The 57671-nt window shown below is 49.4% G+C and carries 39 protein-coding genes (1 of these 39 running past the window's edge); 28 read left to right on the top strand and 11 right to left on the bottom strand.

Going from position 1 to position 57671, the window contains the following annotated elements; all coding sequences use genetic code 11:
- The 6 genes from ACTG33_RS01130 to ACTG33_RS01105 form a co-directional block, all read left to right on the top strand.
- Window positions 1-1748, top strand: the 3' portion of a protein-coding gene (locus ACTG33_RS01130; RefSeq protein ID WP_439133328.1) for a family 10 glycosylhydrolase. 346 nt of this gene lie to the left of the window's left edge; 1748 of the gene's 2094 nt are visible here — the last part of the coding sequence; its start codon lies off the left edge, out of view; it ends in the stop codon at window positions 1746-1748.
- Window positions 1749-1862: 114 nt separating this feature from the next.
- A complete protein-coding gene (locus ACTG33_RS01125) occupies window positions 1863-3470 on the top strand; it encodes a hypothetical protein (protein ID WP_439133325.1) in 1608 nt (535 codons plus the stop codon).
- A 175-nt stretch (window positions 3471-3645) separates the two neighbouring features.
- The gene (locus ACTG33_RS01120; RefSeq protein WP_439133324.1) at window positions 3646-5823 is read left to right on the top strand and encodes a hypothetical protein; all 2178 of its coding nucleotides are present in this window, start codon (window positions 3646-3648) and stop codon (window positions 5821-5823) included.
- Between the two features lie 142 nt (window positions 5824-5965).
- The gene (locus ACTG33_RS01115; RefSeq protein ID WP_439133323.1) at window positions 5966-7234 is read left to right on the top strand and encodes an MFS transporter; all 1269 of its coding nucleotides are present in this window, start codon (window positions 5966-5968) and stop codon (window positions 7232-7234) included.
- Window positions 7235-7645: 411 nt separating this feature from the next.
- Window positions 7646-8839 (top strand): prolyl oligopeptidase family serine peptidase, encoded by a 1194-nt coding sequence (locus ACTG33_RS01110; protein ID WP_439133322.1) that lies wholly within the window; start codon window positions 7646-7648, stop codon window positions 8837-8839.
- Window positions 8840-8883: 44 nt separating this feature from the next.
- The gene (locus ACTG33_RS01105) at window positions 8884-11298 is read left to right on the top strand and encodes a beta-glucosidase (protein ID WP_439133321.1); all 2415 of its coding nucleotides are present in this window, start codon (window positions 8884-8886) and stop codon (window positions 11296-11298) included.
- 221 nt (window positions 11299-11519) lie between these two features.
- Here ACTG33_RS01105 and ACTG33_RS01100 read toward each other — a convergent pair whose 3' ends face one another.
- Window positions 11520-13769, bottom strand: a complete 2250-nt coding sequence (locus tag ACTG33_RS01100; protein WP_439133320.1) for a carbohydrate binding family 9 domain-containing protein — start codon at window positions 13767-13769, stop codon at window positions 11520-11522.
- A gap of 373 nt (window positions 13770-14142) precedes the next feature.
- The gene (locus tag ACTG33_RS01095) at window positions 14143-16512 is read right to left on the bottom strand and encodes a TonB-dependent receptor (protein ID WP_439133319.1); all 2370 of its coding nucleotides are present in this window, start codon (window positions 16510-16512) and stop codon (window positions 14143-14145) included.
- Window positions 16513-16980: 468 nt separating this feature from the next.
- On the opposite strand from ACTG33_RS01095, the gene ACTG33_RS01090 reads away from it, so the two are divergent.
- The 13 genes from ACTG33_RS01090 to ACTG33_RS01030 all read left to right on the top strand — a co-directional run bounded on the left by ACTG33_RS01090 (window position 16981) and on the right by ACTG33_RS01030 (window position 34717).
- On the top strand, window positions 16981-17967 hold the full coding sequence (locus ACTG33_RS01090) for a hypothetical protein (protein WP_439133318.1): 987 nt from the start codon (window positions 16981-16983) through the stop codon (window positions 17965-17967).
- 372 nt (window positions 17968-18339) lie between these two features.
- Window positions 18340-19881 carry a GH39 family glycosyl hydrolase gene (locus ACTG33_RS01085; RefSeq protein ID WP_439133317.1) on the top strand — a complete coding sequence of 514 codons (1542 nt, stop codon included), beginning with the start codon at window positions 18340-18342 and terminating at the stop codon, window positions 19879-19881.
- A gap of 207 nt (window positions 19882-20088) precedes the next feature.
- Window positions 20089-22245 (top strand): beta-glucosidase, encoded by a 2157-nt coding sequence (locus tag ACTG33_RS01080; protein ID WP_439133316.1) that lies wholly within the window; start codon window positions 20089-20091, stop codon window positions 22243-22245.
- A gap of 85 nt (window positions 22246-22330) precedes the next feature.
- Window positions 22331-23305, top strand: a complete 975-nt coding sequence (locus ACTG33_RS01075; protein ID WP_439133315.1) for a Gfo/Idh/MocA family protein — start codon at window positions 22331-22333, stop codon at window positions 23303-23305.
- Window positions 23306-23348: 43 nt separating this feature from the next.
- Entirely contained in the window at window positions 23349-24527 is a 1179-nt protein-coding gene (locus ACTG33_RS01070; protein WP_439133314.1) for a sulfotransferase family protein, read from the top strand.
- Window positions 24528-24530: 3 nt separating this feature from the next.
- On the top strand, window positions 24531-25547 hold the full coding sequence (locus ACTG33_RS01065; RefSeq protein WP_439133313.1) for a hypothetical protein: 1017 nt from the start codon (window positions 24531-24533) through the stop codon (window positions 25545-25547).
- 74 nt (window positions 25548-25621) lie between these two features.
- Window positions 25622-26386: an alpha/beta fold hydrolase gene (locus tag ACTG33_RS01060; RefSeq protein WP_439133312.1), complete on the top strand. Its 765-nt coding sequence runs from the start codon at window positions 25622-25624 to the stop codon at window positions 26384-26386.
- Between the two features lie 10 nt (window positions 26387-26396).
- On the top strand, window positions 26397-26996 hold the full coding sequence (locus tag ACTG33_RS01055; protein WP_439133311.1) for a 3-keto-disaccharide hydrolase: 600 nt from the start codon (window positions 26397-26399) through the stop codon (window positions 26994-26996).
- 12 nt (window positions 26997-27008) lie between these two features.
- On the top strand, window positions 27009-29174 hold the full coding sequence (locus tag ACTG33_RS01050; RefSeq protein WP_439133310.1) for a hypothetical protein: 2166 nt from the start codon (window positions 27009-27011) through the stop codon (window positions 29172-29174).
- A gap of 921 nt (window positions 29175-30095) precedes the next feature.
- Window positions 30096-32852 (top strand): TonB-dependent receptor domain-containing protein, encoded by a 2757-nt coding sequence (locus ACTG33_RS01045; RefSeq protein WP_439133309.1) that lies wholly within the window; start codon window positions 30096-30098, stop codon window positions 32850-32852.
- A gap of 130 nt (window positions 32853-32982) precedes the next feature.
- Complete coding sequence (locus tag ACTG33_RS01040; RefSeq protein WP_439133308.1) at window positions 32983-33927, top strand: class I SAM-dependent methyltransferase; 945 nt, start codon at window positions 32983-32985, stop codon at window positions 33925-33927.
- A 243-nt stretch (window positions 33928-34170) separates the two neighbouring features.
- Window positions 34171-34401 carry a hypothetical protein gene (locus ACTG33_RS01035; protein ID WP_439133307.1) on the top strand — a complete coding sequence of 77 codons (231 nt, stop codon included), beginning with the start codon at window positions 34171-34173 and terminating at the stop codon, window positions 34399-34401.
- Window positions 34402-34501: 100 nt separating this feature from the next.
- Window positions 34502-34717, top strand: coding sequence for a hypothetical protein (locus ACTG33_RS01030; RefSeq protein ID WP_439133306.1), 216 nt, complete (start codon window positions 34502-34504; stop codon window positions 34715-34717).
- 299 nt (window positions 34718-35016) lie between these two features.
- Here ACTG33_RS01030 and ACTG33_RS01025 read toward each other — a convergent pair whose 3' ends face one another.
- Window positions 35017-37410 (bottom strand): TonB-dependent receptor, encoded by a 2394-nt coding sequence (locus ACTG33_RS01025; RefSeq protein WP_439133305.1) that lies wholly within the window; start codon window positions 37408-37410, stop codon window positions 35017-35019.
- A gap of 448 nt (window positions 37411-37858) precedes the next feature.
- Between ACTG33_RS01025 and ACTG33_RS01020 the strand changes: the two genes are divergently transcribed.
- The 3 genes from ACTG33_RS01020 to ACTG33_RS01010 all read left to right on the top strand — a co-directional run bounded on the left by ACTG33_RS01020 (window position 37859) and on the right by ACTG33_RS01010 (window position 41116).
- Entirely contained in the window at window positions 37859-38797 is a 939-nt protein-coding gene (locus ACTG33_RS01020) for a sugar kinase (protein ID WP_439133304.1), read from the top strand.
- 101 nt (window positions 38798-38898) lie between these two features.
- Entirely contained in the window at window positions 38899-40098 is a 1200-nt protein-coding gene (gene uxuA / locus ACTG33_RS01015; protein ID WP_439133303.1) for a mannonate dehydratase, read from the top strand.
- A gap of 322 nt (window positions 40099-40420) precedes the next feature.
- Window positions 40421-41116, top strand: coding sequence for a FadR/GntR family transcriptional regulator (locus ACTG33_RS01010; protein WP_439133302.1), 696 nt, complete (start codon window positions 40421-40423; stop codon window positions 41114-41116).
- A 133-nt stretch (window positions 41117-41249) separates the two neighbouring features.
- Here the strand turns inward: ACTG33_RS01010 and ACTG33_RS01005 are convergent, their stop codons facing one another.
- From ACTG33_RS01005 to ACTG33_RS00995, 3 genes are read right to left on the bottom strand one after another with little or no spacing between them, the layout of a single operon-like run.
- Window positions 41250-42548, bottom strand: coding sequence for a TRAP transporter large permease (locus ACTG33_RS01005; RefSeq protein ID WP_439133301.1), 1299 nt, complete (start codon window positions 42546-42548; stop codon window positions 41250-41252).
- A gap of 9 nt (window positions 42549-42557) precedes the next feature.
- Window positions 42558-43076, bottom strand: coding sequence for a TRAP transporter small permease (locus ACTG33_RS01000; RefSeq protein WP_439133300.1), 519 nt, complete (start codon window positions 43074-43076; stop codon window positions 42558-42560).
- Entirely contained in the window at window positions 43054-44067 is a 1014-nt protein-coding gene (locus ACTG33_RS00995; RefSeq protein ID WP_439133299.1) for a TRAP transporter substrate-binding protein, read from the bottom strand. The genes ACTG33_RS01000 and ACTG33_RS00995 overlap by 23 nt, the downstream gene beginning before the upstream one ends.
- Window positions 44068-44370: 303 nt before the next feature.
- Here ACTG33_RS00995 and uxaC point away from each other — a divergent pair, with 303 nt between their 5' ends.
- The 6 genes from uxaC to ACTG33_RS00965 all read left to right on the top strand — a co-directional run bounded on the left by uxaC (window position 44371) and on the right by ACTG33_RS00965 (window position 52025).
- Window positions 44371-45774 (top strand): glucuronate isomerase, encoded by a 1404-nt coding sequence (uxaC, locus tag ACTG33_RS00990; protein ID WP_439133298.1) that lies wholly within the window; start codon window positions 44371-44373, stop codon window positions 45772-45774.
- A gap of 17 nt (window positions 45775-45791) precedes the next feature.
- On the top strand, window positions 45792-47285 hold the full coding sequence (locus ACTG33_RS00985; protein WP_439133297.1) for a mannitol dehydrogenase family protein: 1494 nt from the start codon (window positions 45792-45794) through the stop codon (window positions 47283-47285).
- A 392-nt stretch (window positions 47286-47677) separates the two neighbouring features.
- Window positions 47678-48304 carry a gluconate 2-dehydrogenase subunit 3 family protein gene (locus ACTG33_RS00980; RefSeq protein ID WP_439133296.1) on the top strand — a complete coding sequence of 209 codons (627 nt, stop codon included), beginning with the start codon at window positions 47678-47680 and terminating at the stop codon, window positions 48302-48304.
- Between the two features lie 30 nt (window positions 48305-48334).
- Window positions 48335-50044: an FAD-dependent oxidoreductase gene (locus ACTG33_RS00975; protein WP_439133295.1), complete on the top strand. Its 1710-nt coding sequence runs from the start codon at window positions 48335-48337 to the stop codon at window positions 50042-50044.
- A gap of 17 nt (window positions 50045-50061) precedes the next feature.
- On the top strand, window positions 50062-50931 hold the full coding sequence (locus tag ACTG33_RS00970; protein ID WP_439133294.1) for a ThuA domain-containing protein: 870 nt from the start codon (window positions 50062-50064) through the stop codon (window positions 50929-50931).
- Window positions 50932-50999: 68 nt separating this feature from the next.
- A complete protein-coding gene (locus ACTG33_RS00965; RefSeq protein ID WP_439133293.1) occupies window positions 51000-52025 on the top strand; it encodes a LacI family DNA-binding transcriptional regulator in 1026 nt (341 codons plus the stop codon).
- Window positions 52026-52113: 88 nt separating this feature from the next.
- Here ACTG33_RS00965 and ACTG33_RS00960 read toward each other — a convergent pair whose 3' ends face one another.
- The 5 genes from ACTG33_RS00960 to ACTG33_RS00940 form a co-directional block, all read right to left on the bottom strand.
- Window positions 52114-53250 (bottom strand): ThuA domain-containing protein, encoded by a 1137-nt coding sequence (locus ACTG33_RS00960; protein ID WP_439133292.1) that lies wholly within the window; start codon window positions 53248-53250, stop codon window positions 52114-52116.
- A gap of 30 nt (window positions 53251-53280) precedes the next feature.
- On the bottom strand, window positions 53281-54336 hold the full coding sequence (locus ACTG33_RS00955; RefSeq protein ID WP_439133291.1) for a sugar phosphate isomerase/epimerase family protein: 1056 nt from the start codon (window positions 54334-54336) through the stop codon (window positions 53281-53283).
- Window positions 54337-54347: 11 nt separating this feature from the next.
- Window positions 54348-55514, bottom strand: coding sequence for a Gfo/Idh/MocA family protein (locus ACTG33_RS00950; RefSeq protein ID WP_439133290.1), 1167 nt, complete (start codon window positions 55512-55514; stop codon window positions 54348-54350).
- A 146-nt stretch (window positions 55515-55660) separates the two neighbouring features.
- Complete coding sequence (locus ACTG33_RS00945) at window positions 55661-56539, bottom strand: ThuA domain-containing protein (protein ID WP_439133289.1); 879 nt, start codon at window positions 56537-56539, stop codon at window positions 55661-55663.
- A 246-nt stretch (window positions 56540-56785) separates the two neighbouring features.
- A partial coding sequence (locus ACTG33_RS00940; RefSeq protein WP_439133288.1) for a glycoside hydrolase family 3 C-terminal domain-containing protein occupies window positions 56786-57671 on the bottom strand: 886 nt, incomplete at its 5' end.

The raw sequence follows: 57671 nt of genomic DNA, 5'->3' as shown, positions 1-57671 counted from the left end.
CCTATATGCCAAAGGGGCAAGACACCTTTGGAGAGATCTTGGCCGAGGCACACGCGCGTGACATTCGCGTCGTCAGCCGTTGGGATTTCAGTAAAGCCCGGAAAGAAGTGTATGACGCTCACCCGGAGTGGTTCTTCACCAAAGAGGACGGCTCGCCAGCTATCTATAATGGCGTCTATCAAGTTTGTATTAACGGCGGCTGGATTCAGCAAAAATCTTTGGAAATTTTGGATGAAGCCCTCGGTCGCTATGATGTTGATGGCTGCTTCTTTAATAACTTCCTCAATCCAACGCACGATTACGCTGGGACCTACTTGGGTATCTGTCATTGTGACAACTGCCAGACACTCTACAATAAAAAATACGGCCGCTCCGTGCCAAAAGATCCTGATGCCGACTATCGTGTGTTTATGCGCGAATGCGGTCAGGTGTTTTCCGAGAAAATCATTGGCCTGATGCGTGCCAAAAGACCATCGGCGGCTCTGATCGGTGGAACGCCCAAGATCACCGATATTGTTTACGGGGAATCGAGCACTGGTCTGGATCGTCCCCTGCCGCTGTGGCCTTATACCGCTAGCGATAATGTGAACAAATGGAGAAACTCTTACCCACAGGCTGAAGTGATGTGTCAGTCCATGCAGTTTCTGGACTTTGCCTGGCGTTTCTCTGCGGTACCTCGTGCCGAAATCTCTACGCGTATTTGGCAAAGTGTCGCCAATGGCGGTTTTGCGGCTTATAGCATGAACGGTACCCTCAGCGATCTGAAAAACAGATCTGCTGCTCAAACGGTGAAACCCATTTATCAATGGTTAAAAGATCATCAGGAATATTATTACGATCAACGAAATGAAGCGCGGGTTGTGTTGTTGGCGACTTCGCAAGGCGGTCAATCGGGTGCTGGTTTTGAAGGCTCTACCGAAGCCTATCGTGGCATATTCCGCTTTCTGACTGAGCAACACATTCCGTTTGCCAGCATGACCCATCTGGACTGGATCGGTCAGCGAGATGTTGATCTGGTGATTACCACCGGACCCGTTCCCAAAGAGCTGGAAGACTACGTCAAAAATGGCGGTAATCTAATTGTTGCCAGCTCCTGGGAGCCTGAATTTGAAATCGCTCCGATCGTGAAACGCTGGGAAGAGCCGGATGGTGCTTATTTCAAAGTGCACGACCGGAAACTCTTCAACACCATGGAAGATATCGATGTGGCCATGATGCACGGCGACTTCCTGGAGGTTGAAGCGGATGGCAAGCCTGCCTTGACGTTTGTGCCTCCTGCTCTCTACGCGCCGCCTGAATTCGTTGGTCTTGGCTGGGAAGACTCAGGCAAGCCCGGGATGATTATGAAACAAATGGGGCGCGGCACAGTGGCGTGGCTTCCATGGGATATTGGCGGTTTGTATCATTTGCACAGCCTGGAAAGCCATCGGGAGATTCTCACCAACTTGGTGGATCATCTGATTCCAGAGGGTAGAGACTTGCGTTCGAATGCTCACCCGTCAGTAGCGATGAGTCTGATGCGTCAGCATAACCGTCATCATCTGCACCTGATTAATATGTCCGGCCACTCTGACACGGCTTATTTTGAACCTGTACCGGTTCAGGATATTGAAGTTGAAATCAGGGGTAAATTCTCCAAGGCTCGTGCGATCAGAACGGATAAAGGCTTAAACGTATCCCGTAAAGGCGAGTTCACTGTTATTGAACTTCCATCGCTTGAAGAATATGAGTTGATAGAACTTACCTAGTCGTACTTTAACTTTGCAGCGTCCTAGATAGGCGTAGTTGCAAATAAAACTTTTTAACAGAGGGTAGTGTCAACGTTACTAAAACGGCATGACACTTATTTCGAGGATTAAAATATGTATCTTAACCCACTTCTCAAAATGGCAGCGCCGGCACTGGTGACGCTGACGTTACTCACTGCCTGCGGCGGTAGTGACGGTACCGATACTCCGGAAGCCAGTCTCACCAAGCAAGAGCCAGGTTCCAGCCTGACCAAGCAGGAGCCGGGCTCTTCTCTTGAAGCTGAGGCGGCAGCTTCGGCAGCGCCTGCGTCGATCGAATCAGCATCCGTCGTGGTGGATTTTGCCGCTGAACAGGGTGACCTGATGCGAACCGAACGCTATAACACTTGGGACAACGGCGATCCCGCACCGGATCTGCGCGCTGGCGATGTCGAGTTTCTCGATGAGCACGGGCTGCGCAGTGACCTTGTGCGTATGGGCTTCTCTGTGGACGAACATTGCGACGTCGCGGCCAATTCCTGTGACTTTTCGTCGATCGCTGACTGGATTGGTGATATCAGTGATTCGACGGATTCTCTCATGGTGCACTTGACTCCGAAGCACCTTATTGAGGAAAAACGTCCGCCTGCGGACGCTAAACCCTTGCTCACGCTGGCCATCAGAGAGCTGAAGAAGCAGTATCCCAATGTCGATTATATTGAGGCAACCAACGAGCCTGATTGGGAGTTTCACGGCAAGCAAGTCTACGCTCGCAAAGCGCCAATACTGCAACCGGACGAAGTGTATGCCTACTATGTCCCTTATTACCAGGCGGTTAATGAAGTCAACAAAGGCTTACCCGAGTCAGAAAAGATCAAGATCGGTGGCCCGACACTAACCGGAATGACCGAGCTCTGGACGACGGCCTTCCTCGACGGCTATGCGGCTGATCAGAACCCAGACAAACGTCTCGACTTTATCTCGTATCACGGTTACGGCGAGTTCAGTGATGATTTCAAACAGTACAGGGCTTACAAGGCGGATCCCAGCGAAATAGGCGGACAGCGCGCTCGTCTGGATAACTGGCTTAAAGAGCGCCAGCTCCCAGAGGGTATTCCTGTCTACGTCACCGAAACCGGTCTTTACCCCGGTCCGTCGTTCGACGAAAAAGATCCCAGCAAGAATGACTACATCCGTCAGGCTGCAGGTATGGCGTCGATGTTTTACTGGTGGGCAGATCAATCAGAAGTGTACCCTTTCAATTGGGTAGTTCGTCACGCGACCCAGGGACGCAAAGATCAGCTGATTACTCACGCTCCTGAAGGTCCGCAAGTTGATACTTTCTCACCTTATGGAAATATGTTGTTAATGCAGTCCATGATGAAGGACACTCGAGTGAAAGCCACCTCCGACAGTCTTAAAGACGGTCAGGGTGTCTACGCGCTTGCCGCCAAAGACACCTCTGGCGTGTCGGTCATGGTTTGGAACTACCAGCACACCAATAACGGCAGTTTCCAGACAACAATCGATATGTCCCAGTTGCAGTCAGTCCTCAAAGATGGGCCAGTCCGTCAAAAACTGTACAGAATCGACCAGAACACCAGTAACTATTGGACCAATCCAGAGGCTGCTAATCTGCAGTTGGTGTCGGAGTCTGTTGTTGAACCGGGTGAAAGCTACAGTATCCCTGTTAACCTGAGTGCGAATGCGTTGGAACTGATTGTCCTTGAGCCGGTTGAATAACTGGCTTCCTAAGCAACTGTTTTTGAAGTGTTAACAAGATCCTTGACGACGGCTGGAGCTATCTGGTCGTCGTTAAGTCATATTCAGGGTGATTGTCAGGGTAGCTATGAAGAGCATTTTGAATTCTTTCGGACACTAAAATGCTGGCCAGCTATGTCAAAATAGGGAAACAATAATGAGTCAAAAAATCACGGTAAGTGCAAAAAAAATAACGCCGTTGGTGTTTTCTATCCTCGCGTTAGTTTTCATCAATGTTAATGTTTTCGCAGACAGTGTTTATATCGTTCATGATAAGACGCTTCCTCAGGCGAAGTACGCTTCAGACAAGCTGGTAAGTGTCCTGAAAGAGCAGGATTACACCGTTGTGGATTCGGCGCGTGATTATGATTATCTGATCAGCATTGCTGTGAATGATTACAGCTTAAAGAAAGAAGCATTTTCTATTATCCCGGAAGGTCCCATCCTGTCAGTCTATGGCGGCGATGAGCGAGGAATGTTATACGGTGTTCTAGCGCTAGTTGAAGATTTGAAAAACGGCATAGCCTTGGATGATATTAAAGCAAAATCCGAAGAGCCTCACTTACAACTCCGTGCCATCAAACATAACTTTCCGTGGGACAGTTACCGTCCCAGTAAAGCCCTCGATCAACATTACGACACGACCCGAGATTTGGAATATTGGGAAGCTTTTCTGGATATGATGGTTGAGAATCGCTTCAACGCTCTGACACTGTGGAATCTCCATCCCTGGATTTACATGGTGAAACCCCACAATTTCCCTGAGGCAAGTCCTTTTAGCGATCGGGAAATGAAGGAGTGGCGAGAGCTTCACCGAGGTATTTTCCGCATGGCGAAGGAACGTGGCATTGACACTTACCTCGTGCCCTGGAATATCTTTGTCAGTAAAGAGTTCGTGGAGGCCCACGACGTTGGTCATGTCAACACCTACCCCTACTACAACACCAAAGCGGACGGTTCAGAGCTGATCAAACGCTATGTTCGCGAAAGTGTTGCCCAGGTTCTGGAAGAGTATCCAAACCTGACTGGATTAGGATTATCCCATTCTGAAGGCATGGGTGGATGGATGCCAGAGCAACGCGACGCATGGCTGAAAGAGACTTATCTTGCGGCCATTAAAAGTGTTGATCGCCCAGTTAAATTGATTCACAAGGTGCCTTCATCGGCTGGCAAGTCAATGGACGGGTCCACCAGTGTGGACACCGAGCAGCTTGTGCGAACCACTCTGGAATCGATTGATTACGTGGATGGCCCGATCTGGTTGGCAGGTAAGTATAACTGGTCCCATGGCCACTCTACACCGACCTTTGTTCGAGTGCATGGTGGTGAACTACACGATACCTATTTCAAGCCGGAGCCGGAAAATTACAAGTTCACCTGGATTGTGCGCAATGAGGATTTTCACGCGCTGCGCTGGGGAGTGCCTTCATTCATTCGTGAGCATATCCAGCTCAACGGCAGTAAAAGCGCAGTTGGTGGTTATATTATCGGCAGTGAAACTTACATTCCTGCGCTGGATTACTTTACCGCGGTGAAGAAGGGCGTCGACTGGGATTTCGCGTTTGAGCGCCAGTGGCTGTTTTACAAACTCTGGGGCCGGCTACTGTACAACCCTGAAACGTCAGATACTGTTTTTACCGAGGAGTTCGCCCGTCGTTATGGGGCAGAGGGTAAAAACTTGCTGAATGCTTACGAACTTGCATCCAAAACACCACTGCGCCTGGCATCGCTGTTCAATGCTACCTGGGATCATACCTTGTACAGCGAGGGCATGTTGGCGCTCGGCGACCGCACAATGGACTATATTTCGGTGGATCGCTTAATTCAGCGGCCAGTTCTTGATCCAGCCTATGTATCGATAGCCGACTATGTCGATACCGTAATTAAAGGAAATACATTCTCTGATGATCGAGTAACGCCCTTGGACTTAGCGAAGCAGCTCGAGTCGGATTGTCGAGCAGCGCTGCAACTCGTTGAGGGAATCGACACAAGTCATAATGTCGCATTGATGTATGAAGTGGCGGACGTGCAGGCCTGGTCTCATCTCGGTCTTCACCTTGCAGAGAAAATTCGCGGGGGCGTGGCATTGCAGATGTATCGGCAGAACGGGGGTGAGGAGAAGAAGCTTCAGGCAATTGATCACCTGGAAAATGCTTTGGCGCAATGGGATGAAGTTATTGGTGTTACTCGTCCTATTTATAAGGATATGCGGCTTACGCATCTGATCGGCAGCAGTAAAAACCTCAATCCTGATGGCTACTTCCACTGGGAGCTGATTCGTCCACATGTGGCTGAGGACGTTGAGGTGGCCAAACAAGCCTCAGTTACAGACTAGGCTCTCATAAGTCGCTGTTAACCACTCTTGATGGGTACAGACATTGTGTCCCATAGGGTGGTTAACCGCCACTTTCGTCAGTCTGTGCATCACGACTGTTTTCAACTCTTTGAATCGTTTCTAAGATTTTCAAGGTCTTTTTATGAAGATGTTCGAGCGCGTTTTATCCATTTATACAGGCTGGAAAGTACTGTCCGCCGCCTTTATTTGTGCGGCCATGGCCCTGGGGTTCACCGTTTATGTATTTGGGGTGTTTGTGGTTCCCGTCAGTGCCGAATTCGGACTGTCCCGGGCCGCTGCCAATAATGGGATGATTGCCCTTCAGTTGGGCGCTGTTGTGATGTCGCCGCTGGTGGGACGGTTGATGGATAAGTTCTCCGCGCGGCATATCATGATGCTGGGAGGCGTGTCGTTCGGCGGCGCACTTATGCTGACATCCCGTGCACAATCTCCTGAGTTTATGTTGTTTATGCTGACCGTGCCTCTGACATTCGGTTACGCGGCCTGTGGTGTGTTGGGGGCTAATACTGTTGTCGTGCGCTGGTTCAGTAAACGACGTGGACGGGCGCTGGGGATACTGGCGCTCAGTACGTCAGTGGGTGGCATGGTTTCCCAGCCATTGACGGCATTGCTCATCGAGGCTTTTGGTTGGCGTACGGCACTGTTTCAGATTGGTTTAATCGCAACGGTGGGTTTTCTATCGATGGCTATTTTTGTCATTCGCAATAGTCCCGCTGGAAATGAGCCTGGCTATCAGAAGGAATTTATCGGTTCAGACAGTTCGACCGAGCAGGGCAACACAGCAGAGCATGCTGTACTGCAAGAGCGTCCGTGGACTTACAAGGAACTGTTCTGCAATCGCAATTTCTGGTTGTTATCCATCGGCATCGGTTTGATGCAGGCCAGTGATCAGACATTACTCGCTTCCCAGGTTCCCCATTTTCAGGATTTGGGCTTTACCATAGAAACTGCGGCACTGCTGGCTTCGATCAAAACATTCTCCGCCATTGGCGGCAAAATCATTGTCGGCTATTTTGCGGACAAGGTGGATCTGCGATGGCTGTTTTTATTCGTAGCAGGCTCGAACATTGGCATCCTCACCGTTTATATGATGCAGCCCTCGTTTGAATTATTGCTGTGCACGGTTGCGCTTCTGGGCGTGGCAGTAGGGGGGGTCTTCCCAGTTTGGACAACGTTGATATCCTGGCTCTTTGGTCCCAGAAGCTTCGGGACGGTGATGGGTGTCATGATGATTATCACTAATCCTCTCGCCATTGTTGCACTGCGAGCGAGTGGCGTTATTCACGATACCTACGGTAGTTATACTCCCGCATTTGGTGGACTTATTGCGATGGTTGTGACCGCAACTATTCTAATAATGATGTTGAAACCGCCAGAGTCAAGAGAATAGTGGGAGCGGCTGGCCATTAAAGGGACAAAGAGCAGTTAATTGACGATTTAAGTCAGGAGCTGCGTCATAACCCTTTTTATTAAACAGCGGTTATACGCGCACACACAAGGGTTAGACCGGAAACTTCAAGCAATTGCGCCTGGAGGATGCTCTGGTGCAATGGGCTCAAGTTATTGTTGTCACTCGTTCTATTTCTACTTATAGGGATATGCGGCTGACACGCCTGATCGTCAGCAATGAAAACCACAATAAGAATCTGTATTTATTCCTGTTTAATTCTCTGCAGCAGAAAGGCTAGCCATGAAAGTATCTATTCACTGTTTATTGGTTGTATTGATAACTCTTACTCTACCTTCTTCGCTTTGGGCGAATGAGTCTTCCTCTGAAGTCGCGCAAGGAGGGGAGTACAGTATGGTCGTTGAAGGATACGACTGGGGGCCGGGTGTGAGCCGCGTAATCCTGTCACTGGATACGGCTGTAAGCACGGTAGATTGGAAAGACTACACCGTTTTTGCTAACCGGGCTTCGGATTGCTTCGAATTGCCCGCTGCTTTAGCTTCCGGGCAACGTGAGGTTATCCACGCCTACGTGTCGGATGCGCAAGGTGCTAATTATGATCAAGAAAAATTCGTCACCCTGGTGTTGTCGGTGGCACCGAATATGCCAATCAGCTCCCCAATTCAATATTCGCGAAACGAAAAGTGTCGGGGGAATAACTGGATCGATTATCAACTTACGGTTATTCAGAATAGTACCGGGAAGGTCTGGAATTCAGAAGCCAACCGGATTGTAAAACCCATTGAACACTTTGACTTGAGTGGCAAGTTCAGTGACCAGGGAATAGCCCTATCTTATGCTTCCTTTGCTCCGAAAAAAACCGAGGGAAAGTCGCCGCTGATCATCTGGCTTCATGGTGGGGGAGAGGGCGGCACCGATCCGTCCATTCCGCTCATTGCCAACCGGGCGGCTAACTTAGCTTCCGATGAAATACAGTCATTCTTTAGTGGCGCATACTTGCTGGTTCCCCAAACTCCAACCCGATGGATGGATGCGGGCAACGGTCAGACCACCTGGGGGGAGACCGATGATATTTACCACGCGCCACTGATGGCTCTGATTCGTCAGTTCGTCGCTGACCATCCTGATATTGACCCGGCTCGTATCTATGTGGGTGGCTGTTCCAACGGTGGGTATATGACGCTGAAGCTGCTTCTGGAACATCCCGATTACTTTGCTGCTGCCTTTCCGAGTGCCTTGGCCTACTATTCGGAAAACCTGACGGATAGGCAGGTTGACAGCATTAAAGATATTCCGATCTGGTTTGTGCATTCCAAAGACGACTCTGTGACGGAGCCGGATAAAACCGTGGTGCCACTGCACAAACGTCTGATGGCGGCGGGTGCTCAAAATATTATTTTTTCCTACTACGATCATGTAGTGGACATCACCGGCTTCTTTGGCGGAGAAGATTATCGCTACAGTGGACACTGGTCCTGGATCTACAGCCACGCCAATAAAAGTCGACACGACTTGAATGGAGCTCCCGTCATGCTCGACGGCCGGCCAGTAACGATCATGGAGTGGTTGGCGGCGCAGTCGAAGTAAGTTGGACTCCAGGCGATTCAATTAAATGAAACGGGTCATTATACGTGGACAATAAGAAGATCATACTGGCGACTATTATGCCGCTCCTCGCCATGCCAGGGTGTAAGAACGTAAATTCGGTGGAAGATCAGGTTGGCGACACTTATAAAGAGAGAGCTGAGTCCCTGGTTGCAAAAATGACGGCCTATGAACAAATGAATATGTTGGTCGGTCCTGGTTACGCAATGCAGCCTGACCGGTCATTTGGGGTTAATTACGATGCGCTAACCAATCTCAGCAATGATGTTCCTGGAACGGTTGGCTACATCAACGGTGTTTATAATGAACAAACAGGTCTGGATGTTTCTGCGATCAAACTTGCTGACGGGCCAGTCGGTATACGCATAGAGCCAACCCGAGAAGGTGACAGCAATACTTATTATGCTACAGCGTTTCCCGTTAGCACTTTGCTGGCATCAACCTGGAACCCTGAACTTGTAGAAGAAGTTGGCCAAGCCATAGCCGAAGAAGCTAAAGAGTACGGACTGGATTTTTGGCTTGCACCTGGTTTGAATATCCAGCGTAACCCTTTGAATGGGAGAAACTTTGAGTATTTTTCTGAAGATCCATTACTGTCCGGCATCATGGCTTCTGCGCAAGTCTCTGGTGCTCAATCGGTGGGTGTGGGGGCCACAATAAAGCACTTTGTTGCCAATAATGCCGAAACTTCACGTAACACCGTTAACAACATCATTTCACCAAGAGCCTTGCGCGAAATTTATCTGCGTGGTTTTCAATATGCGGTTGATAATGCCAATCCCTGGGCAGTGATGACTGCGATGAATCAGGTGAATGGCCATTACACCGGACAATGGAAAGAGCTTAACACCACTGTACTAAGAGGCGAATGGGGTTTTGAAGGTATGGTGATGAGTGACTGGAGCGCAGGTGACGGTAACTATTCTGAGATGATCCAGTCTGGTAACGATCTGATTGAGCCCGGCGGTGTTGCACTGGCTTACCGCTATAATGAAATTGGTGCCCTTGAGCAGTTGAAAAATGCCTATGAATCCGGCGAGCTGAGTTCGGAAACAATCGCAACCAGTGCTGTTAGAGTGTTAACCCAGTCGTTGAAAGCGCCCTCCAATCAGGGTTATCAATTTAGTAATAGTCCGGATCTGGACGATCACGCTGCGTTATCCAGAATGGCAGCTGGTGAAGGCGTTGTGCTGTTAAAAAATAATGGCAATACGCTGCCCATTAGTCAGCCAGATACTGTTGCCTCGTTTGGGATCGCCCAGGTAAATACCCTTAAAGGTGGCTATGGTAGCGGAGACGTTCACGCGGCATATACCGTTAATATCGGGGATGGTCTGGCGGATGTCTTTAATGTTGATGCTGATCTAAAAGCTTTTTATGACGACTTTTTTTCTGCGAATAAAAAAGAGACTGACTTTTATGGCTTATCTACGATTATTGAGTGCAAGGAGCCCTCTCTTTCAACAGCAGCTATAGAGAGATATGTCGCCAATAATGACGTGGCTGTTATCACTATTGGTCGTTATTCCTTGCAGGGACGGGATAGAACTCATTCAGCGGGTGATTTTCTGTTATCAGAAGATGAGGAAAGCCTGATTCATCGTGTCGCTACATCTGCCCACGAAAAAAACAAGAAGGTCGTTGTTGTACTCAATGTTGCCGGTATTATTGAAATGGACTCCTGGCAAGAGAATGTCGATGCGATTGTTCTTGCTTATATGCCAGGGCAGGAAGCCGGGAAGGTGGTTGCCGATATACTATCGGGTGAAGTTAACCCCAGCGGGAAGCTGGCGCAAACCATTCCTGTGAAGTATTCGGACATTCCTTCAGCTGCCAATTTTCCGGGAACAGACACAGATGCCGATGGCATAGTCGATACCCACTTCTACAACGAAGGTATCTATGTTGGGTACCGGTATTTTACCACTTTCGATAAGCCTGTTAGTTATCCATTTGGTTACGGCCTGTCTTACACGGATTTCGAGTATGGCTCTCCGGCGATGATCAGTAATACTTTGAACACAAAGCGATTATCAGGCAAAGTGACTTTTTCGGTCCAGGTGACTAATAGTGGTGAAATCGCTGGTAAAGAGGTTGTTCAACTTTACGTAGCGGCGCCCTCAGGCAGTGTCGAAAAACCGATCATTGAATTGAAAGGGTTTGCCAAAACCGCCTCGTTAGAGCCTGGTGAAAGCCAGACATTGTCTTTAGATGTTTCAGCTAAATGGCTATCCAGCTTTGACCCTGCAAGTAATCAATGGGTGATGGAGCCAGGAGTTTATAAGGCTTATATCAGTAACTCATCGGATATTAAAGATATTCATCCCGTTACCTTTGCGGTTAAAGATGACATTGTAGTCAGCCAGACCATGCCGGGAGCCTTGGCGTTGCCTAAAGGGTTGACTCCGTCGGATTTTGAAACAAGTACATACACGCGGTAGAAGGTGCAGGAATGGGAAAGCGTGCTTCTGTCGTGAGCGAAATATCCCGTTAGCAGTTGTTTTCTGTAAGTGAGCGTTATTTTTTCACCATTTTAACCTGATGAGAAGGGGCGTGATCTCTTTACCGTCGATACCAAACAGTCTGCCGACTCCGGATAGCGGTAACCACTTAACCAAAACACACTAGAGTGGTTAGCTAGGGTTACCCCTATCCTCCTGTATTAAAATCGAAAGGTGTAACCCAGTTTTAAGACCAGTTCCGAGCTTGCATTTTCAAAGTGATTATCCTGATCAAAATCCTGCCAGTTGTGGTTGAGCACTAAAAAGGCTTCCCGTCCAGCTATCTCATTCCAGGACAGGCGGCTATTCAACCCTGTGACTTCGGATACGTTGTCGTATTGAATCAAGGTTTTCCAGGACAATCCCAATGCAAAGTTATAAGTCACATCGGCCACGACCAACCGAGTAATGAAATCGCCATCGGGCATGGTGATATCATTCCAGTCATAACGGAGCGACATATTGAATTTGGGGGAGGGTTGCCATGTCATACTGGAGCTGATGTTAACCCGGTCCCCGTCGTAAAATTCCCCACCGGTATAAGACAGGCTTCCATAAACGCTTCGGTAACCGCCGGTGTCCAGAGAGATCGTATATTCGTCAAAGGTATAATCACCCGGTTTGATAAGAAGACCACTGTCGTCGTCTCGAAAAAGTCGAAAGGGTTTGTCTACCACTTCCCTGTTTTGTTTGACACTGAACTGAAGTTTATCGTTGGAATGGGTAACCAGACTGATGGGTTGTACTCTGTAAGTGGCTGATTGCAGACCTCCATCGATGACATGGATGCTCTCAGCATCAATTCTGGCGTCGAGAGACTGGAACCATTTACCCAAACCTTGGCTGTTAAAAAAGTGCTTATAGCCAATATTGGCATCATAGTCGCGCACGTTAACGCGATTGACAAAACCGAGGGCAGGCCTGAAATTCTGTTGTATTTCTCGGAACTGTATACCCCCTTTTAATCCTTCGTTATTTGGAACGTTAAATCCCACACCATAGGCCATATCATCACCGGATAGACCTTCGGTTTCTGTTTTTTGCACCCAGGTATTGATATCCAGAGTATTGTCACCTGCTAGTCTGGTATTGGTGTACAGGAAATCCATACCGTAGAGTGTGTTGTCCAGATTGGATCTTGGGTCACCACTGGTAAATATAAATCCCACTTTGGACTCACTGAGAACATCGTGTTGAATTCGGGTAACAAGCAAGTCCGAGGCATCAATGTCGCCATTTTCCGCCTGACGTACCGCTAATGTACCGATACTCCAGGGGCCGGCTCTTCCACTCAATTTAGTGCCTACTTCAATGTCGACCGGAGAGCCGTCGGCACCTAATCCGATACGGCGCGAAAAGAAAGGGCGTCCGTTTTGTTGGGTTGAGCCACGATGGACTTGATTGTCGCTGCTCTGAATGTTGCCAAAAGAGAAAAGGTCAGAATCATTAAGGAAGAAATCACGTTTTTCCGGGAAGAACAAACCAAATCGGGTTAGATCCACTTGCCGGTCATCGACTTCAGTGGCGGAGAAATCGGTGTTGAACGTGAGAGACCAGTTCAAAGAGGGCGTGATTCGGTAATAAGCATCCAGTGATGGCTCGAAATTAACATGGGAACTATTGGGATCGTATTCTCGTTGCTGACTGATGGAAACTGAGGGGACGATGTCCAGGCCTATACCTTGGTCCATTCCCTCAAGACCGGTAACCATGCCCTGGATGTTAGGGTTGAAGGTTCGATTTCTAGATACCCAAACGGCTTCTTCATCACTACGACGAATGCCACGAGAGAAATTCACTCCCCAAGTGTCAATATTTTGGTCGAAAGGGATGGACTTGAAAGGAATCGCCATTTCAAAAGTCCAGCCGTAGTCCGTGATCTGGGACGCAGATTGCCAGATCACTTGCCAGTCATAAGAGAATCTATCACCTACATATAGACCGTCGTTTCGTCCACCCAGAGGATTAGTTTCAAATCGATAACCGCTCTTGCCCGTGTTAAATGGGTCAATGACAATAGTAATGCGGTCGTCATTGGGGAAGCCCTGGCCGTTCTGCATTACGTTGGCAGATATTTGGCTTGGGTCCTTTTCGTAGAGGGTGCCAGCAAAATAGAGATAGTCCTTGTCGTAGGTCAGGTAAACTTCCGTTTTCTCAGTGGGCGGGACGCCATCTCCGGGATTGATTTGGTGAAAATCGTCGATCGCGGTGACTTTCTGCCAAACAGGGTCATCCAAGTACCCGTCAATGACGGGCGCGACATCAAGCTTGATTGCTGAAAAGTATTTTGTCTCATCATCATTGTTGTTTTGTGACTGTGACCAGGCCCCCTGCGATAAGGCAAGCAATACCAGAGTTAACTGCTGGAAAAAACGCTGCCGCGGCACTTTGGTCATCTTTAATCCCTTCATTCCCATGTCTCTTTTATGATGTCTCTTTTTGTAATACATAACGTGCCTTATTAGGCTTGGTGTAATGTTTTTGACTTAATTTGATTAATCTATAAATTCATTCGGGCGATTTCAGTTCACAAAAAAGCTCGGGTCATTTTATCTAAGACTCATCACTGCTAACCGAATAAGCATCAGGTCGGTAATAGCCATTCCAGCGGTCATTGTTGTAGCAGCAATCGTGAGCATACAGTGGGTGGGTTAGGCCAGCCTGGGAGAGATTAATTCAGGTTGGCCTAACTGACTGGTTTTCTTCGACTGATGGTTCTCCGGACTTTAATTACACCCAATACCAAACAAGGCGCTGTCTCATATTGGGTGTCTCTGCAGCCCTTTAAAAGTTGTATCTGATGTTCAAGCCGATCTCCCGTGGTGCAGTGAGTGACACCGTACGGTAGGGTGACACTTCGTTTGAAGTACCAAGGAATGTCCTGACGCCGGTGATGACAGGATTGGTTCCAAAGTTGGTTCGCTCTTGTGTATCAGTAAGATTTTTGACGAAAGCCATAACTTCCCAGCGTCCATATTCAGTTTCACCAGAGCGTAACCCGGCATAGAGATTCAACGTGGAATAGGAGTCGACGTTATCGTTAGGATTGGTGGCATTACCTTTGGATGCGCCGTTGATTTTTGCCTGCAATCGTACATAGCCGTCCATTTGATCGAACATTTGATGAGAATATTCGGTTGTTAATGACGTCGACCATGTGGGTCCTTCATAGGAACGTTCACTGATATTGCAGGAGGCGATATCGTCACCACCGGTGGCGGCGCGAATTTCGCCAACAGTGACGGGTGGGACTGAGCTATCAGGGTTTCCGTCGGCAGGGGCGTAGTCATTACAGGCTATTTCTCCTTCCTGAGTACCCTGTGCCCAACTGTAATTACCGCTAACATTCCAGTTGTCGGTTATCTGAAAGCTTCCATCAAACTCCAGACCGTAGACATCCACATCAAGTCCTGCCAAAAAGTTATCATTGTCAACCGTCTCCAGGCCTGCGCTGTCGGTGTCGACATAGCGCACACTGCCGCCTGCCCCCAGATCAGGGTAGCCCTCAAACTGTTGATAAAAGACGGTGGCGTTCAGTCTTAAACGACCATCCAACGACGTTGTTTTCAGGCCAAATTCAATGGAATCGGATTCTTCTTCTGGAGTCACCAGGAATTTTTGTTCTTGAGCGGTTCGATCAGTATCGGAATTGCCCACATCTTGCTTTCCTGGCCGCCATGAGCTGCCCAGGGTGACGTAACCCATGACGTCAGGGGTGAAGTTATGAGCCAAAGAAAGTGTGTAGATTACGTTCTGTTCATCCTGGTGATCCTCGCCCAGTACAGTGCCATTCACTGTGACCGAGGAATCATTTTGATAGTCAATATAGCGGAGCCCCCCCGAAAGTTCTGTGTTCTCGGTGAGTCGGTAGATTAAATTACCAAAATAGGATATTTCTTTAGATACACCCGCTGAAACTATCGGGGTGATGACAGAACAACAATAATCATTGGGTCCCGTACCAGATGAAAACACCGGTGTTACCGATTCGATGTTATTGGTAGAGTCTAGTGTAGAGTAAAAAACACCGGTGGTGAGCATTAAACTATCAGTCAAGTCACCTGATAATCGTATCTCGTGGCTTTCCGCTGTCTGATCGTTGGCAACGGATTGATTTAAGACGCCTTGGACTTCCTCTGGGTAGGTCTCATCGTAGAATCCGGCAATATCTGCTACTTCTTCATTGATAAAACTGTTATCCGTCAAAGCACCAGAATAATTAAATTGTACTGGGCCCAGGTCCCACTCCAGTTCAAGCCCGGCTCGCTCCGAATCTGTGAAATTAGTTGTGGGTGCCAGCTGAGCGGATAACCTGTCTGAGTCCTTAATGTGCATCGGACTATCGGCGAGAGAGGGGTCTACAATATTGGCGGATTCGATTTGTGAATACTGCCAGCGATCCGTGCTGAGATCCTGAAAATAAGCATTGATGGACAAATTATCGCTGGGTTGAAAAAGCATTGAAACACGATAGCCATCGCTTTCCATTTTCGCTTCTTCGCCAGTCCTGAAACTTTCTACGTGGTTGATACGGTTTTCCTCTGAGAAACCGGCAACCCGGAGAGCCAATTTGTCTTTGATAAGTGGAATGCTGATGCCGCCGTTGTAATTCTCGCCACCCTCGTTCGTTGAGGTGTAGTCGATACTGCCTTCGAACTCCTGTAAGTTCGGACGCTTGGCGGTCATCGTGATGGAGCCTGAAGGTGAGGCTCGCCCACGCAATGTCCCCTGGGGACCACGCAGCACTTCGACTTTGCCCACATCAAACATGGATTGCATGGCGATGTTGGCCGTAATCAAAGAATCATTCAGGTAAAACTCAACACTGGGGTTGTTCCCGCTGGCAAAAGCATCGAAGCGTATGCCGCGCATAGAGGCTAGAGGTCCTACAGCGCGATCTTCCAGTTCGAGACCCGCGACGACTTGCTCCAGGTCTTCGAAACGACGGATGTTCAGCTCCTCCAATACTTCACTTGTCACAACGTTCACTGTGACAGGAACATCCTGAAGACTTTCGTCTACACGTCGGGCGGAAACAATGACCTCTTCCAGGACCGTGGCACTACCGGATTGGGCGAACGCCGGATACGCAATACCCCCGCTCGCTGCTATGAGACAGGAGGCTAAAAGCTTGGTTTTGAAAGTGTGCTTCATTTCTATAACCTTTTATTTTTATTAATATTTTAGGTTCCTGCAAGAAGCCTTGGGTGTCCCTCCAGGTCCCTTTGGTGACTGCTCCCCCATTGTTATGTTTATTGGACATCAAGCCTTGTGCGGGATGGCTTTAAGAAGCAGTATTCTCATTCGATCACTACTACCTTAAACGAAACTGAAATTCGGTCATTTACTGCTCTTTACAGTAAGATTTAAGGTTTGTTTCAGCTTGTCCTGAATAAATGAGTATTTAAAATGCCCTAAAATAAGGATCAAAACATGCGGCTATCAATGTTTAAGCAAAAAGGGATGTGGTTTGTATCACCTGTTTTAGCATCTCTTTTGAGCAGCGTGAGCGTCAATTCACAAGCTTCCTTTGTGCGAGATGGGGAGGCTGGTTTCGTCGTTTCCCATATCGAATTTGCTTTGTCCAAAGATGCAAGTGAGACGGGAGCTTGCCCGGAAGGAATGAGTGAAAGCTATAAAAGTCGAATAGAAGGCTTTGTAGACCGGCCGGATATCCAGCAGAAACCGGGCGAAAGTGCTCAAGACTTCCGCCGTCGCGCGGGACGGATGATGTATGGCGTCAAAAACTTTTGCCAAAATCCCGAGCTGGGAGAGCCTAATCCAACCTTTCATGCTGTGACGGGCAAAAATGTACCCGTCTATGGTATTGACCTGGATGGAGAGGACTCGCAGGGCTCAGGGGCTTGCGCGCATACCGATTTTTCTGGAATGAATGGAGAGACCGGTGTTGATAACCAGTTTTTCCGTGTGTTCGGGTGTATGAAGGGCTATCAATCCAGCGGGCAGGGTAATGAATTTGGTACAGAAATGCTCACAGGTTCCTGGGGTATCCTGATCAAGGTTTCCGGGATTGATGATGTCCACAATGACGATTCCGTAAAGGTGGGCATCTACGCTAACGGCGACCCCATTCGCCTAAGTCCTACCAGAGACCCTCTAGATTACGGCACCTACGCGATTCATTCGGCTCCACGCTTCCAGTCTGAGACCACGGGTAAGATAGTGGATGGGGTGCTGACGACTGAACCCGTGGAAGTACGGTTTCCCAATATTACCAACGCCATGTTCGTCGATCGGATCCTGGAAGAAACACGTCTGCAGGTCAATATTGCCGAAGACGGCAAGCTGGAGGGTTACCTGGCAGGGTATTCCCCGGTAGAAAATGTATACGACGCGAATATTGGTTTTAGAAACGCTAAAGCGGCCTCAGGCGAACCCAGCCCTCTGCAGCGAATCGTTGGTGCTGGTTTCGGTAAGGCAGGCGCTATGGGCTATACCTGCGAGGGTGTCTATCATTCCTTGTACAAACATGCGGACGGCCACCCCGATCCGGAAACCGGTCGATGCAACTCAATTTCTACCCAGTATCGTATACAGGCAATTCCTGCCTTCGTCGTGCCGCCTCGTGAGGGTGCAAAAGCGGAGTAAAGCCTCAGCCCCTTGATGAGCGCCCTCCCCAGGTGGCTGGCGGAGGGATTTCATCGTGATGCTTCTGATAACTGCTATTCTAAAGCGATGCTGAAGCCTTAAATTGATATTAACGTTAATGCAGGCGGACTGTTGATTCAGGCGGACTGTTGATTCAGGCGGACTACGGGTATTCGTGTATTTAAGGCTGCTTTCAGGTTGATGTATTGTACTTGTCGGTTGGGTTTTGCTGTTCTATGTTCTGGAAACAGTTTAATGCGAGGCCTTCGGAGTTTTAGAGGCGCTAGTTTTTAGAGGCACTAGTTTTTAGAGGTACTACGCGCGGTACTCTGGAGCCGCGTCCTACTATGTCTTTAGTGAGGAGACAACTAAATGAAATCATTCATTAAACAGCAACTGGTCACTGCCGGCGCTATCATGCTTGCCCTGACCGTTCCTGCAGGCGCTCAAGCCGCTGCGGATAATGTGGCGAAAGAGAAGGCCACGGTAACAGTCGATTTCAAGCAGTCTCGCGGGGACTTTTTGCACCCGGAGCGTTACAACAACTTCTCCCGCTGGACCAGTTGGACTGCACAGCGCGATGCCGATATTCGTTTTCTGAATGAGCAAGGTTTGCACGGTGAGATCTACAAGGTCTGGGTTGATGCCGAGCGTATCCACGACCCGAAAACCGATACCTATAATTACACCGGGCTTGACGATTATCTCTCCGATGCCAGCTTACTCTCGGATGAGCTGCTGATGGTGATGGATACGCGCGTATCGGTGCGCGATATGGGCCGTAGTCCAGCTGATATTAAGCCGATTATTAAACGTATCATGACCGATCTGAAGAAGCGTTATCCACGCATTCGTTATGTCGAGGCGTTTAACGAGCCGGATCACAACCTGGCGAAGAATGTGACGCCAGCAGGGCTATACGACTATTACAAGGTCTATTATGAAGCAGTGAACGAAATCAATCGCGAACTGCAACCGCAGGTACCGCTGGAGCTTGGTGGACCGGGTTACATGCAATATAACGAAACCTGGATGTACGCCTTTCTTGACCGCTACGCGGCCGATAAGTCTCCCGATAAAAAGCTCGATTTTCTTTCATGGCACGCCTATGGCGAATTCCCCGAAGGAACCGGCGATAGTAAGGGGCCACGTGCTTTCCATTTCTACAAAGGTGATCCCAGCGAAATCGCCGGTCAACGCGAGCTGCTGAACGCCGCACTGAGCAGCCGTGGTCTGGATACCGACATTCCTGCTTTTATTACTGAGACAGGCATTTACCCTGGCCCATCGTTTGATAATCCGACCGATCCGAGACCTGACTACACCATTGGTGCAGCAGGTGTGCCTTCGTTGCATTACTGGTACATGGAGCAACCCAATACTTATCCGTTTAACTGGGTAGTCCGCCACAACACAGAGGAGCGCAAGGATCAGTTGATCACCCGGGTTCTGGATGGCGAGCGAATTGAGGTCAAGGGGGCAGATAAAGTCGAAGGTTTGCCGACCAATATTTTCACCCCTTATGGTAATGCATTGAAGATGATGTCCATGCTCAAACAAGAGCGTGTGGTTGCGCAGTCCGACGCTCTCAAGAAAGGCAAGGGCATTTACAGCATTGCCACAAAGGATGAGTATGGCGCGGCGGTGATGATTTGGAACTACCAGCATATCAACAACCAGGTCTTTGATGTCACTGTGGATATGGATAGCCTGCCGGAAAATCTGCGAGGCAAGGAGGTCCGTCAACGTATGTATCGTATCGACGCCAAAACCAGTAACTATTGGGCTGATCCAGAAACGGCTAATTTGCAACTGGTTTCAGAGTCCGTCGTTCAGCCGGGTAAAAGCTACAAGGTGCCAGTTGACCTGAGCCCCAATGCTCTGCAATTGATAGTTCTCGAACCCGTTAAATGATGCCTGTGGTGAGAGTGGCTGTAATGAACTGAAAGTAGTTTTAATCGGACAGCCTTATCAGACTGAGGTTTGATAGGCTGTCCTCGGTATCAGAACTTTGACAAAAGCTTAATGCACTTAAATTAGAGGTAAATTATGAGAGTGAATAAATCGGTGAAAGCCGGGTTTTGGGGGGCTCTTTTCTTGTCTGTGGTCTCTGCTTGCAGTATGACGCCACCTACATGGAAAGACTCTGGCTTGTCGCCTGAAAAGCGAACTGATTTGTTACTTTCAGCTATGACTTTGGATGAAAAGTTTCAGCAGATGGTCGGTGAGCCGGGCATTGTAGCGGAGCTTCCTCACTGTGCCGGCGGTCGCCATGTCCCCGGTTTGCCTCGTCTGGGAATCCCCACCTTCCGTATCACCAATGGACCCGTGGGCGTGGGTCAGAATGACTGTGTACCCGCCGATGTTGTGGCTAAAAGCCCCGGCACCCTCATGATGAGTCCGCTTTCGGCGAAGGCGACCTCTCTCCCGGCAGCGATTTCTTTGGCAGCTACGTTTGATCGCGATGCCGCGCAACGATTCGGTGACATTATGGGGCGTCAATCACTCAATCTTGCGCTGCATGTTATGGAAGCGCCAGGGGTCAATTTGGCGCGTATGCCTCATGGTGGCCGTAACTTTGAATACTTTGGGGAAGACCCCTACCTCACGGGTGTGATGGCGGTAGAAGAAGTGAAAGCCGTCCAGGCACAAGGCGTTATTGCCATGCCCAAGCACTACGCGGTGAATGAATCGGAAACTGACCGCAAAACCATGAACGCGATTGTAGATCCTCGAGTTTTACATCAGCTGTATTTATTGCCTTTTGAAATGACGATCAAAGAAGCCGATGCTGCTTCTATCATGTGTTCTTATAACTATGTGAATGGCGTTCAGGTTTGTGAAGATCCTTACTTATTGACTGAAGTGTTGCGTGATCAGTGGGGCTTTGATGGTTATGTGCAGTCAGATTTCTTCGCGGTACAGAGTCTCTCAGCCCTGAAAGCTGGTACCGATCACGAAATGCCAGGTTTCCGTCTCGACGTAGACGGTTACCGCACTTGGTACACTCCTGAGAATCTTCAGGCTGCTTTAGATGATGGCTCATTAACCGTAGCAGACATTGATCTGGCACTGGAAAGACGTTATCTGCAAATGTTCCGCTTGGGCATATTTGATCGACCGGTTGTTCAAACGCCATTGGATCTGGAAGGTGATGCCGCTATTGCCACAGAACTCGGTGAACAGGGTGCTGTGTTGCTGAAAAATGACGACAAGCTCCTGCCGTTCAAAGCTGAATCACTACAGAATATTGTGCTGATCGGTAAATCTGATTATGCAGAAGCCGCTGTTGTTGGCGGTGGCGGTAGCTCACAGGTTATTCCCTTCGAGACGATCCCAGCGCTGAAAGGTTTTAAACAAACCTTGGCGAATATGGGTGCGGATACCGAAGTTACCTTGGTCGTAGTCGAAGACGATAACAGCAATCTTGCTGAAGCCGTCGAAGCGGCAAAAACTGCCGATGCGGTGGTATTGCTGGCTGGTGGTTTGTCAGAAGAAGGTGAGGATCTGGAGCACATCAGTCTTCCTATCGCACAAGATGAGATGATCAGTCAGGTCTCTCAAGCTAATCCCCGTACAGCTCTGATTCTGAAGAACAATGCCGCAGCGTTAATGCCATGGCTGGATAGCGTGCCTGCCGTTCTTCAGGCTTGGTTCCCCGGTCAGCAGGATGGCCTGATTGTGTCACGCTTGCTGTTTGGTTTGGCAAACCCATCAGGAAAGCTGCCTGTAACCTACCCCCGTTCCGAGTCTGATTTGCCTGCTACCAAGCCAGTTCAATGGCCTGGTGTTGTGGCAGAAGACGGGTTGAGACGAGTGGAGTACGCTGAAGGACTGGAAATCGGTTATCGCTGGTTTGATGCGCAAAACATCGAACCTTTGTTCCCCTTTGGTCATGGTTTGTCTTACACCACATTCGAGTTCTCGGATTTCTCTGTAGAGACTTCAGCCTATGACTTTTCTTCTCCAGTGACAGTCACTGTAAATGTGACCAATACTGGCGATGTTCGCGGTGCCGAGGTCCCTCAAGTGTATCTTGGCTTCCCGAAAAACGCAGGTGAACCTCCTAAACGTTTAGTGGGTTTTGATAAGATTTGGTTGGAACCAGGCGAAAGTCGTGAGGTTGAGATCACAATTGATCCTGCAGCGGCGAGTCACCCATTTGGTGTGTTCAATGCAGAACTAAGTGAATGGGAAAATCTGCCAGGAGAGTACCAGGTCATCATCGGTACTTCCGCAACGGATATCCAGCATACAGAGACTATTCGTTTTCAGTAGTTCTTAACGTCTACTGAACTTAAACCAGGGCTTGGCATGTAATGTCAGGCCCTTGTTGTATCAATCGTAAAGAAGAGGACTCCTTTTGATTTGCTGGGGAATGATTGGCGCAGGTGATGTGACTGAAGTTAAAAGCGGTCCTGCATTTAACAAAGTAGAAAACTCGACACTGATCGCATTAATGCGCAGAGATGCCGATAAGGCCCGAGATTATGCTCTAAGGCATGGTGTCCCTCATTGGTATACGGATGTCGATCCGATGCTCGCTAGAAGTGATATTAACGCTATCTATATCGCAACACCGCCCTCAACTCACAAAGAATATGCGCTCGCCGCACTAAAAGCAGGCAAAGACGTCTATTTGGAAAAGCCCATGGCTTTAGACGCCAGTGAGAGTGTCGAGATTGTCGAGACAGCAAAACAATTAGGTCGGAAGGTTTGTCTGGCTCATTATCGTCGTGAACTTCCCAGTTTTAAAAAAGTGAAGGAGCTTATCGACTCCCGAGCTATTGGTGAAGTTCAATTCGCTAGAATTGACATATTTCAACCAGAAAAATCTGATCTCATCGCAAAAACTGAAGATAACTGGCGTAAGAATCCTGCAATATCCGGTGGTGGTCTATTTCATGATATTGCGCCACATCAAATTGATCTGATGATGCATTACTTTGGTTCACCATTAGAATGCTTTGGACTTTCAAACGGAAAAATTCCCGGTGTTGCAGATGTCGTCAGTGGTCAGATGTTGTTTGCGTGCGGGACTGTATTTCAAGGAGTATGGAACTTTATTGCTCCGGAATCTGAGCGTCGAGATACGTGCACAATAATTGGTGACAAAGGAGTCATAGAATTTTCCTTTTACCAAGAAAGTGTCTTTTTAAAAACAAACAGCAACAGTGATTTTTTTGAGTTTACGAATCCCGTTAATATTCAAGAGCCGCTAATTGATAGGGTTGTGAAGTACTTCAGCGGACGGGGAGAGAATCCGTGTACAGGCGAAGATGGCGTCAAGATCATGGAGATAATGGATACATTCACTGGCAGCCGAGATAAATTGTAACGAAAGCCGTTGCGAAAATTGAGTTTTCTATAAGGATACTACTATGCTGAATGCCGCAGATATAGCGTCAGAAGCCGAGCAAAAGGTGGGAATCTCGGATCCGGAATCATTTGTATTGAAGAATCTAGAGCGCCTTGTCGACGCTATTAACCATGAATCGTTTATGTCAAAAGAGGGTATGGCCAATACGCGTCGAGCGTTATTGAACGATATGGTAAATAGATTGGAGGGGCTGAAGTGGTTTCAGAAACACCCGGAGATCGCCAACGAAGCTATTGAGAAACCTGTTTTTCTTATGGGGCTTCCTCGTTCTGGGACGACTTACTTTCAGTATCTATTCGATTGTGATCAGCGTTTTCGATTGATCCGAACCTGGGAGGCTATGACACCATCGCCGCCACCGGCTGCAGATCCGGCTTCAGCCGAAGAGCGGCGTATAACCTGGGCTGAACGTCGGCGTCAGATGTATCCTACCGTTGAAGGATTTGAAGCATTACACTTACATGATGAGGACGGCTCAGAAGAGTGTCATCCTTTTATGGAGCAAAGTTTTGGGGCGGCAGGTTTAAACAATCTATATCGAGTGCCTTCCTATTTTGATTATCTTCTGGACGAGGCAGATCTGGAGGCCAGTTATCGTGTTCACAAACGTCAATTGCAGTTGTTGCAATGGCGCACACCGTCAAAACCCTGGGCGCTGAAATACCCTAATCATCTTCTTGCCGTACCCGAAATTACATCGGTCTATCCCGATGCTCGATTCGTGATGACACACCGTGATCCGGTACAAACTTTAGCCTCCATCTGCAAGTTGTCCTACAAGCTTCGCAGTGCCCGGACAGATAAGCCCGTGGATAAAAAAGAGGTGGGACGCTATATGACCCATTTTGTACAGCGTCATATAAACCGAATAATGGATGGAGTTCACGGGCCTCATGCAGACCGGATCATTCATGTGGATTATTACAGGTTGGTGGAAGACCCCGTGAAGCAAATGCTGGAAGTTCACGAAAAGCTGGGTATTGAGTCGCCCGACGAGGTTTGTCAGGCGGTTGCGCAGTGGCGAGACGCTAATCCTAAAAATGCTCGCGGAGTGAATGCTTACAGCTTTGAAGAATATGGACTTGATGACTCAAGGTTGGAACAGCAGTTCAGCAACTATATGGAGTACTTCAGTATCCCTCGTGAGCAAGTGGGTCTTGCCAGTGCAGGGGAGGGGTGATTAATGTCTAACGGCTGGGAACAATTGCACAGCGCTATTCAGACATTAAGTCAGGAAGTCCGTGAGCTTGCTCCTGACGCATATACGGCGGATGAAGGCGAAGCTTATGTCGCACGTGTTTTAACGACCTGTTTGAATGATAACTTTCTAGGTCATTTACTCGTAGAAAATGGACTCAGTCGTGCATTGCCTACACGTGGCGCACCTAATCCCGACTACATAATGCAGCATGCGTTGCTTAATGTACGTGGAAGTTACCAGCTAACGGGCTGTCTTAACGACTCTGAACGTATCGGTGTAGGTCTCTTTCGTCAGAGTGAAAAAGGTTCACTTGAAATAGCGGATTATTTAACTATTGATAATTCAGTAACAGAGGGGGATGGAACGTTTAAGGTCGATATTAGCGCAGAGATAGAGGGGCCAGCTGGACTGACCTTGCAGCCTGAAGCTTGTATTTTATTAATTCGCACATTACATCGGCGTCCCAACACTTTACCCGCCAGGTTGCAGCTGGATGGTGCAACACCACCTGAAAACTTGTCTTTAACTGGTGGCAGCACCTCAGCTGCGCTGAGTCGTGTTACTCAAGTGACTCTAGGTTCCATACGGCAGTTTGTAACATGGAGTCAACAGGCTGCAGCCTTTCCCAACCAGTTTCGGGGAAATATCGAAGGGCTTGAGCAAACCATGCAAGGAGACCCTGATACAGAATATTTTCTCGGATATTTCGACTTGGCAGATGATGAAGTGCTACAAGTTGTTCTGCCGTCAGATCTCAATGGCTATTGGTCGATCCACGCCTATAACCACTGGTGTGAATATTTACCGGGCGCTACAGTTCATGACCTGAACGCTGAAGCCAATCACAAGGGTGAAATTATTATGCACGTGGGTCCACAGCTTAATGACAGCGTGGTAAATCCAATTGTAACTAAAGGACGAACAAAGGGAGTTTTGCTTTGTCGCATCCTGGGTGACTCACTGCATCATCCCCCTGTAACCAAGATCATAAAGCGGTAAGTACAAGAAATTATTTATAACATTTTTAGCCTGAATGCGCTCCTTGGTGTGTAGATCAAAATTAGAGGTATATCATGACTAATAGATTAAATTTTGCTTTTCTCCATGGCGGCGGACAGGGTAGCTGGGTGTGGCAGGAAACCATATCGGAATTGAAAACTCTGGCGGGCGAAAACCTGGGTAGTGTTGTAACACTGGATGTGCCTGGCTGCGGTGAAAAGCGTGACCGAGATACGAAAGATCTAACTGTTACCGATATTATCGACGAGCTTATTGCTGACTTGGACAAGGCAAACATCAAGGATGTGATTCTTGTGGGCCATTCCCAGGCTGGAAATGTGATGCCTTATATGGCTGAAAAGCGCCCTGATCTTTTTCGCAGTTTGGTATATGTGACCTGCTCAATCCCTCTGCCTGGTCAGAGTGTGATTGAAATGGTGGGTGATAAAATTCAGGGAAGTGACGACAATACCGTAGGCTGGCCTGTAGATCCGAAAACTACGGGTATACGAGAGCGCACGGAAATTATGTTCTGTAACGATATGGATGCAGAAGAGACAACTTGCTTTATGGCCAAGTTGGGTAAGGATCAATGGCCGGCGGAATCCTACTCAGAAAGAAATTGGCAGATCAAGCCTGTTGAGTCTGTGCCTGCGATTTATATTGTTTGTTTGCAAGACAAAATCTTGCCGGTGTCGTGGCAAGAAAGATTTGCAGATCGTTTTTACGCACAAAAAATTCTGCGAGTCGATGCAGGGCATCAGGCAATGAATACTCAGCCTAAGTTACTTGCCAAGACTATTCTGGAAGAATGCTCACTAACAGCCAGTTCTAAATAACGGAGCTCTTATGTTTAATAAATTTATCCCCTGGGGTATTGCCTCTTTGCTTTGTGTTGTATTGTTGGGATGCACTTCGATGGGCTCACAAGATGAATGGGTTACTTTGTTCGAGACTAATGGCAGTTTGAATAACTTTACGACTGTTGGTGATGCTGACTGGGTCGTGACCGACCAAGGAGTCGAGGCACAAGAAAAGAAACAACAGTATGCATTTTTGATGACTAAAAATTCCTATAAAGACTTTGAACTGCATGTTGAGTTTTGGGTAAGTGATGATGCGAACAGCGGGATTTATATGCGCTGTCAGGATGCTGAAGCGCCTAAGGATACCACGTGCTACGAAGCCAATATCTTTGATCAACGTCCAGATCAAAGCTATTCGACAGGCGGTATCGTGCATTTGGCGGCTGTACCATCGCCAGCTCCTAAAGCAGGTGGGCGCTGGAATACTTATGATATAACAATGCAGGGAACGCATTTAGTCGTAAAGCTGAATGGTGAAACAACGGTAGATGTCAAAGATTCCCAGTTTAGAGAAGGGTATATTGGTTTGCAGTGGGGCAGTGGAACTATCCGGTTCCGCGAAGTTAAGATTAAAACTCTTTAAGGTAAAAAAGAAATGTCAAAATATTTAAGTATAATTCTGCTGATGTTTGGCGGGTTCAATACAGCTTTTGCGGATACCGTATATCTACAGCACGCCCTACCTGCTGCGCAAGCTGACTATGCAGCAGATATTGTTAGTGACGCATTAAAAGAGAAGTCTTTTACAGTTACCGGTTCTGCGGATGGCTCTGACTTTATCGTCAAACTGGGTATCAGTTCTGCACTCGATCCTGAGGCTTTTTCGATATCTTCAGCCAACGGCCAGCTCGATATTGAAGGCGGCGATCAGCGAGGGTTAATTTACGCGGCTTTTGAGGTGGCGGAGCAGCTTCGCGATGGTAAGAGTCTTAACTCTATTGAATCGAAACAAGAAACACCTGCTTTGCCTTTCAGGGCCTTAAAACACAACCTACCTTGGGACTCTTATCGTTCCAGCTCGGCGCTGGATTTGCATTATGACACCGTGAAGGATGTGAAGTATTGGGAAGCCTTTCTCGACATGATGGCCGAAAACCGATTTAACGCCCTGACTTTATGGAATCTACACCCCTTCCCTTACATGATTAAAGCGAAAAACTTTCCTGAAGCCACACGTTTTTCTGATAAAGAGTTGGCAGAGTGGCGCAAGTTCTATCAGGAAATTTTCGCCATGGCGAAAGAGCGGGGTATCGATACCTACCTGGTCAACTGGAATGTGTTGGTGAGTAAAGAATTTGCGGATGCCCACGACCTGGAAGGCACCAACTATTTTCCTTACTACAAGGGTAGGGCAGATTACAAAGGCGAGGCGCAAACCAGTGAGGTTGTTAAACGTTATACCAAGGAGAGCGTGACTCAGGTGCTTGAGGAGTACCCCAACCTGACGGGCTTTGGTTTCTCATTTGGCGAGCAAATGGGAGCCATGACGCCAAAAGAGCGGCAAGACTGGATGGATGAGACCATCATCGCTGGAATGCAAGCGGCGGATCGCCCAACAAAAATGATTTTCCGAGCGCCTTTCTCATCCGGTCTTGGGCAGGGCGGGTCAACAGACAAAGCTACTGAAGAACTCACTCGCGACGCCATCGAAAAGTTGGGAGATCATTTTGATGGCCCTATCTGGATGGAAATCAAGTTTAACTGGTCCCACGCCCACTCCACTCCGGAATTGGTCAAGGTGCATGGCGGTGAGTTGAAAGACACTTATTTCAAGCCCACACCAGAGAACTACAAGGTAGCCTGGATGGTCCGCAACGAGGATTTCTTTGCCTTGCGTTGGGGGCACCCTGATTTTATCCGTGAACATCTCAAGCTAAACGCTCATCACGATTACGTGGGCGGTTATTTTGTCGGATCAGAAAGCTACATCCCGGCTAAGGACTATTTCACCGCCATTGACCAACCTGTGGATTGGACTTACGCGTTTGAGCGTCAGTGGCTGTTCTACAAGTTGTGGGGACGCTTATTGTACAACCCTGAAACCCCGGATAGTGTGTTTGAAGCGGAATTTGTGCATCGCTATGGCGAATCTGCCAAACCGTTGTTAACGGCGTATGAGGCAGCCTCTGAAACGCAACTCAAGTTTGCTACGGCTACGGATTTCACATGGGATTTTACCATCTACGGTGAAGGTATGATGGTGATGTCTAAGAGTGGCATGGAGCCCATGTCTGTGGAGCGATTGATTGTTCAGCCCACGTTGAAAGACAACTGGTTGTCAGTACAGGACTTTGTGGAGCAGCGTCAGGCTGGAGAGCAGTTCGATAACAGTATTGTAACACCACTGATTTTGGCTAATCGTATGGAGGCGGATAGCACCAAAGCCTTGCAAGAGGTTAAAGATATAGACACTTCAGAAAATCCGTCTTTGATGTACGAAGTGGCGGATGTGAAAATCTGGGCGAATCTGGGGCTGTATTATGCTGAGAAGTTGCGTGGTGCCGTGGCCTTGGCTACGTTCCGTACTCAAGGAGAAGAACGGGAGAAGCAAGCCGCGGTAAATCACCTCCAGAATTCTCTGAGCTTGTGGGATGAGGTGATTGCTATTTCTCGTCCGATTTATAAAGACATGCCATTGATGCACAATAATCGTCCGAATAACCAACGTGTTGACAATAATCTCTTCCATTGGGCGTTAATACGACCTGCAATTGTGAGTGACATCCAGGTGGCGAAAGAATCTGTATTTAAAAAGGAATAGAAGCACGCCCCAAGGTTATCTACGACGTAACACAAGTCCGCAGAGAGACTTGTGTTGTCGAACATCAGAGACTGGCAGGATTGGCACTTACTTATTGCAGACACATCTTTTGAATTTTGAGAATTAGCTCACACACTAATTGACAGCTTTTGGGGGCGCTGATAAAGTGGCCTTACCAGTTGGTAATCTATAGTTGCCCGAGTTTTCTGCCCGTTGATTGCCATCTGATTATAACTCGTTGCAAGCGAGAGGCTTTTTTTTCGCAATATTTGGTATATCAGATGTTGTTACAGCAGACTCAAATAGATCTGCGTTAAATAAAACAACTCTATTAAAATAAAAAATATTCCTGTTCGAGCAGGAAAGGAGTCATGTTTTGCCGTACTTCAAAGAGTTGGGTGCTACTTGGAACGCGATAGTTGCCGCTTTCACTGGAGCCTTCACTGAAAATCAACTTGATTGTCGTCGAGCTGAGCCTTGCCGAGATTTCCATTTCCCTCTGTATTTAAATAATGCCTGGCCCCTGAAGCTATCTCGCTCCTGTCCTGTGCAGGAGACTGGATAACTCCGGTCTGGTAAAGATTGGTCTGACCGAAGCCTGTTCCCACCCTAGTTTATGGACGTCTTGTTGCCTCAATCTACAATAAAGGATGCGAGATGTGTTTTGAGATCAGGGTCAGACGGTCTCTGTTTCGGTAAAAAACAATAAATTTAATTCACTTTTTTCTAACCGGAGATTAAAACAATGTGTTGCTAAGGAGCAAAATAATGATACCTTTAAGGTGCTGTTTCGTAGTCATGTTGTTAGCCGAAGCAGCTTTGTATTGATTATCCAAGACCTAGTGTCAGATAGTTTAAGTTAGCTAAAATTATTATAACTGTACGATCTAAAATAATTAAAAAAAGTAGAGGATATCCCCTATGACACCAAAAAATAAAACATACACCACAACGGCTTCGTACAAGCCTGAAAAACTAAAACTGAAAAAATCCTTTCGGGCTATGTCAGGAATGCTGTTGGCAACGCTGGCTACTGTGGGGGCACACGCTCAAAAAACTGAGGGTGAGCTGGAAGGAATCACCCTGGAAGAGGTCGTCGTTACTGGTACATTGATTCGTGGCACTGAAGTGACTGGATCTCAGACCATCGGTGTTGACGCCCAAAAAATCACCGAAATTGGCGCTGTAAACACCAACGAAGTGTTGGCATCAGTGCCGCAGATTACCAACTTTTTCAATGACCGGCCGGAAGTCGAACCGCGCGCCTCCGCTAACCTTGTGGTATCGCGTCCTAACCTTCGTAACATGCCTGGTTTGAACTCATCAACCAGTGCAGTCACCCTGGTACTGATGGATGGTCACCGTATTGCGCCAGTGGGTGTTCAGGCGGCTATCGTCGATGCCGACATTATCCTTGGTAACACTCTGGAGCGCGTCGATATCGTCACTGATGGGGGATCTTCTCTCTATGGGGCGGATGCGGTCGCCGGGGTTATCAACTTTGTGACCAAAGACAAAGCCGACGGCGTCAAGATTGACCTGGATTACGGTGCCGCTGACGACATGAATACCGTCAACGTTAATCTGAGTGCTGGAACAAGCTGGGACACTGGCTCCATTTACGTTGCGGCCACTCAGAGTAACCGGGATGGCCTGCGCACCGAAGATCGGGATTGGGCCAAAATTGGTACCTATGATGATGACGGCAACTTCGTCAAAGCGGGCGAATCCGCTCGCACGGAATGCCTCGTTCCTGTTCGCTCCCAGTACGGCTGGTACAACTATGGTGCTGGCTGGACAGACAACCCTGCAGCTCCAGGAGCCGGTCCAAAATCCGCTGGGGATCCAACCTGCGACCATTATGCACAATCAACACTGCTGCCGGAGCAAGAGCGTAAAGGATTGTTCCTTAGCTATCAGCAAGAAATGAATGACAGTGTCCAATTTGGGGTCAAGGCCTATTATTCCCAGCGCGAAAACACATTTTTCAGCTATCCTCTGGGTAGCTCGGCCCCTGGTTCATTCGATGTTACAACGAACCCAGGAACCCTGACTCCGGCGGAAATCGCTCAATTTCAGGATCCAAATAATCCCAATGTCGTGAATTACCCCGCTGGGGCCGGCTTTTCTTACGGCGCACACCCAGCCTATCCGGATAGCGATCAAGAAGTTGAGATGTCTACTTGGGGCGTCGCGCCGACTCTGACGATCGCGATGGGTAAGGACTGGCAGTTACGCAACACGCTCTATTATGGTCGCTCCTATAACAAGAATGTTATCCCTGAGGTCAATGATCAAAGAATGGTGGCGGCTGTTAATTCAGGCCAGCTGGATCCGTTGAATGTGGCTTCCGCAGATGCAGATGTTATCAATAACATCCTGAACTGGGAGACCAAAAAAGAAACCATTCACGAGCTGTTTTTGGCTCGTGTAGTGGCCGACGGCCCGGTGATTGAACTGCCCGCGGGTGATTTGCGTGTGGCGGCCGGTTTTGAAGTAGCAGAAGATCGCGTGCGTACCCGCTTTGGTACCGGTAACCGCGGAAGCCTTTCTGACACGGATTACGCGAGAGCCAGCCGCGATAACACATCAGTATTTGCTGAAGTGCATGTTCCGGTACTCGACAATCTGGAGCTCTCCGCGTCAGTGCGCCACGATGACTACAGTGACTTCGGCAAGACCACTAATCCGCAGTTCGGGTTTAGCTATACTCCTACCGATTGGCTCCGTGTCTATGGCCACTGGGGTGAGTCTTTCAATGCACCAACGACTCTCGACACTCTGGCTTTTTCAACGGGTCGTGCTGCCAACCAAACCGTTCAGCAAATACAAGATGCAGATGTATACGGTGAGTGGAATGGTCAGGGTACCTACACCGTGCCTACGGAAGGTACTAAGCCTGGCGTACAACCGCAGACCGCTACTTCTTGGGCGTTGGGATTTGATATGGAGCCTATTGAAGGGCTGATGATCAAGGCCAACTATTACGAAATCGACTTTCAGGATATTCTCGGCGGGCTCTCTGTTCCCAGCGAGCAGATCCGTCGCGATTTCCCGGATAAGTTCATCTGGCATCCGACGAAGGATGAGTGGGCTCAATACCTGACGGAAATTCAGAACCCTGAAGTTTTTGATGGCATTATTGACCCGAATGACCCTAATGCGACACTTGCCTATATTTTTGACCGTCGCGTTACCAATTTCGGTGAAGCGACCATGAAGGGTGTCGACTTCGGTGTTCAATATGTCCACGATACTTCTTTCGGTACTATGGACTACGGGATAACCGGTAATCACCAGATTGAATTTGAGTTGACCGAAGGTGGTGTGACCAGCGACAGCCTTGAGTTCGCTTCCGATTTGACTGCTCAGGGTTCGGTTGGTTGGAGTCGAGACAATGTCCGCGCTAAATTGACTGTGAACTATACGGATGGTTTCGAGGCGGACAACGCCAGTAATCAAAGTAAGGTTGATGCCTTTATCGTGACCAACCTGTTTTTCGGTTACGAATTCCAGGGCAGCGGTTTCACTGAGGGATTGTCATTGCGTTTCAATATTGACAACGTATTTGACGAGGATCCATCGGAGTATCGCTACAACGACACCAACGAAGATAAATACAGTAGTTTTACCCTCGGTCGTATGTATAAAGTGGGCATAAGCAAAACGTTCAACTAATTTTGCACTTGCCAACTAAAGCCGGAGCAGGTTTGTCCCTGCCCCGGCTTTTTTATGTCTTCAGAAAACGTGACATAATATTTCTGCGGGAGACTTAAATCGATCTATACAAAATGGAAGCGTAGTTCTTGTGAGTATTGATAAAAAACAGCAATGGAGCAACTACTGGCGTCAGGGTCATTTGACTTCTTTACCGTGTGGTTTTTCTTCAAATTATGACGGTGAGTTTTTGCGGTTCTGGGAGGAGCAATTTGGCTTGTTGGCACAAGGGAGTTGTGTGCTTGATGTTTGCTCAGGCAACGGTTCTATCGCGTTGCTTGCGCAAGATTATTCAGAACGAGCGAAGTTGGATCTGAAAGTTAATGCTGTCGACGCAGCTGATATCGATATCTCTGCATTGATCCAAAAAAATCCAGCTTTTTCCCGGCGCCTCAAGGCCATAACATTTATACCCAATACATTGTTTGAAAACTTGTCTGAAGAACGGGACTCCGCGGATCTTATCACCAGTCAATACGGCATCGAATACACGGATTGGAACATATCCGCTAAGAAAATATATAGGTTATTGAGACCAGGCGGTTATTTTTCTCTAATTTGCCATACCTTTGATTCAACAATCATGACACAAATGGAGCTGCAGCAGCACGACTATGCTGCACTAATGAATCTTGACATCTTTTCACGTGAGATAGAGTTTGAGCACAGCCATGATTTTCCGGAACAGTTTGTCAAACAATTGGATCATGCCCTCGACGCAATATATGCGATCTTTAAACAAGCTCGCACCTCGGACCTCCTGTCGAAAGTAGGAACTGAGCTGGAAGCAATACGCCGCGAGACAATGCATGACTTTAGCCAAGGCTTTCAGCGCTTTACTCAATTTCAGCGGGGGATACATATCAGTTATGCCACGGCAAGTGATCTTGTGACGGTCAATCGAAAATTAGAACAGTCACCTGAGTGGTTTGAAGTGTTTATGGATAAAGGGCTGGATTTGATAAAGTCTGGTGATGTGCATTATCACACTTCGGAGAAGGCTGGAAAATTTTATCAATTTAGAAAACCCCACTGAGTAAGTCCGAGTCTACGATTTGCATTGAAGTTGGTTAGAGCCCTAACCAACTTATACTTGCTCCGATACAGTATGTTGGGATAATGAGTTCAACAACTGAGAAGGCAATTTATTCTGATAATAAAGTTGTGCCACTCTTAAGCCCGCTGCAATCAATATAAAGCTCATTAGGCTTTGAGTACGAGCTTTGCTGGCAACCTGTCTTCCGTCTTCATTGTTTGCCTTACTGAAGGAAACCGTCAAATGACCACCCGCGAAGTCACCTCGAATCACAGTCACTGCAAAATATGTACATCACAGTGCGGTATCGTCGTCGATGTAAACGCCGGTCAGGTTGTTAAAGTCAAAGGTGACCGAGATCACCCACTCAGTAAAGGTTATACCTGCCCCAAGGGCCGTGCCTTAGGAAAACTCCACCTTCATCCTAATGCCATCTTGAAGCCTTTGTTCCGCAAGAGCGGGGCGCTCGACTGACCTTGCCAGCCGGTTAAGAAGCATCGTTGTGGAACACGGTCCGAATGCTGTCGGCTTTTATTTTGGTAGTGGACTTGGCATGGATTCGTCGGGATATCGGATGGCAGAAAATTTTTACAGGGCACTGGGTGCGCCGCCGAAGTTTTCACCGATGACCATCGACGGCGCTTGCAAGGTATTGGTGTCCAGCCTGGCGGGTGGCTTCCCAGGACTCAACGCTAAAACTGATGACGACAATGTGGACATGCTGATTTATGTCGGGGTTAATCCGATGGTCAGTCAGGGCACAACACTGGTATGTTTAACCCCCTGCTAGAACTCGTGTGTCAGCAGCGCGCGGATTCCGGCTATTGTCTGTAGGCTTGGTCATATTCAGTATTGTTTTCTATTATGGAAGGCAAGGCTAGCATGAATAGTAAAATTCAAATGAAGGGAATTATCAAGTGGGTAGCGCCCACTTTGAAGAGCAACTAAAGTGAAAGAACTGCATCAGGCCTCTTCTAAGTTCGACAGCAGCCTGTATGTCTGTAAAGGGTGAGCAAAGAGTTAAGAATGAGAGATCTTTCAAGGAACGCCGGGCCCCGAGGCCCGGCGACTTTGAGATTTAAAAACAGATTAGAAGAAATTATAACGAACGCTTACACCAATCTCGCGAGGAGCATTCATTTTAGTCGGATAATATCCGGAATCTCCAAGGGCGTTAGCCAGTGTGCCACCTGCGTCTATTTGGAGAGAATCCATAGAGGTAACAACTTCTTCGTCCAGCGCGTTTTTGGCAAACAGTTGAACATCCCAGACTCCCTGGATATCACGCAAACCTACGTAAAGATTCAACAATCCGTAGTTGTCGTAAACCCGGTTGGAGTTATCATTCTCTGGATAGTAAGAATAGATACCGCGCAGGTAGGTTTCCAAATTGTCGTTGAGTTCAGTGAAGTATTCAGAGCGTACAGACGCACTCCAGTCGGGTGTGGAGCTGGCAGACGCGCCAGTGTCGCAGAATGCTACCTGATTGCTTGCACTTAAGCTGTTCGGAAGAGTATCGGGCTGGCCATCCAGATTGCCATCGTTACAGGGTACGGGGCTCTTCAGCTCGCTATCACTCCAGCTAAAGACACCGGATACGTTCCAGTTTTCCAGAATTTGGAAGCTGGCATCCAGGTCAATCCCTTGTACCGTAGCATCAGCATTGGTGGTAAAGGTTGAAGTTTGTACGCCTCGGCTTCCTAAGTACTGTGTTGGCTTGCTGAAATAAAGATAACCTTCAAAGTCCTGATAGTAATACGCTGCATTCAGACGACCGCGGCCATCCATAAAGTCGTATTTGAAACCCAGCTCATAGGACAGTGATTTTTCATTATCACGTTGGCCGATGACTTTTTGCATGTTCGCATCTGGGTTAGGCAGAGGATTAATACCCAATGAACCAACTGGGCCAAGACGGACAGCAGTCCCCACATTTGCATACCCCATAATGCTGTCATTGAAACGGTGAGACAGGGACACGTTCCAGATAAGCTCATTATCGTCCGCTTTTATCTCACTCAGTTGAGAGCCGCCGACTACAGTCTCATTCCAGATGTGGCTACGAATCTGACGTACACCTGCTGATAATTCGGTGCTGTCACTCAGATAAAATGTCGCATTACCAAAAGCAGATAACTCATCGGTTTCTGAAGGACGTTCGATAGCGTTTGTGAGCACATAGACGCCATCTACTGGGTCTGGAGTACCGATTAAGGTGTTGCTATCGAGTTGGTTTAAGCCATTCTTCTCTTGATAAAAAAGGCCTACCGTGTAGGTGAAGACATCTTTATAAGGCTCTTCCAAGGTTAGGCGCAGCTCGTGAGATTCTTGCTGTTGATAGATGTCCAGGTTTTGGAACCACTCATTTTCACGTGTTGCGACCCCAGCACCCCCTAAAGATAGTGTTCCATCCACAGAAGTGTTGATGTAGTTGGCGGTATCCTGCGGGCCGTTCGTGACGTTATGTAGCTCACTGTACTGACCAACATAAGCTAGAGAGTGATTGCCCAGTGCCCAGTTGAGGTTCAGAGTCGTCGCCTCGATCTCGCTGTCAATTCGATCAGGAGTTGCTCGCACGCTCAGGCGATCCCCGGCTTTGACTGGTCCGAAGTTGTGGTGCGTCAGAACGGAACCGTCATTGTAGCCAGTGCTTTGGCTAAACGAGACTTGATCCTTATTCATTTTCTGGTACATCAATTGACCGTCAAAGGTGTCCGTGGGGGCAAAGCCCAAAGTCACACGATAGCCTTTAGTGTCTGCATCAGGATCGGCATCATTGAAAACGCTTTCCACCTGATTGACGTCATTCTCGTCAAGAACACCAGCCACTCGAAGGCCCAATTTGCCTTCGATCAAAGGAATATTGATGGCTCCCTGATAGTTGCTGCCGCCTTGATCTGTACCTGTAGCGTTTAAATAGCCACCCAATTCTTCTAGGTTCACATCACGTGTTTTGACGGTAATCGCACCGGAAGGGGAGGAGCGGCCGCGGAGAGTTCCCTGAGGTCCGCGCAACACTTCGACCTGACCAACATCAAAAACTTGAGTAAAAATCACGTTGGACTCAACCGGGGCATCGTTTAGATAAAACTCAACGGTGGGTGCAACGCCAGACTCAATAGAAAAATCAACACCACGCATGGTTGCTGATGTTGAATAACCTGTAGTTCCAGTGTCCAGTGTCACGCCGGGTACAACGTTTTCCATATCCTGGAAGTTAAGAATGTTCAGCTCTTTAAGTGTCTCGGAGCTTACGGCATTAACAGTTTGGGGCACATCTTGCAGGCTTTCGTCTTTACGGCGAGCTGTTACCACAATTTCTTCCAGCGCCAGTGATGGCATGCTGTTGTCCTGTGCAAAAGCTCCTGGGGCTGACAGCGCGATGGCCGGAGCCAGAGCAGCACAGTGCATCCAGTTTCTGCGGGTATGGTTGGCGAGTTTAATTGCCCGGCTGAGCAAATTCACAGGAGTGTTATACCTCATTCTCCAATTCCTCTCTTCTTTATCTTAATTATCATCAGGTGACGGTTTTGGTGTACCTAGCTAGCCAGCCTTAAAGACCAGGAAGTTAAGGCCACCTTTTATATATCTTCATCTTGTGGATAGATGGTCAGGCCAGTTTACAGTTTCGGCGATATCTCAGACAAGAGAATGTTTGTCTTTTATAGGCAACAGTGTTGATTGAAAACGGTTTTTGCGAATTATTTGTCGGTTTTGGCCTGTTTTTACTGATTTCTAGGCAGGCTGGGCGTTTTAACAAAGGCTGGACGTTACCAAAAAGGTGGCTGCGTCCTCCCTTGCGATTGGTTGACAAAATTACGTCAATATCGCAAACTGGCCTTACCAGTTGGCTGTGTGATAGGTTTTCAGGCTTAATTGGTCAAATACATAAGCTGAAAAGCACAGACTGGCAAAATTAGTAGGTGAGTCAATGACCATGCAATCAGGTATCGCTTTCTTGGGAGAGCCCTTATTGGAATTGGCCGCCGCTGGGTCTGATCGCTATTCACTGGGCGTTGCAGGTGACGTGTTCAATACCGCAGTCGCTGTGGCACAACTGGGTACCCCTGCATTTCTGGCCACTTCGGTGGGCACCGCCGCACAAGATCAGCGTTTTTTTGAGTGTGCAGAGACTTACGGTGTGTCGCCTGATCTTATTGAGAGAGATAGCGAGCATCAGGCCGGGTTGTATTTGATCAGTAATGCGCCTGACGGCGAGAGGTCGTTTTCATACTGGCGAAACGATTCTGCTGCGAAGCATCTGTTCAGTACCCGCAGTAACTTGGACGCGATGCTGGACAAGTTACAGAGTATTGAGAACATTTATTTGTCGGGCATTACGCTGTCTCTTATGAGTACTGATGCCAGAGAGTTATTTTACGACTGGGTGTCTGGTTACAGACAGTCCGGCGGTAAGGTAATTTACGACAATAATTATCGCGCTAGACTCTGGGCATCCTCTGACGGGTACCGGACCGTAAATCGTGAAATGTTGGTTCACACTGATGTGTTTCTTCCGAGTTTGGAGGATGTCATTAGCAGTGGTGAAGTGAGCAGTGAAGAAGATGCCCGGAAGTGGATACTGGATTCTGGCGTTGCCGAAATTGTGATTAAAAATGGCACGTCTCCAATTACCGTCTGGAATGGAAAACAGCAACAGGAAATCACAGTCGTTGCACAAGCCGGTGTGGTTGATACCACCGGAGCCGGAGATGGTTTTAATGGCGGGTATCTGGCCGCGCGTTTCTCAGGATTTGAATTGCCCGAGGCCGTTAAGGTGGGTATGCAGGTTTCCGCAGAAGTGGTTTGCCATCAGGGAGCCATCTTACCGCTAGCTGAATGGAGTAGGCTAAAGGCGCAGTTATTGTAAAACGTATACAGTGGGCTCGCACTACATTGAGCTCTCTCTACTGCGAGTAATACACGTCGTAATTTTTGAAGATTAGTTAATCACCGTACAGGGTAGAATTCATGAAAAGCACATGGCGATGGTTTGGCCCAGCTGACACTGTCACATTGGAAAAGATCGTTCAGGCAGGTGTGTCCGGAATCGTGACCTCGTTGCACCACATCCCGACTGGTGATGTTTGGCCTGTAGATGAAGTGGTTAAGCGCAAGCAGGAAATTGAAAGTGCAGGTCTGGTTTGGGATGTCATTGAGAGCATCCCACTGAGTAATGATCTCAAAAAGATGACAGGCGATTGGCAGACCCATCTGGAAAATTACAAGCAGTCCATTCGGAATGTCGCCGAAGCCGGTGTAAATGTAGTGTGCTACAACTTTATGCCGGTCGTCGATTGGACGCGTACTAACTTGATGTACAAACTTAAAAATCAAGCTCACGCTTTGCGCTTCGATATTGCTGACTTTGCAGCATACGATGTATACATCCTTCAGCGAGATAACGCGCGTTCTGATTATGATGACGATGTACTTGTAAGAGCTGAGCAGCGTTTACAGACGATGACCGAAGAAGAAAAAGTTCTTCTGGAAAAAAACATCATCGCCGGGTTGCCGGGTGGTGAAGGCAGCTATGACCGGGAAAGCATTCGTACAGAAATCGAGGCGTTCATTGCCTTGGGCGAAGATGGATTCCGGGACAATCTCTTTCACTTTTTGAAAGAAGTGATCCCCGTGGCAGAAGAGGTGGGTGTTCTTATGTGCATTCACCCGGATGATCCACCATTTTCTTTGTTCGGATTGCCGCGTGTCGTATCCACTGCCGAGGATGCCCGCAAGATTTTGGGCGCTGTTCCAAGTGTCAGCAATGGCTTGACGCTGTGTGCTGGTTCTTTTGGGGCGCGCGGGGATAATGATCTGGTGGCCATGGCTCGTGAGTTTGGTTCACACATTCATTTTGTTCATTTGCGCAATGTTACCCGTGAAGCGGATGGCTCGTTTTACGAAGCCGAGCATCTTGGTGGCGACAATGACATGGTTGGACTGATCGGAGCTCTATTGTCAGAAGAGAAAGAGCGCGCTGGTCAGGGGCGAGACGACATCGAAATCGCCATGCGTCCTGATCACGGCCATCTAATGGGCGAAGAGGTTGGTCAGACTGGGGTGAACCCAGGTTATTCCTACGTGGGTCGTTTGAAAGGATTGGCCGAATTACACGGTGTGATTCATACGTTGGAATCCATGCAGGCTAAAGGCGCTGCTATTAAGTAAAAGTTTATACAGGGCAAGTTTGACGATTTATGTCGGTCTTGTGCTAACGAGCAACAAGTCTCCGTGGTGAAAACCACACTTACTGTGAGATCGTGGTCTCTCTCACCCCCAAAGATAGCCGGGTCTGCAAGCCAGTGTTTTTGATACTTTCATTGGCTCCTAACTCGGTGATTCTTTGGGGTTTTTTTGCCTAAAAATCAGCGATCTGTAGTGCGGTGGTGTTATATAGACCACTTATCCCGTAGTTCAATTAAATTGACAGCATGTTTGGATCTTGTGAAACTACTGGATTGACCATTAGATCTGTTGACCAGTTGATACTATGCACATTGAAGCCATTAAGGTTCGCCGCCTCTACCTCGAAATAGCCAATCAAATTGAAGCCCTGATAACCAGCGGTCAGCTGGAGTCAGGGGAGCGGCTACCCTCCGAACGTGACTTGGCTCAACGGTTTGAAGTCAGTCGACCGACCATTCGGGAGGCGATGATCGCGCTAGAGATTGGGGGGTTGGTGGAAATTCGAACTGGCTCTGGTATCTACGTCCGTGATCAGGTTGTCGATAGACCAGGCCTGCGGGATGAAGGCCCCGGTCCTTTTGAGATTCTGGAGGCTCGCCGGTTGCTGGAATCCGAGATCGTCACTCTGGCGGCAGCTCGTATTACATCGGCGCAAATGGATGAGCTGGAACAGGCTTTGGAGCTGATGGAGCAGGAAGATCAAAAAGGCTCTATCAGTGAAGAGGCGGACCAGCGTTTCCACTGTATTTTAGCGGAAGCCTCACAAAACAGTGCTTTGGCCTCCATGGTCAGCTGGTTGTGGGATTTGCGCAATCGCTCTGAAATCAGTGCTTTGTTCCATGAAAGGGTGAGGGAGGAGGGAGTTCATCCGTCCGCCAAAGAGCATCGGGCTATTTTTGAGGCGTTGCAGAACCGAGATCCATTGGCTGCTCAGCAAGCTATGCGGTCGCATATCAATCAGGCGATTGCTGCGGATCGGGAACTGCTTGATAAGAAGTAAAACCGTCAGTATGGAGTGAATTTACTTTCATTCACTCCACTTTGCGCTTCCACCAAGGCTCGTACTGCTTCAATATCAGTACTACCTCAATAGTTGTATCCTCAGAATATGCCTCATCAATAACGGCATCATATCAATACAGCCCAAATTGTCTGGGCAGCCACTCGCTGAGCGCCGGGACATAGGTAATCAATGCCAGCGTTGCAATCATGGCAAAGTACATCGGCAGCAACGGCCGTATGATCGCCGTCATTGAGGTTTTGGCGATACTGCAACCCACAAAGAGCACGCTCCCCACCGGTGGAGTGCAGAGTCCGATGCATAAGTTCAGGATCATCATCATCCCAAAGTGAAGTGGCGAGATGCCCAGCTCGGTCACGACCGGCAAGAAAATCGGGGTGAAGATCAGCACTGCCGGCGTCATGTCCATAAACGCTCCCACCACCAGTAAAATCAGGTTGATGATCAGCAGAATCAGCAGTGGATTTTCAGACAATGTCAGCAGTGTTTGGCTGATGGTTTGAGGAATGTTCTCAAAAGACAGCATCCAGGACATCGCGGTGGATGTACCAATCAGCAGTAGTACTACCGCACTGGTTTCAGCGGCTTTGAGTAGAATAGCGGGCAGCTCTCCAGGTTTAACTTCTCGATAAAAGCCAACAGCGAGCAGTAGGGAGTAGAGAACCGCAATGGCGCTCGCTTCTGTCGCGGTAAATACACCGCCCACAATACCCCCGATCACAATGACGATCAGTAAAAGACTGGGAACGGCATCCAGTAATTTGGGCAGGGCTTCTCTCAGGGGCAGACGGTCCGCGGTTGGATAGCCTTTACGGTGGGCGTAAATGGCGCCAATGGCCATCAGGGCGAGGGTCAGCAATAATCCGGGCACATAGCCTGCGATAAACAGGGCGGCGATGGATACGCTTCCGCTGGCCAGAGAGTAGACGATCAGAATATTGCTGGGAGGAATCAGCAGCCCTGTTGTGGAGGCCGCCACAGTGATCGCACCATTAAAGTTTTTGTCATAGCCTTCTTTGTTCATGGTGGGCACCATAAAGCCACCGATGGCAGACGTGGCCGCTACCGCAGAACCCGAAATTGAGCCGAACAGAGCGCACGAAATGACATTCACCAGCGCCAGCCCGCCGGGTAAGCTGCCAATGAGGGCTTTGGCGAATTCAATCAATCGATGAGCGATTCCCCCTCGCCCCATGAGCAGGCCTGAAAGGATAAAGAACGGAATGGCCAGCAGGGCAAAGCTGTTCATACCGCCTGCCATTCGCTGAGTAATGGTGGTGGTGGCCGCCGTAAAATCGATGGAAAAAAGCATGGCCAACAGGGTGGCAATACCGATGCAGATGGCTACCGGTATGTTCAAAAACAGCAGAATGAAAAAACTGATCAGTAGCGCAGCGCCTGATAATTCCATGATGTACCCTCAGATCGCTTCGTGGTTTGTTAGGTGGCTTGAGTCGGACAGTATTTCGTCCAGGCTAAAACAGCACAGTAATATGCCGGAGATCGGCAAAACGGTATAGATGAAAGCCATTGGGATTTCCAAAGAGGCCGAAGTCTGATGAAGTATGTAGGTGACGTGCACCAGATTACCGCCACCATAGATCAGAACACTTCCCGAAAAAGCGATCACTGCGCCGCTTATGACCCATGACAGGCGCTTGCGAGCCGTTCCCTCTAGATAGCTTGAGAGAAGATCGAGCCCCAGGTGGGCGCCAACTCGGTAGGCGTAACATCCCCCCAGCATACCAATCCATATCAACAGAAATCGTGCAATTTCTTCGGTATACGAACTGGGGTCACCCAGTAAAAATCGCGTGGCTACCTGCCATAAGACGTTGATGACCATAACGGCCATTAGCAGTATAAGAAGGTATTGGACTGCCTTGTCGATGTGGCTGATACAGCGGCCATAAGCATTACGGAAGGTTTTGAATGGCATCCATCAGCTCTCCCAGTGGTGTGTTGTCGTAGGCCCGGTGCATGGGCAAAACTTTTTCGCGAAACAGCTCTTTGTCCGGTGTGATCACTTCAATACCTTTGGCCTGTAATGCCTCAAGGGATTCCTGTGTTTTTAGCGCCCAAAGTTCTCGCTGATAGGCGATCGAGTCATCCGCTGCTTGCTGTAACCACTCTTGCTGCTGCGGAGATAAGCTATTCCAGACCGGTAATCCTATCAGGAGGACATCGGGTACATAGGTGTGTTCATCCAGTGAGAGGTATGGTGAGACCTCATAGTGCTTGGACAGGTAAAAGCTGGGGATATTGTTTTCTGCGCCATCAACCACCCCTTGTTGCAGTGCGGTATAGAGCTCTGCCCAGGCGATCGGGGTGGCTGCGCCGCCCAATCTCTTAACCATTTCAACTGACGTGACGCTTTTCTGAACCCGGATTTTCATCCCTTTGAGATCATCGGGGGTATTTATGGGTTTGTTGGTGTAAAAACTGCGGCTGCCTGCATCATAGTAGCCAAGGCCTCGTAAAAGCACGGGCTCAGAGGAAACCAGCAAATCACGTCCCAGCGGGCTTTCCAGCATTTGCCAAAAGTGGTCATGGTCGCGAAACACATAAGGAATGCTGAAGATCTTATAGGTGGGGACGAAGCTTTCCAGAGGACTCGCAGAGACTTTGGTCATGGCCAGGCTGCCAATTTGCAACAGCTCGAGGAGGTCTCTCTCGGACCCCAGTTGCCCATTGGCATAGATTTCTATCCGCATGGTGCCACCGGACAGTTCCTGCAGTCGTGTGTCCATCATCTCCATGGCTTTATTGACGGGATGATCTGCAGGCATCCCGTGCGCCAAATGCAGCACCTGTGAACCGTCGTTTTGGGGGGTACAGCTGCACACTGTGAATAGGACTGCTAATAGTGTCAGAATCCGACGCACAGACGACAGGCAGTGGGGAAAACGCTGCGCTACAATGGAAGGCATTATGTTGCTTCTCTTAAAATCAGTGAATGTATTAGTACATGCAGTCTAGAGCATGCTCACACCCTGCGGCCTTTACTTGACGGGGCGGCGGTTATTATGGGATTCTTTCACAAATTGGTCTGACCATTTTACCATTCGATTGGCGTTTCTTTCAATACAATACCGTAAAACAGAAAAACGCAGAGCACAAAAGCCAGGCAATTTTAAGCGCCTGGAGGCTTCACGGTAAGCTGGTCATCATCCTGGGTATCGCTAACGGATACCAATCTTATTTAACATCAATCCAAGAGGTTCCTCATGACCATGAGTCTGCATTCAGACCGGCTGTTTCCGGCAGATCCCCACACCCGGGAAATTGCTCGCAAGCTTTACCAAAGCGTAAAAGCGTTGCCGATCATCAGTCCCCATGGTCATACGGACCCAAGTTGGTTTGCCAATAACGAACCGTTTGAAAACCCGGCGGCGCTGTTGGTGCAGCCTGACCATTATGTGCTGCGGATGCTGTTCAGTCAGGGTGTCAGCATGGAAGAGCTGGGCATCAAGCGTAAAGATGGTGGTGCGGTAGAAACGGATCCCCGCAAGGTATGGCAACGGTTTGCGGAGCATTATTATCTGTTTCGCGGAACACCCAGTCGTATGTGGCTGGATCATGTGTTTTTTGAAGTCTTCGGGTTGACGGAAGCCCTAACGAAAGAAAGCGCTGATCGTTATTTCGATCACATTCAAGGCTGTCTCCAAAAGCCTGAGTTTTTGCCTCGCGCCCTGTTTGAGCGATTCAATATTGAGTTGATTGCGACAACCGAATCACCTCTGGATGATTTGCGTCATCACCAAACTATCCAAAACAGTGACTGGAAGGGCCGGGTCATCACGGCATTTCGTCCCGACCCTGTGATTGATCCTGAATTTGAAGGGTTTGCGGATAACGTCAAAAAGCTGGGTGAGATAACCGGTATCGAGATTAAAACCTTTGATGATTATCTGAATGCACTGCGTCAACGCCGTGATTACTTTAAGCGCTTTGGTGCGACGTCTACAGATCATGGCCATCCTACGGCTAAGACGGAAGACCTGTCTTCAGAGGATAAGCACCAGCTCTTTTCTGTCGTGATTGGCGGTTCCGCAACGCCAGAGCAAGCTGAGACATTTCGTGCGCAAATGCTGACCGAGATGGCTTTGATGAGCCTGGATGATGGTCTGGTTATGCAGCTGCATCCCGGTTGCTATCGCAACCATAATGAGGATTTGTTTACCGCCTTTGGTCGCGACAAAGGCGCCGATATTCCGGTACAGACGGAATATGTTCAGGCTCTGCGACCACTGCTCAATAAAGTCGGCAGCGATCCCCGTTTTAGCATGATTGTCTTTACTCTGGACGAAACCAGTTACAGCCGCGAGCTGGCGCCTTTAGCCGGTCATTACCCTGCGTTGAAAGTCGGGCCTGCCTGGTGGTTCCATGACAGCCCTGAAGGGATGCGTCGCTACCGTGAACAAATCACAGAAACTGCCGGTTTCTACAATACCGTAGGTTTTAACGATGATACCCGAGCTTTTCTGTCTATTCCGGCTCGTCACGATGTGGCGCGTCGAATGGACTGTGCCTTCCTGGCCCAGTTGGTTGCCGAACATCGTCTCGGTGAAGATGAGGCTATGGAGCTGGCTCATGATTTGAGCTACCGCCTGGCGAAAGAAGCGTACAAACTGTAATTCGGGAAATAAAATTCATGCTACGTCTGAACAACGAAACTCTGAAACAAGTATCAGGGCCTGTCCCGGGTTATGACCGCACGTCTCTCAAGGCGGGCATTGTGCATCTGGGTATTGGGGCCTTTCATCGCGGTCACCAGGCCGATTACACCGATAAGCTACTTAACGAGAAAGGCGGTGACTGGGGCATAATCGGAGCCAGCTTGCGCAGCCCCGGAGTTCGCAACCAACTGCAGCCTCAGGATGGACTCTATTGTCTGATTGAGAAAGACAGCAATCACGCAGAAACCAAAGTGGTTGGTGCCATTCAGTCAGTGTTGGTCGCCCCGGAAGCCCCCCAACAGCTGATCAATGCGCTGTCTGATCCCGATATCAAAGTCGTTACCTTAACGATTACAGAGAAAGGCTATTGCCACAATCCTGGCACGCCAGATATTAACTGGGAGAACCCGGATATTCTTTGGGATTTAGAGCACTACCAAACTGCACCTAAATCGGCGATTGGTTATATCGTGGCGGCACTGGAGCAACGCCAGAAATTAGAGGCGCCGATTACTCTGCTGAGCTGTGATAATCTTTCCCACAACGGCAAACTGTTAAAAAATGTAGTCAATTCATTTGTGCAGCGCGTTAATCCTTCCATCGCGGAATGGCTGGAGCAGCATGTGGCTTTCCCTTGCTCCATGGTAGATCGAATCGTGCCGGCGGTAACTGAACAGACTTTGCTGGAATTACAAGACAGCCTGGGCGTTTCTGATCAAGGCGCCGTGGTGACAGAGCCTTTCTCGCAATGGGTCATTGAAGATCATTTTGCCAGTGACAAGCCGGATTGGGAATCCGTTGGTGCAATGCTGGTGGATGACGTTGCACCGTTTGAGGAAATGAAACTGAGACTGCTCAATGGCAGTCATTCGATCATCGCTTATTTGGGCTACCTGTCCGGTTACGATTACGTTCATCAGGTCATGGGGGATCCAGATCTGAAAGGCTTCGTACAAGACTACATGGCTCTGGTAACCCCGACATTAAATGTCCCCGACGGTTTTGATTTGGATGCTTATAAGCAGGAGCTTTTGGATCGTTTTTCCAATGCCTCGCTGAATCACCGCACCGATCAAATTGCTCAGGATGGCTCACAGAAGATCCCCCAGCGTTGGCTCGCCAGTGCGCGTCAATTACTGAATGACGGTGTCGATGCATCGTTGCTGGCACTTGCGCTTGCCGGTTGGATTCGTTATCTGCAGGGAGTTCGTGACCCGGACAGCTCTGGCGCGAGGGCGAGTTATGACATTATTGATCCTTTTTCGGAAGCCTTGATGGGACTCGTCAAAGGCGCAGAAGCGAAAGGTGTTTCCCCTGTAACAGAAGTGCTCGGCTTGCAAGCGGTGTTTGGAAGTCTTCCGCAAGATCAAGCAGACTGGAGCAGTCAGGTCGAGAAATATTATGCCGCCATGGAGAAAGAAGGTGTGTTGAACCTTTTGAAAGAACGAAATAACACAATGAGCTCATAAAAGTTAATTCTTTAAAATGATCTCTCGACGCGATCAATAGTGATCGCGTCGAACAGTTGTTTGAATCCTATTATGCTTGGCTTTGTAGTGACGCAACGTTAAGTCGGTATCCGGGTTTAATTCTGAGGCGGCGATCCGCCAAGCCTCTGAGAGAGGGGGTGTAGACATTATACCCTTGATACTCCAATTTTCTCTTTGCTGGTTTCCGGCACCAAGCTAGTTTTTATAAAGATTTTTTGGGATTTATTAGAAAATCAAGACATTAAAATGTAAACGATTACATTATTTTGTTGTACAATATCTACCTATAGTTCGTAGTAGGTCTCAGTGCCCCGGCCCACTATGTTGATATGAATATTGAAAAGTCATAAAAATAACCAGAGGGTTCCAGAATGAATCGAAGAGAGTTTCTGCAGTGTGCCGCCGTTTTGGTGGGTACTGCCACTATTTCCGGGCATGCCCTGGCTCTGAACCAATCCCAGATGACCTATCTGGCTGCAGCCGATGACTACGTCAAACAGCCCGCGAATCTATTTACTTCACAGCAGCGTGCGATAATTGCCGCTGCCGCCGAGACGGTCATCCCCCGCACTGAGACGCCAGGAGCCATTGATGCCGGCGTACCGCATTTTATTGAGTTGATGGTGCAGGATTGGCTGAACGACGATGAGCGCGCCCTTTTTATGGCTGGCCTGAAGGATTTAGAAACCCGTGTCCCTCAGGAGCTGGGTGCGCCTTATGACAAGCTAAACGCAGAACAACAGCTGTCCGTACTGGAGGCCCTGGAAAATGCGGCTGGTGACAGTTCCTGGTATGCACAGGGCAATGTGCGCCGTGCTTACATTAGTGATGCGCCGTTTATCTGTCAGTTTAAAGAGCTGACTATCTGGGGCTTTTTCACTTCGGAAGTGGGTGCCAAGCAGGTACTGCGTTACAACCCCATGCCGATGAAATTTGACGGTCATTATCCGCGCAAACCAGGCGACACCACTTGGGCGCCTTTTGCATTTTACCGCTGAGTTGACTGAACTGAATACGGATAGCCAGATATGATTACCACAAAAAATTATGACTTTGATGCCATTGTCGTGGGCTCCGGAATTACCGGTGGCTGGGCTGCAAAAGAACTGACTGAAAAAGGCTTGCGGGTACTGGTGCTGGAACGCGGTCGCGACCTGCAGCATGGTACCGGGTATTTGGGTGAACACGCCCCCAGCTGGAAAATACCGTTTAACGGTAAGCCCCAGCGTGAGCTAGAAGCGGAAAACTACGAAGTGCAAAGTAAGCTTTATGCCTTCCGTACGGCCAATATGCATTTTTGGAACAACGATAAATTGAATCCCTATGCCACTGACGAAGGTTCCGAGTTTCAGTGGTTCCGCGGCGGTGTCGTCGGCGGTCGCTCACTAATGTGGGGTCGCCAAACATATCGATTGAGTGAAGAAGACTTCAAGGCCAATGCTAAAGATGGCCATGGTATTCCCTGGCCGGTGGACTACGACGAAATTGCGCCCTGGTACAGCTATGTCGAAAAGTTTATTGGTGTAAATGGTCGCAAAGAAGGTCTGCCACAGCTACCGGACGGCGAATTCCAGAAGCCCATGCCCTGGTTTGCGGTCGAGGAAACCATCCAAGAACGGTTGAAGAAAAATGCACCGGAGATCACTCTGACCAACGCCCGTACGGCGATTCTCACTGAAAACCTGCCCGGTCGGGCAGCCTGTCATTATTGTGGTCCCTGCGAAAACGGGTGCTCTACTGGCAGCTACTTCAGCTCACAGAGTTCTACATTGCCGGCGGCCCGTGCGACTCAGAAAATGACACTGCGTCCCAACTCGGTGGTGGAGAAACTGGAATACGATGAAGACACCAAGCGCATTAGTAAAGTGCATGTGATTGATTCGGAGACTCTGGAGCGTCATGAGTTTACTGCGCGGGTGGTGTTCCTGTGTGCTTCCACCGTAGGTTCCACACAGTTGTTGCTTAACTCCACCAGCGAGGCCTTCCCTAATGGCTTGGCCAACCGCAGCGGCGTGCTGGGACAGAACTTGATGGATCACTTTCTGGGACTGGGTACGGTGGGCATGTTTGCCGATAACCGCGACACGTATTTTTACGGTAACCGTCCAGCCGGGTTGTACATACCTCGTTTCCGTAACTTGCCAGGCCAAGAAGAAGAGCTGGATTTTGTGCGTGGTTATGGCTATCAGACCGCCATCAATAGCAGTAACTGGATGGGGCAGTTTAACAAAAAGGGCTTTGGCGCAGGTCTCAAAGATAGTCTGAGCCAGCTGCCAAATACCTGGACGTTTTACGCCGGCGCCTTTGGCGAATGTCTGCCAAACCCCAAAAACCGTGTGTATCTGAGCAATAAGAAAGATCGCTATGGCATGCGGCAAGTGGCGTTCGAGTTCAACTGGGGCGAGAACGAAAAAGCCATGGCGCGAGACATTCAGGCCCAGGGTAAACGCATTATGGAGGCGGGTGGTGCGGCATTTACCATGTCGTTTGGTGATGTGGAAAACCTGTCGATCCCTGGTTCCGGTATTCACGAAATGGGCACAGCGCGGATGGGGGATGACCCGACTCAGTCTGTCCTCAATAAACACAACCAGGCCCACGATGTGCCCAATCTGTTTGTCACCGATGGGTCGTTTATGGCGTCGTCTTCCTGCGTCAACCCTTCACTGACCTACATGGCTTTTACTGCCAGAGCCTGTGACTACGCCGTAAAACAGATGGAAGCGGGCGTCATCTGATAGTAAGGAATACTGCGATGAATGTGAAAAAGACACTGAAGATCAGTGCCGTGGTCGTGTTGGTTCTGGTCGCCGGTCTGGGGGCACGGGCTTATCTGAAGTTGAAAGAAAACGGATTGATCCCGCGCGAAAGTTACGAAACCGTAGCGCCCGTCATCCCTGAGATGCAGCGCCCTGCGGTATTGGTCTTAAATAAAACCAATGGATATATCCATAAAGAGGGTATTCCTGCCGCCGATGCCATGCTGCAACGCATTGCTGATGAACAAGGCTGGGATATTTTTATCAGTAACAATGGCGCTACCCACAATGTCGAGGAATTGAAAAAGTTTGATCTGGTGGTCTGGAACAACGTCTCCGGCGATGTGTTGACAGAGGAGCAGCGCGTTGCTCTTCAACAGTGGATACAGCAAGGCGGTGGCTGGGTCGGTCTGCACGCCAGTGGTGGCGATTTCAAATACGCCTGGGACTGGTACGTGGATACTTTGATAGGTGCACAGTTTGTCGGTCATACCATGGAGCCACAGTTTCAAGATGCTGATGTGTTGGTGGTTGATAACGCATCCGAGCTAACATCCCATCTGCAGAGCCCGTGGAACGTTAAGGCAGAAGAGTGGTACGCCTTTGACGCCAGTCCTCGTGACAAGGGCTATGATATTTTGTTGACTCTGGATGAATCTTCCTACATTACCAAGGGTGAAAACTGGATGGGTCTAAATGATCGTATGGAAGGCGAACACCCCATTGCCTGGCAACATCAGCTGGGGCAGGGCAAGGTGTTCTATTCAGCGATTGGTCACCAGGCTGCAACTTACAGTGTGCCTGAATACCAAGAACTGATCCGCAAGGCGATGGTGTGGGCGATGTCAGCGGCGGCGTCTGAATGAACGGTTACTACCGACCCCATCACTGACAGTTAGTGTTAAGATGGCAATTTTTAGCAGACGGAAAAACCATGGTTTCCATCAAGGACGTTGCCAAACTGGCGGGGGTTTCCATTGCCACGGTTTCAAGAACCCTGTCCAAACCCGAGTCGGTGGCAGACACTACCCGCGATAAAGTCATGGTGGCAGTCAAGAAAAGTGGCTATGTCACCAATGCACTGGCGAGTAATTTTCGCCGCCGCCGCACCAACAACGTGGTGGTGCTGGTACCGGACATCAGTAACCCCTTTTTTTCGGCGGTGATTCAGGGCATCGAAATCAAGGCCAGTGAAATGGGTTATCGCATACTGCTGGGTGACACCTTGCAGAGCAGCGAGCGCGAGCAGGCTTATGTTCAGCTCGTGCGCCAGCGTCAAGCGGATGGGCTGATTTGTCTAGGGAGCGAGGTACCTGTCGCATCTGAAACCAATACCCGTAAGTCGGATCCGGTTGTTCCAGTGGTCATGGCCTGTGAATACATCGGTCCCCCCAGCGTACCCAGTGTGGTCATCAACAACAGCCTGGCTGCGCAGGAGATGGTCGATCATCTGCTCAGTTTGGGCCATAAACGCATTGGTTATATCAACGGGCCTAAAGACTCGCCATTGTGTGAGCAACGCCTGGCTGGTTATCAGGCAGCATTGGCCAATGCGGGTTTGCCAAGCAAACCAAGTTTGATAGAGCAAGGCGACTACAGCCTGGGGGCGGGTTATGAGGCAACGTGTCGTCTGCTGAAGCAACACAGCAAACCTACCGCCTTGTTTTGTGCCAGTGATGAAATGGCTATTGGGGCCATGCACGCGGCGCGCGATCTGGGATTGGATATTCCTTCCCAGTTGTCCATTGCCGGTTTTGATGACATTGATTCCGCCACCTACTGCTACCCACCTTTAACCACTGTACATCAGCCCCGCAGTGATATTGGCAAGATGGCCATGACATTGATGCTGGAAGCGCTGGCGGAAACACCAGCATTACCCAAACAAGTTATTTTGCCGCATCAGTTGATGGTGCGAGGCTCTTCAGCTGTCGCCTCTAAGGTTCGCAAACCCCGCTAAGTGAATGACGAGCCCGGCTTAATGCATGACAAACATTAAGGTGCGGAGATTTCATGAACTGAATGTGCCGCCATGCATAGCTGGTCTTTTAGCGTTTATGGCTGCATTGCTCGTCAGTTTGATCGGTCGCCCAGAGGATGCCCTGAAGCAGTAATTTTTGATGGTTAGCATCGTCGTACACTTCGGGGTTATGGCCAATAGCCGAATAAAACGAGCGACCACTGTTGATACAGCGACTCCAGGCGATAGGGTGATCGCCCATACGAAGGTCAACGCCGTGATGACCTACCGGGTTGTAGGTGGATTCATCCAGTGTGGCGATTATCGTGGCACCCTTATCACGCGGTGAGGTTTTAAACGAGTACCACTCTTCGTTCATATTCCATTCGGTGGGGAGTCCCTGACCGATACCGCTGTGGTTATTTTCCACAACCACCCGGGCCTCTTGAATCTGAGGGTCTTTGGGGTGACCGCTAAAGCGGGCACCGATCAGTTCGTCGGCGTACCAGTCCCAGAAATAGGTCGGATCGCCGCCGGAGCCGTGAATGCCGACAAAACCGCCGCCCTGTTCAATATATTGGCGGAACGCCTGCCGCTGGCTCAAGGTCAACACATCACCGCTGATGTTATTCCAGATTACCGCATCAAACTGCTTGAGCTGTTTGGCATTGAACACTGCACCATTATCGGTACTGGCCAGCGCCCAGCCTTCGCGCTTGGCCATGTCTTGCAGCAGACGATGGGCGGCATTGAATGAAGGCACATCTTTGAAACCGTTGATTTTTTCAAATAGCAGCAAGCGCGGCTTTCCAGTTGGCACGTCAAGTTTAGGCGGTGTCACGTCGTAACGGGCACAGCGAGCGGTTCGGTCACTGTCGGAAACTTTGAGCTCCGACAGTTCCTGTTCGACCCGGGGCAGCTTGGCAGGATCAAAGCGTGCCATAGAGGCGAGGGTGCGAACATTCAGGATCGCGCTGAATGAGGGCGGTTGGGTACTGGCGAAGTGCTCTGGCATTTTCTCCAGCGCACCGTCCATATGGTGGTTAACAATGGCACTGGCTTGCTCACTCAGCATCACATCGATCAACGGCGATTCGAGCGAGAAGGGCGCGTCGCGTAGCGGGCAGTCGATGGTGGGGTCGGCAGCGATAATGGGCGAAATCAACAAGGCCGCCAGTAAACCTGTGACTTTTATGTAATGGGACCGCTTTTGCAGTAATAACATTGTGAAAAGCTCCTCTGTTACTGATCAGTTTCAGTCTAGGCCGAGAATGCGGCGGTTGGCCGTTTCGTCCGTGCCGCTTCCAGCAAAGTCATCGAAGGCTTTATCGGTGGTACGAATGATGTGCTGATTGATAAAATCGACTCCTTCCTTAGCGCCGTCCTCGGGGTGTTTCAGACAACATTCCCATTCGAGTACCGCCCAGCCATCAAAACCGTATTTGGCGAACTGGCTGAATATTGCACTGAAATTCACTTGGCCATCACCCAGTGATCGGAAACGAGCTGGACGATCTTTCCAGCCTTGATAGCCGCCATAGATACCGCTGCGTCCATTGGGCTTAAATTCCGCATCTTTGACATGAAACATCTTGATACGGTCGTGGTAGTAATCAATAAACTGTATGTAATCCAATTGTTGCAGAAGAAAGTGACTGGGGTCGTAAAGAATGTTGCAACGCGGGTGATGACCCGTTGCTTCCAAAAAACGCTCGAAGGTAATTCCGTCGTGCAAGTCTTCGCCTGGGTGGATTTCATAACAAAGGTCGACACCCGCAGCATCGAACGCATTCAGAATGGGGAGCCAGCGTTCAGCCAATTCTTTAAAGCCAGTTTCCACAAGTCCAGACGGACGTTGCGGCCAGGGGTAGGCAGTGTGCCAAAGTAAAGCACCAGAAAACGTGGCATGATTTTTCAGACCGAGGTTGGCGCTGGCTTTGGCGGCCAGCATCAGTTGCTCAACAGCCCACTGTTGACGCGCTTGTGGATTGCCACGGACGGATTCTGGCGCAAAGCCATCAAACAGCTCATCGTAGGCAGGGTGCACGGCGACCAGCTGTCCCTGCAGATGGGTCGACAGCTCAGTGATCTCAACCCCGTTGGCGGCGCAGGTGGCTTTCAGTTCATCGCAATACGTTTTGCTCTCGGCGGCTTTGCGCAAATCAATCAGGCTCGATTCCCAAGTGGGTATCTGTACGCCCTTGTAACCCAGTTTGGCTGCCCATTGAGTAATGTTGTGCAGGTTGTCAAAGGGGGCATCGGGGCCGACAAACTGGGCCAAAAAAATCGCGGGGCCTTTCATGGTGGACATCGGTTTACTCCTTATGTTGCTTGGTGATCTGGAAACGCATGCCACTTCACCTCACTGTTGCTGGCGGCAACCGCCAGCTCAATAAAGGCCATACCGCGCACGGCCTCGTTAATGCCGGGGCAGTCGACTGAACGTTCATCCGCGACACATCCCGACTCAAACGCTCGAATCTGACCGGCAAAGGCCATGTAGATATTGGCAAAGGCTTCCAGATAGCCCTCCGGATGACCGTTGGGAGTGCGGGTGTTGGCCTGGGCCAGGGTGCCGAGATAGGGCAGGCCGGTGCGAAGCATTTCTGTGGGGCGGTCGTTGTATTTCAGCCACAAAGTATTGGGTTCCTGCTGCGACCACTCCAGCCCACCCTGGTCACCGTAGGCGCGGATTTTGAGTGCGTTCTCTTCGCCGACACTGACCTGGCTGGCCATGAGTACACCTTTGGCGCCGTTATCGAAACGCAGCAAAATGCTACCGTCGTCGTCGAGTTGGCGACCGGGGACGACGGGAGTGAGATCAGCGCAGATTTTGCTGATGTGACTACCCGTTATGTATTCGGCCAAATTGGCTGCGTGCACGCCGATGTCGCCGATACAGCAGCTGATGCCTGCCTGTTTTGGATCAAGGCGCCAAGCGGCCTGCTTGTTGTCGGCTTCGTCTTCCGCAGAGGCGAGCCAACCCTGTGGATACTCCACTACTACTTTGCGGATTGATCCCAGTTGGTTGGCAGCGACCCGTTGACGCGCCTCTTTTACCATGGGGTAACCAGTGTAGGCGTGAGTCAGGCCGTAGAGCAGGCCGGTTTCATTAACCAGCTCGCGCAGTTGCAGGGCTTCGTCGAGGGTAAAGGTAGCGGGCTTGTCAGACATCACATGAAAGCCCGCACTTAAAGAAGCTTGAGCCACGGGAAAGTGCATGTGATTGGGGGTGACAATGGCGACAAACTGCATGCGCTGTTCGGCGGGCAGGGCCGCTTCGCCCTCTATCATCGCTTGATAGCTGGGGTAAACCCGCTCGGCGGGAAGATGCAAGGCGGCGCCGGAGCGTGCGGACTTTTCCGGATCGCTGCTAAAGGCACCGCAAACCAGTTCTATTTCTCCATCCAGCGCGGCGGCCCAGCGATGCACGGCACCGATGAAAGCTCCCTCGCCACCACCGACCATGCCCATTCTGACTTTTGCCATTGATGTTCTCCTTGTGTTCCTATTGGTATCATAAGTGCGGTGGTTTCGTTGGTTGATCAGGCGCCGTAGCACTCCCGCCTGCCGCTTTGTATCTTCGGCTGTTTGCCAAAGCTGGCGTAGTTCACAACTGTCCTGGCCCAGATGGTCTAGGGACTTTGATTCTGACACTCATTGCCGTTGAACCCGGCTGCCCAGATCACGGCTTGCTCCAACAGAGTGACGTAGGCAGGTTCGCTGTAGCTGGCGGCGGTATGACCGATGGCGGAATAGAGGGCTCGCCCCTGGCCTGAACAGTGTTTCCAAATCAGTGGGTGGTCATCACCCATGCTCAGATCTTCGCCACGGAAATCGAGCTCATAACTGTGTTCATCAATGGTGACGAGGATGTTGTAGTCCTTGTTTCGGGGGCTGGCTTCAAACGAATACCACTCATCGGTACGCACCCAGGGATTAGGCAGGTGACTGACAATGCTATCGTCAGACTCCGGATGCAAGGTCGCTTGCTGGAACTGGTTGGGGTACGGGTGGGCGGTAAAGCGGGCACCCACCAGCGAATCAATATACCAGTCCCATTCCGAAGAGCTGTCGCCGGCGCCGTGCAGGCCAATCCAGCCGCCACCGTTGTCAATCCAGTCTTTCATGGCAGTGCGCTGCTCTACCGTGAGTACATCGCCGGTGACATTATTCCAGATGATGGCGTCAAAACGGGTCAGATCGGCCGGGTTGTGTACCGCGCCGTTTTCAGTGACGTACACCGACCAGCCGTTTTTCTGACCCAACTGGCGGAATAACGTCTCGGCGGCGGGAATGGCCTCTTCATGTTTGAACGAATTGGTTTTGGAGAACACCAGTACCGCTGGACGTTGGAGTTCGGGAATGGCCGGCGCCTCGCTTTCGTACACAGGTACTTTCCAGAATCCGCGGGAGTACATTTCGTACGCCGCTTTGGCGGCAGCCAGTAACACTAGAATCAGCAAAGCAGCTAGCAGCCGTTTAATCCAGCTTTTACGGGATGTTGAAGTCATAATCGATCTCACAAGTTGTTATTGTTCTGATCCGTTGTTTGCCCGAGATTTGGGGCTCAGTCTGAAAAGATATTTTAGATACCTATGTGCGACATGTAAACGTTTACAGGTGTCGGTACGGATTGAATCGGTGTTTCGCCGCGTTGTGAAACAACTTACGGCGAATCAGCCCAAGATTCAGATGTCCTCGCAGGCACCAGTGTCGATAATCAGAAGACGAGTCAGGACGTCCTAGCTGATAAGCGCCTACTGTGCCGGCTCCAACTGAGACAACTCCGCATCGATAGTTTCAAGTGCAGAGTCACTCACCATTTGTGGTGCCATCTGCTGCAATTTACGCAGTGTGATCCCGCCCATTCGATCTATATTGCCAGACTGCACCACAGCGGGAAGATAGCGAATGAGGATTTCGCGCGCCGATGGGTCTTCCATAAGTTCGCCTATGGGGGTCGCTGCCGACGAATATCCTTGCGCCTGCTCAGCACGCGCGATTGCCCAGGCAGGTGTAGGCACCGGTTTCGGCGCCACCCCATTCATCGCTTCCAACTGCAAGCCATAACCATAGGGGTATAGCGGTTGGCTGGAATCGAAAGGTACGTCTTCAAGCTGCTTTTCCACCGCTTTCATACTGGAGGGAAGTTCGAAGGGTAGGCGCCCGGAAAATGGAGTTTGGCCCGTCACTGCCCGAAGTAATGCCTTATCACTTACGCCAAAATCAGCAATCAATGCGGCTGTGGCGTCGCGCAGCGGAGTAAGAATTGCTGGCCGATCCATATAGATCGTGACAATGGTAGGCACAACACGCGCCGCAGCCGTTATGGCTTTGAGGTCTTCACTATCGGCTGAAAACGACAAATCGCCTTCATGTTGCGAACGCCCCATGACCCAGCCGGGATGTTCGCTCCGCCACGGGGCGGACGTGCGCATTATGGCGAGGTCAGCCTCTTCCAGCGTTTCGACGGGCGTCAAACCCGCCTGTGCCGCCTCTAGTGGATCGATGCCGCGCAAAAAGACATTCACACCGGACGGCTGCAGAGGCAGGATCGAGTTACTATTTTTCAAGAGCGCCAATGAGCGTGCCTGAGCGTCAAGTGCAGCTTCGCGGTCAGCGGGCTGACCGACGATTTGCGAG

This window comes from Pseudomaricurvus sp. (genome assembly GCF_965662505.1).
Lineage (GTDB): Bacteria > Pseudomonadota > Gammaproteobacteria > Pseudomonadales > Cellvibrionaceae > Pseudomaricurvus.
Note: the sequence above shows the minus strand (reverse complement) of the source record. Positions and strands in the feature narration are given on the sequence as shown.

What these genes read in the sequence shown, in the direction of transcription:
- ACTG33_RS01125 (WP_439133325.1), top strand. Translation starts at nt 1,863, where the DNA reads ATGTATCTTAACCCACTTCTCAAAATGGCAGCGCCGGCACTGGTGACG.
- ACTG33_RS01120 (WP_439133324.1), top strand. Translation starts at nt 3,646, where the DNA reads ATGAGTCAAAAAATCACGGTAAGTGCAAAAAAAATAACGCCGTTGGTG.
- ACTG33_RS01115 (WP_439133323.1), top strand. Translation starts at nt 5,966, where the DNA reads ATGAAGATGTTCGAGCGCGTTTTATCCATTTATACAGGCTGGAAAGTA.
- ACTG33_RS01110 (WP_439133322.1), top strand. Translation starts at nt 7,646, where the DNA reads ATGGTCGTTGAAGGATACGACTGGGGGCCGGGTGTGAGCCGCGTAATC.
- ACTG33_RS01100 (WP_439133320.1), bottom strand. Translation starts at nt 13,769, where the DNA reads ATGAAGGGATTAAAGATGACCAAAGTGCCGCGGCAGCGTTTTTTCCAG.
- ACTG33_RS01095 (WP_439133319.1), bottom strand. Translation starts at nt 16,512, where the DNA reads ATGAAGCACACTTTCAAAACCAAGCTTTTAGCCTCCTGTCTCATAGCA.
- ACTG33_RS01090 (WP_439133318.1), top strand. Translation starts at nt 16,981, where the DNA reads ATGAGTGAAAGCTATAAAAGTCGAATAGAAGGCTTTGTAGACCGGCCG.
- ACTG33_RS01085 (WP_439133317.1), top strand. Translation starts at nt 18,340, where the DNA reads ATGAAATCATTCATTAAACAGCAACTGGTCACTGCCGGCGCTATCATG.
- ACTG33_RS01080 (WP_439133316.1), top strand. Translation starts at nt 20,089, where the DNA reads ATGACGCCACCTACATGGAAAGACTCTGGCTTGTCGCCTGAAAAGCGA.
- ACTG33_RS01070 (WP_439133314.1), top strand. Translation starts at nt 23,349, where the DNA reads ATGCTGAATGCCGCAGATATAGCGTCAGAAGCCGAGCAAAAGGTGGGA.
- ACTG33_RS01065 (WP_439133313.1), top strand. Translation starts at nt 24,531, where the DNA reads ATGTCTAACGGCTGGGAACAATTGCACAGCGCTATTCAGACATTAAGT.
- ACTG33_RS01060 (WP_439133312.1), top strand. Translation starts at nt 25,622, where the DNA reads ATGACTAATAGATTAAATTTTGCTTTTCTCCATGGCGGCGGACAGGGT.
- ACTG33_RS01055 (WP_439133311.1), top strand. Translation starts at nt 26,397, where the DNA reads ATGTTTAATAAATTTATCCCCTGGGGTATTGCCTCTTTGCTTTGTGTT.
- ACTG33_RS01050 (WP_439133310.1), top strand. Translation starts at nt 27,009, where the DNA reads ATGTCAAAATATTTAAGTATAATTCTGCTGATGTTTGGCGGGTTCAAT.
- ACTG33_RS01045 (WP_439133309.1), top strand. Translation starts at nt 30,096, where the DNA reads ATGACACCAAAAAATAAAACATACACCACAACGGCTTCGTACAAGCCT.
- ACTG33_RS01035 (WP_439133307.1), top strand. Translation starts at nt 34,171, where the DNA reads ATGACCACCCGCGAAGTCACCTCGAATCACAGTCACTGCAAAATATGT.
- ACTG33_RS01030 (WP_439133306.1), top strand. Translation starts at nt 34,502, where the DNA reads ATGGCAGAAAATTTTTACAGGGCACTGGGTGCGCCGCCGAAGTTTTCA.
- ACTG33_RS01025 (WP_439133305.1), bottom strand. Translation starts at nt 37,410, where the DNA reads ATGAGGTATAACACTCCTGTGAATTTGCTCAGCCGGGCAATTAAACTC.
- ACTG33_RS01020 (WP_439133304.1), top strand. Translation starts at nt 37,859, where the DNA reads ATGACCATGCAATCAGGTATCGCTTTCTTGGGAGAGCCCTTATTGGAA.
- uxuA (WP_439133303.1), top strand. Translation starts at nt 38,899, where the DNA reads ATGAAAAGCACATGGCGATGGTTTGGCCCAGCTGACACTGTCACATTG.
- ACTG33_RS01010 (WP_439133302.1), top strand. Translation starts at nt 40,421, where the DNA reads ATGCACATTGAAGCCATTAAGGTTCGCCGCCTCTACCTCGAAATAGCC.
- ACTG33_RS01005 (WP_439133301.1), bottom strand. Translation starts at nt 42,548, where the DNA reads ATGGAATTATCAGGCGCTGCGCTACTGATCAGTTTTTTCATTCTGCTG.
- ACTG33_RS01000 (WP_439133300.1), bottom strand. Translation starts at nt 43,076, where the DNA reads ATGCCATTCAAAACCTTCCGTAATGCTTATGGCCGCTGTATCAGCCAC.
- ACTG33_RS00995 (WP_439133299.1), bottom strand. Translation starts at nt 44,067, where the DNA reads ATGCCTTCCATTGTAGCGCAGCGTTTTCCCCACTGCCTGTCGTCTGTG.
- uxaC (WP_439133298.1), top strand. Translation starts at nt 44,371, where the DNA reads ATGAGTCTGCATTCAGACCGGCTGTTTCCGGCAGATCCCCACACCCGG.
- ACTG33_RS00985 (WP_439133297.1), top strand. Translation starts at nt 45,792, where the DNA reads ATGCTACGTCTGAACAACGAAACTCTGAAACAAGTATCAGGGCCTGTC.
- ACTG33_RS00980 (WP_439133296.1), top strand. Translation starts at nt 47,678, where the DNA reads ATGAATCGAAGAGAGTTTCTGCAGTGTGCCGCCGTTTTGGTGGGTACT.
- ACTG33_RS00975 (WP_439133295.1), top strand. Translation starts at nt 48,335, where the DNA reads ATGATTACCACAAAAAATTATGACTTTGATGCCATTGTCGTGGGCTCC.
- ACTG33_RS00970 (WP_439133294.1), top strand. Translation starts at nt 50,062, where the DNA reads ATGAATGTGAAAAAGACACTGAAGATCAGTGCCGTGGTCGTGTTGGTT.
- ACTG33_RS00965 (WP_439133293.1), top strand. Translation starts at nt 51,000, where the DNA reads ATGGTTTCCATCAAGGACGTTGCCAAACTGGCGGGGGTTTCCATTGCC.
- ACTG33_RS00960 (WP_439133292.1), bottom strand. Translation starts at nt 53,250, where the DNA reads ATGTTATTACTGCAAAAGCGGTCCCATTACATAAAAGTCACAGGTTTA.
- ACTG33_RS00955 (WP_439133291.1), bottom strand. Translation starts at nt 54,336, where the DNA reads ATGTCCACCATGAAAGGCCCCGCGATTTTTTTGGCCCAGTTTGTCGGC.
- ACTG33_RS00950 (WP_439133290.1), bottom strand. Translation starts at nt 55,514, where the DNA reads ATGGCAAAAGTCAGAATGGGCATGGTCGGTGGTGGCGAGGGAGCTTTC.
- ACTG33_RS00945 (WP_439133289.1), bottom strand. Translation starts at nt 56,539, where the DNA reads ATGACTTCAACATCCCGTAAAAGCTGGATTAAACGGCTGCTAGCTGCT.